The following is a 57671-nucleotide window of genomic DNA, read 5'->3' on the forward strand; positions in this document are numbered from 1 at the left end:
ACAGGACTTAGGGAAGGGAATTTTGTTCGATTGCAAAAAGCTTTTTCGACAACAGAAAGTGAAGCTCCCGTATATGGAAGAAGATTGCTGTTTCAAAATCAAAATTTAGGGTAGTAACTCCAGGTTCAAACGTGAAGCATGCTTTGCTTGTCGAAGGGAGGAAATTTCTTGAACGTGTTGTATCAGCGTTCTCCGAGGATGAAGGAAGTGCTCAAGAAGGAAACATTGGAGATTCTGCGTCCTCCGATTGAGCCCAGCAAACCTTCTTTCTCGATGATTTCATTAATTATACCGCTAGTTATGACATTGGCTACGGTGGGACTTTATTTTTATTTGAGCCGTACTGGTCGATTTGGTAACAGTAGTTACATGACCATTCAAATGGTGATGATGACAATGATGCTGGCAACGTATACGATTCCTTTCTTTGTATACCTCGGCAATAAAAAAGAATATCATAAGAGGCTCGTAGAGAGAGAAGAAATGTACAAATCGCAGCTTGCAAAGCATCGTGAAGAGCTTGAGAGAGAAGCCGCGAGGCAGGTTCAGATTACCCATGAAATTCATGGGGATCCTGAAGTGTGCAGTCAGATAGTAAAGAACAGACACAGCTCTTTATGGGAGCGTTCACCCGATGATGATGATTTTCTGGCCGTGCGCGCCGGTATAGGTGCTGAACCTTTTCGAATTACAATTGCTCCTCCAAGATTTGATGGTTATGAGCGGGAACCGCTGATCGAGGCTGCTCATGAATTGGCTGAAGATTTTGTGTCAGTCGAAGGTGCATCCATTGCACTGCCAATCTACGAGTCAAAAATTGTAGGTATTGTAGGAGATCGTGAGGATGTCCTATCTATGCTCCGTGTGATTATTACACAGATTACGACAAGACATTCGCCGGATGAGGTCAAGCTGGCTGCTTTTTATGAAGAAAAAGAAGCTGAGGAATTTGAATGGATGCGCTGGTTCCCTCACATTTGGGATGATGAACGCGGACAGCGGTTTATGGCTGACAGACACAGCGGTGCCCATCAGCTGGCAGATAGTCTATACACGACGCTGAACCGCCGTAAGAATTCCAGGAAAGAGAGAGGTAAGAGAGGACCAGACATACCAGTGTATGTTGTTCTTATGTCCGAGCGAGACATTATTGAAGAAGAACCTTTGCTGCCTCTGATTCTGGAAGATCCTGAAGCTATTACAACTTGTACGATTATACTGGCTTCCCGCAAAGAGCATTTGCCTATGCATTGTCAGCTCGTTGTTGAGGCGGGTAAGAACGAAGGAAGCTACTCCAAGAAGACCGAACAGGCAGATGTCATACATCAGGCTTTTGTACCCGATCGAATGACACGATCCGAGGCGGAGATTTGTGCTCGAAATATGGCGCCGCTTCGATTGAAGCGCTCCTCTGCTTCTGAAATACCTCCCTTGCTTCCTTTATTCGATATGATGGAAGTATCCAGGGTGGAACAGCTTGATGTCGCTGACAGATGGACCCGGAACAGACTTCCCAACACATTGCCTGTGCCAATGGGAGTAAGGGCTGGCGGCAAGAGAGTATATCTTAACCTTCATGACAAGATAGAACGACAGGGGCACGGTCCTCACGGATTAATTGCCGGAACAACAGGATCGGGAAAGAGTGAAGTAATCCAATCTATCGTTGCATCTCTAGCCTCCGAATTTCACCCGCATGACTTGGCGTTTATGCTGATCGACTATAAAGGCGGTGGAATGTCCAACACATTTGAGAAGCTGCCTCATGTTGTCGGGACGATTACGAATCTTGACCAATCATTAATGGAAAGAGCAAAAATATCACTTCGTGCAGAACTGATGCGTAGGCAGAAAATACTGAATGATGCTGGGAATTTGCAGCATATTGATGAGTATTATAAATGGCTGGGCTCAAACCATGCCGACCCACTGCCGCATCTAGTTATCATAATTGATGAGTTCGCCCAGCTGAAACGGGAGCAGCCGGAATTCATGGATGAGCTGATTAGTATTGCTGCCATAGGCAGAACATTAGGCGTTCACTTGATTCTGGCCACACAAAAACCAGCCGGTGTCGTTGATGACAAGATCTGGAGTAACTCTAGATTCAGAATCTGCTTACGGGTTCAAAGCGAGGGAGACAGCCGGGATATGATCAAAATTCCGAATGCCGCCTGGATCACGAAGCCGGGCCGCGGTTATTTTCAGGTCGGCAGTGACGAAGTATTTGAAGAAATGCAATTTGCATGGAGTGGGGCACCTTATACCTCACATACCGATGATAGTGCTTCTTCTCTTCCACTTATGGAAGTTAGATTAAATGGTAAGCGAGAGCCTCTGTTAACGGGGGAGAGAGTATCCATGATGCAGTCGGAAGGCTCCTCCAAGCAGCTTCAAGTCTTTATTGATCATATTTCAGAGGTAGCCGAGCAAGCTGGGATTGAGAGATTACAAGGCCCGTGGCTTCCTCCATTACCAGAAGTCATCGGATGGGAAGAGCTGGTTATGGATGGCTCAGTCTCAGAGAGTTCAGACTCTGCCCCTGCGGACCAACTTGAACCGGTTGTCGGTATTGTAGATGATCTGACGAATCAGAAGCAGGTACCAATGTCCATTAACTTAGGTCAAGGTCATCTTGCGGTATACGGAATGCCTGGCCTTGGCAAAACAACTTTTGTACAGACGATGATCATGTCGCTTGCCAGAAGCTGCAGCAATTGGCATGGATATGTTATTGATATGGGCAGAATGATGCGTGATTTTAGACAGCTTCCGCAAATTGGAGGAGTAATGTCTGCTGAGGATGATGACAGAATTAAACGGCTGTTTCGTTATTTAGCCAAAGTCTTCACACATAGGAGAGAATTAATAGCAGAAGCAGGTGTCAAGACCGTTACAGCCTATCGCAGAAGCACGGGACAAACCATGCCTCAGATTATCGTATGTATAGACGGCTACTTATCCTTTAGAAATTCTTACCCGGATGAGAATGAACAGCTGGAGATATTCATGCGAGAAGGTCTAAGTCTGGGAGTTACATTTGTAGTCACAGCCAATCGTATAACAGACATTTTCGAGAAGATCAGAAGCAATATAACCAATGCGGTTTCTTTTGAAATGGCTGATCCGAGCGATTATTATTATGCGGTTGGAAGACCGGCACGTGTCCCTAACGGTTATCCTCCTGGTCGAGGACTTGTTAAAGGGCATGTACCTCCACTTGAGTTCCAAACGGTTCTGCCTGTGTCCGGTCTAGATGAGGCAGAGCGAGCGGATCAACTAAGAACAATGATTGGAACCGTAAATCATACTTACACAGGCGCCACACCGCAGAAGATAGAACCGCTTCCGGAAGTCTTTACGCTAGCAGAAGTGCTGCAGAATACACAACTTACTCGGAGTCAAGAACAAAAAGATATATTTAATGTGCCCGTTGGACTCATGACAGATGACCTTGAAGTGTTTAATATCAGTCTTCGTGAAGGACCGCACTTTATGGTTGCAAGCCCACTCGAGAGCGGTAAGACCAGCTTTATGCTGACATGGATGCTGTCCTTGGCTTACCACTATAGTCCTGATGAACTGCACATATATTCCATTGATACGAGGTATGGGGAAGAAGGTTTAAGCCGGCTTTCCAATCTGCCTCATATTCGCAAGAATGCCTCTAGGGATGAAGAGCTGGGCCCGCTAATACAGGAAGTATATGATATGGTCATGAGACTTAGAGCGGATCGCTGTGGCCCAGAGATTGTATTGTTTATAGATGATGCTGATACACTAGCGAAGCAGATGAATGATTTTACGATGAAAGATCAACTTGCTGCTATTGTACGTCAAGGCAGAGATCGTGGAGTACATGTTATTATCGCGGGGGTTGCCGCAGATTTCCCAACATTCGGTGCCGACTGGGTGACGGATATTAAAGCAACACAAAGCGGACTGTTGTTCGGGACGTTAGACCCTAACGATTTGTCGTTCTTCCGCATTCCTTTTTCGGAATCGAATACGGCCTCGGGTGGTTTGAAAGTCCTGCCTGCAGGACAAGGGTACTATGTAAAAAGAAGATTTTCCAGGATTAAAGCAGCACTGCCATGGAATAACAATATGGAACGTGCCGATTGGATCGAAAAAATTCGCAACCGATGGCATGTTGTAGTTTGAAGGGAGGTGGCTCATAATGTTGACGGTTAATCATTCCAAACAGAAAGTAGTAACACTGGAACAGAAGGAACTGTTCTTTCTGGCAGGGATCATAGGTTCTGATCGATTGCTTGGTATTGAGGACCCGTTTGTAGGATATCTGACAGAGGATATCGTAATGGAATGGGAGAATACCAAAGAAGAGTTATTAACTAAAGGGTATTTGACCCAAGATCAAGACTCCAGTGAACTCATCATGACACCAACCGTGTTCTCAAGAGTAGCCATTGCAGGTTTGTCCTCCAGAGCTTGCCGTTTCGAAATAAAGAAGAAGCGAGGAGCGAAGTATAAAGGATATCTGCACTGCACGAATGAACGCGTAGTGGAATTGATCCGGACACAAGAGGAGCCCTATACCTGCCAGTTATCAGACCTGGGCAATGTTGAACAGGCCTGTAAATCGGTTATGAGCAAGATTAAATGGGGAACTGAGCACACAAAGAACGATATTCCGGCTTTGATGTTCTCAAAGAAGCGCTTTTTTGAGATCGTTAATGACTCAATTCTTGATGAAGAGTCATTGACCGGCCAGTTGTCGGAGGCTTGCTACGATTTCCAGGGAGCAGCAGCTTTGGCCCATACATTAATCCATCAAGAGACTGAAGGGGAGCTTCAGCTGCTTGTGTGGACTGGACAGAAATGGGATTCACAGTCCGCTGCTTTTATCTCCAGCAACTCTATGAACTGGCTTTTTCGTATGAGTACAGTAGGTAAAGGTGATTGGCTCATCGCTACACCTATGGGTCAAGGAGACTTTAAGGATATGCTTCTAGAGTGGCTGATACAGCCAGCAGATCATGAAGAAAGGTGATGTATATGCGCATTCGTGTGGAACCGGATGTGCTTCGGACGCTTAGTGGGCAGCTACAGCATGCGGCGGAGCAAATTCAGCAAATTGTTGTTGGTTTAGAACAAGCCCTTGGTAGAATAGAAGGCGATACCGCCGTTCATGAGGGAATTGTATATGAATGGATGAGGTCGAAGCAGCTCGCCGGCCATATTGAATTGGAACTTGAGAGATTCGGCTCTGATCTGCTACGCAAGGCGGAAAATTTCAAGCTCGCTGACGAAGATTACCATTCATTTTTAACTCATGTTGATTTCACAAACGTTTCACCGATGCGTATGCTGCAATCTCAGTACCTGGAATCTATCAAGAGCGATAAGCCCTTAGTATTTTCGGTTTCCAATCCTAGGTCTGCTGTCATGGCCATTCAGCAATCCTGGAGCCCTGATGATCAGTTAAGCGATATGGGGACCCTGCGGTTAGCAACCGAACTGAACCCTGCAGGGTGGAAGTTTACGGACCCTTCTCTAGGAGCTAAGGTCGGTTGAGAATTTTGTCAACTCTATGTTATAAGCAGTTTCATAGGCTCGATTCTGGGTGATATACAATTAGGACCAATGACTTTAGACACGGTTCGTGTCATTTGGTACAATTTTCATGTGCTTCACCTAAATATTTGCAGATGAAAAAGGAGGAAGTCCCTACTATGTCAGGACGTATTTTAATATCCCCAGAACAGGTAGACCAAGTGGCAAATCAATTCAAACAAAGCGGTGAACAAAGTCAACAGATCGTTTCCAGCTTGACTCAATCCATCAATGGAATGGAAGGACAATGGGAAGGTATGACGAAACAACGTTTCTTCCAAGAGTTCCAAGAAGCGAGCAAGCAAATGCAGAGCTTTGTTCAAACATTGAATAGTATCAGCCAAGAACTAACCGCAATTGCTGCGAAATTCCGTCAGGTTGACCAATCCCGCTAATACGGAATTATTTGAACGTATATTATTTGAATCCATTTCATAATACCTTTAGCTGCTTTTATCAAGAGGATAAATAGTTTTGATTTCACCTTTTTAATGAGTTATGAAATTGAATCACTTAGGAAACCGGGAGTTTTCATAAACTTCCGGTTTTCTTGCATCACAACGTTAAAAGAGAGGGATGTTCATGTCTTTTCAACCTAAACCCGGTGATGAGATCCTTATTCATGGTGAGAAATATCTGGTAGGACAGCATCCGGCAGCTTCAGGAATTGCTTACGCACAAACAGGAAGGCAAGGCACTGTATATAAACTAGTGCCACTGAATGGGCAGGAATATGAGTCAAAAGCCCTGAAGGTGTTCTTTCCTAAATTCCGTGTTCCGGCTATGGTATATCAATCGGAGCAAATGGAGAAATACAGTGAAATATCAGGTTTGCAAGTATGTAAACGAGACGTGCTCACTCCTGAAAGAAACGGAAAATTAATAAGTGAGCACGGAGATCTTCTATATTCAGTGCTCATGCCTTGGGTCGATGGCATCAGCTGGTTTGATATCATCTGTGACAAGAAGCAGCTGACGGCGGAAGAGAGCCTTATTCTAGCTTCGTCGCTTGCGAGCATAGGTTCAGCGATGGAACAGAGGGGCATCGCACACTGTGATCTCTCAGCGCCTAACGTCCTAGTTCCGTTTTTTTCCGAAGTAGAACGGCCTGAAGGAGCTGCAGCCGTTGAATTAGTCGACGTAGAGCAGCTATATAGTCCAAAGATGGATCGGCCTGATGCACTTCTTGCGGGTTCAGCTGGCTATGCTGCTCACCGGATCGTAAATAGCGGTCTGTGGAGCAGCTACGCTGACCGGTTTGCCGGAGCGGTCATATTAGCAGAAATGCTTGGCTTCAGTGACCCCGAGATAGTAAACCGAACTTATGGAGAAAGCTTCTTCGATCAGAGAGAGCTTCAAACGAGCTGTGAGCGATATCGCAAGCTCCAGCAATCACTTGAATCCAGGTTCGGATCCAAAATTGCAGAACTGTTCGGCAGAGCATGGCATAGTCAGGATCTAAGCAGCTGCCCTACATTTGGAGAATGGCTAGTAGCCATATCGACTATTGATCTGAATGATGTTCCCGTACAGAATACCAGTACAGAAGGTGTTTCCACAGGAACAGAAGATGACAGCCCTGTTGGGAGAACAGCGGCAACGACGGTAGCTGAAGATGGGAACAGCTCCGTCTCATCTCATGAGGAGGAGGCAGCACTCGCAGGTCTCACTTATTCAGCGAATTCAGGAACCGACAAGAAGCAGCTGGATCGATTGCTCCAGGAAGCTTCCATTAAAGAAAGTAAGGGAGAGCAGAATGCTGCCCTTGACTTATATAAATCAGCATTGCATTTGGAGAAGCCTGGAACGGCCTTGTATGTTGAGATTGCAGCAGCGATCAGTCAAATTGAAGATGCCTTGCCTACAGAATCAGATGAGCCCAAGAGTTCTCGCTTCTCTAAATTCCGTAGTCGAAAAGCCGTTATTGTTGGAGCAGCGGTGCTGTTAATCGGCATCATTGCAATTCCAGGAATGCATACACTGGCAGAGCAGGCGGAAACGAAGCAGCTTGAGGCGCAGCGTCAGGCAGAGCTTGAGAAGCAGGAGAAGGCGAAGAAAGCAGAGGAAGCGGCAAAGCTTGCTGAAGAGAATAAGAAAAAGCAAGAAGCTGAGCTTGCCTTGAAGCAAGCTGAGGAAGAAAAGGCTCGTCTGGCCGCTGAGAAAGAGCGAGCCGCCCTGCAGGCGAAATATGAAAAGCAGGCGAAATATGAGGCATATTTAGCTCAAGTTGAAGCGAAGCAGAAGGCTAAGGAAAAGGCAGCTCTGCAGGCGAAATATGATAAGCAAGCCAAATATGAACAATATTTAGCTCAGCTAGAAGAGAAGAAAGCCCGCCAGGCTGAAGCTGAAACAGCAGCTGCGAAAGAGGCTGCAGCAAAGGCGGAAGAAGCGAAACAGGCTCAGGCTAAGGCGGCCGCTGCAGCTGCAGCAGAAAAAGAAGCCCAAAAAGCAGCGGCAGAAAAAGCAGCGAAGGAGAAGGCGGCACTCAAGCAGAAACGTGCCCAGAATGTGAAGCAGCTTATTGCCTATTACAATCTAGCTTATAATGCACAGCAAGGACGCAAGGTTGAATCTGCCAGAAATCACGCAAACGCCTTTATGGAGCTGTACAATCAGGATGCGGAATACTTTGCCGGAGTTGGGAAAGTGGGACAGCGTAAGTCGCACATCTATAAATTTATTAGAAATAGAAGCTATAAATTGCCTGATATTTAAACTAGGGGTGAATGAACGGTAATGAACTATACGATACAAGCATCTCAGAGAACGCCGGCCCTCATCATTTATTTAATTGACATAAGTGCATCCATGAATATGATGATGGATAATCGCAGAAGAATGGACATCGTGTACGAAGCATTGTCACTTGCCATACGTCAAATGGTGTTTCGTTCTACCAAAGGAAGTAGACTGACACCAAGGTATCGAATTGCAATTCTTGCGTACAGTGATGATGTGTATGATCTGCTTGGAGGCGTTAAGGGAATAGATGAAATTGCGGCGATTGGCTCTATTCCCGATTTAACTCCGATGCGGTTCTCAGATTCGGCCAAAGCATTTCTTCAGGCAGAGAAAATCTTGCAGGCTGAGCTTCCCTTTATGCAGGATTGTCCTGCCCCTTTGATATGTCACATGACAGACGGAGTCGCAACGGGAGAAGACCCGGAGCCGATTGCCAGACGAATTATGAATATGAGTGTTCCTGACGGGAATGTCCTTATCGAAAACATCTTCATTTCGGATCATCTGCTAAGTGCACCGATACCAGAACCGAGAAGATGGACTGGAATTTCACAGGACACAGAACTGAAAGATGAGCATGGAGAAAAATTGAAGAAGATGTCTTCGCCTCTTCCGGAGAGCTATAGGGAAATGCTCGTAGAGGCGGATTATTTGCTTGCCCCGGGCTCGTTGATGATGCTCCCAGGGACTTGTGCAGAACTTGTATCCATCGGATTTCAAATGTCAGCGGCAACGCCGGTTAGGTAAGGGGGAGTTAAGAAGTGAAATCTTTGCGAATGTCTATGCCTGGTCATGAAAAAGCACATCCGGAAGGGAATTTTCACTTTGTCAGTTCACAGCAAGCAGATCATCCCCTAACCTCCTATAAAGGTCGGCTTATGTGTCGTTATGGTTATGGGCTGGCCGCAGAATCGGCAACCTATGGGGATAATGGTCAAGACTTTGCAGCAATTCATGTAGAAGGTGATATCTGTACATTTGTTCTGTGCGATGGGGTCTCTATGAGTTATTATGGTGATTTTGCCGCAAGATATTTAGGAAAGGCACTGCATGGGTGGATGCTGGAGACGAAGGAGTGGTCAGTCTCACGGCTACATCAATATTTGACGAATATTACGATTCCTGCCTCCAGAGAACTGAGTACATACCAAGCTGCTCACCACGAAAAGGTTCCAATTATGCTGCGAGAAGTGCTGGAGACGAAGAAGAGGCATGGCAGCCAGTCCATGTATATTTGCGGCAGAATTCAGCTTGGCTCCGGAAAAAAAGGCACCCGTCTTCAGCTTGCCTGGCAGGGAGACTCAAGAATCCGTTTGTTTCAGAGCGGAACGGAACTTGAACAATTCTTTGAAATGACAAGGGCTACATCCGAGCGTTGGTCTACATTACAAGGACCGATTGGTGGAACGCCACATATCTATGAGAGAAGCTTCAAATCAGGTGAAGAAATTGTACTGAGGCTATATACGGATGGTATGGGTGAGCTTGACCCTATTGGACTGCATTTGCCAGACGAGCAGATCCAAGTGCTCCTGGATGCGCATCATACAGGTGGTCTTGAGGATGACGCTGCATTTATCGAGATCAGCTTTACCTCGTAAGTGACCGTATTCATCGTTAGAATGGAACATAAGTTAGATTCTATCTCAAAATATACAACGATTGAATTATTAAAACGCTCCTGTTGTGGGCATTCTTATGTATGAGCCACATGTGCTCTTTGTACATACTATAGCCTAAGGAGTGACCAAGAAGGATGTCTTCAAGTCAACGTATACGTTTTCAAGGGAAAACGGCTTTAGTAACCGGAGCCGGTTCCGGAATCGGGAAGGCAGTTGCCATTAAGCTGGCACAGGAAGGTGCGAATGTCGCTTTATTTGATCTTATAGATAAACGTACCCATGAAACAGAACAAGAGATTCTAGCAATGGGCATGGGAAAAGTTCGTGCCTATGATGTTGATATTTCCGATGCAGCACGTGTTGCCGATGCGATAGAGAAGACGGTAAGAGAGCTTGGCGGCATCGATATTATTTTTGCCAATGCGGGAATTAACGGTGTTGTGGCGCCCCTTGAGGATATTGATGTGGAGGATTGGCAGAACACCATAACGACAAATCTCGGAGGCACTTTTTTTACAGTAAAATATGCCATTCCCCATATGAAGAAAGATGATGGAGGAAGCATTATTATAACAAGCTCGATCAACGGAAACTACACTTTCTCGAATATAGGGATGAGTGCATACAGTACTTCCAAAGCGGGTCAGGTTGCCTTTGCCAAGATGGCAGCGCTGGAGCTGGCCAAATTTAACATTCGAGTCAATGTAATTTGCCCGGGTGCAATCTCGACAAATATTGATCAGAGCACAGAAAAATCAGAAGAGCTGAATGAAATATCAATTAAGATGGAGTTTCCGGATGGTCGTCAGCCGCTGGCTCATGGTCCAGGTAAACCGGAGGAGGTTGCGGACTTGGTCGCTTTTCTGGCATCTTCTGAATCGAAGCATATTACAGGTGCACAGATTGTTATCGATGGAGCAGAGTCCCTCTTAAGCTGATTATGTTAACTATATGAATTGAAGCAGATGACCGTTTCCCTTGCAGGAAACGGTTTTTTTCGTTATTTTTAGAGGAACGATTGAACACGGGCAGTATTACTAAAATGCATTAATGTGCCGTCATTAGATTCTAAGTTCTGACTAAGGGAGGTATATAAGTGAGTATATTTTCAAGAATTGCTGAACAGAAGATTGCTGAGGCGATGAAAAGAGGGGAGCTGGATCATCTGCCAGGAGCAGGTAAGCCGCTTGTGATTGAAGATTTATCTCATGTTCCAGAGGACCTTCGGGCTTCGTATAAAATACTGAAGAATTCAGGATATCTTCCGCCAGAACTTGAACTGCAGCAGGAATGCCTTAGCCTAGAGCAGATGATTCGATTATGTCAGGTAGCAGAAGATAAGGAACAAATGATCAAAAAGCTGACCGAAAAACAAATCAAGCTTAGAATCATGCTGGAAGAAAGGGGGATTAGCCACAGCCCCTCCCTTCGAGGCTACGAAGAGAAAATAAGCAGTAAATTAGGGGATGAATAATTTAGATTAGAAATTAGAAATTAACATCATTGGAGAGTTGAATATATCATGCATAATGAGCATCAACAAGGAAGTCCTTTACCGATTGTTCAGATCATACCTGAATTAAAGCGGACGATGTCAGAGCATACGGCTGCAGTATTAATAGCTGAGCCAGGAGCGGGTAAAACAACGGTGGTTCCACTAGAATTATATAGAGAACCTTGGCTGGGCAAGAAGAAGATCATTATGCTCGAGCCTCGGCGGCTTGCTGCAAGAAATGCGGCAGCAAGAATGGCGAAGGCACTAGGTGAACCTATCGGTCAAACCGTGGGGTATCGTGTTCGCCACGACACGAAGGTGAGTCGCCATACGCGGATCGAAGTCGTGACAGAAGGTGTGCTGACCCGGCTGCTGCAGCAAGATCAAGGGCTCGAAGATACAGCCCTGCTTATATTTGATGAATTTCATGAACGGAATATACACGGAGACCTGTCGCTTGCCCTTGCGCTCGAGAGCAAGCTGCTCCTTCGAGAAGATTTGCGCATTCTTGTCATGAGTGCAACTTTAGAAGCTGAACCGGTATCACATTTGCTCGGTGGAGCTCCTGTGCTCACCTGCGAAGGCAGGACATTTCCAGTGGACACAAGCTATGTACCTGTGCCCATGAATACGGAGCTGGAGAATCATATGGCGCATGTGATCCAGCAGGGCTTGGGTAAGCATGAGGGCGATATCCTCGCTTTTTTGCCGGGGGCACGTGAGATTCACAAGACAGAACGATTGCTGCTGCATATGAATCTAGGGAGCTCTGTACATATCTGTCCTCTGTATGGTTCTATGAATGCTATAGAGCAGGATGCTGCCATTCGGCCATCAAAGCCCGGGGAGCGCAAAGTTGTTCTGGCGACGACGATTGCTGAATCAAGTCTTACCATTGAAGGGATTACTGTCGTTGTTGATAGCGGACTGCGTAAAGAGTCGCTGTACTCTTCCCGCACAGGAATGAACAGACTCGTTACACGGCCTATATCAAAAGCATCGAGCGATCAGCGTAGAGGTCGTGCAGGCCGAGTAAAGCCGGGAGTCTGTTATCGTCTGTGGAGTCCAATGGAGCAGGACGCCCGGCCGGAGTCCACACGGCCAGAGATGTTGTCAGCGGATATGACTCAGCTGACGCTGGAGCTCTCAGCCTGGGGCGTGTCTGACCCAGGCGAGCTGAGCTGGCTGGATGCACCGCCGCCAGCTTCCTACGAAGAAGCCAAGCTGCTGCTGCGTACGCTTGGCTGTCTGGATGACCTCGGCACCATTACGAGCCGAGGTCGTGAGATCGCGGGTCTGGGAACTCACCCGCGACTCGGCAGCATGCTGCTGCAAGCGGCAGAGCTTGGGCTGGCCGAGGAGGCCAGCCTGCTCGCTGCACTGCTTGCAGAGGGCTCATCCCGCATGGCAGGTGCCGCGGGATGGGACATTCGCCCGCAGCTCGCGCATATGCGGGCACCAGGGGCTCAAGATGCGGCTAGGCACCGCATCTTGCAGGAGAGCCGCCAGCTGCTGTCATCCCTAGCTCATCACCGGCAGAAGCCGGAGAATGGGCTCGGTATGGACGAATACAGCTGCGGCTTACTGCTTGCCTTTGCCTATCCGGATCGGATTGGGCAAAGAAGAGAGGACGGCCGCTACTTATTGTCGAGCGGCCGCGGTGCACGTTTCCAAGGAGCAGGTGCTGCTGCCTTGGGAAACGAAGGGGATTACATCGTCGTTGCTGAGGCCGATGATCAAGGTGCGGATGGATTGATCCGGCTTGCGGCGCCTCTCTCAATCAGCGAACTTATGAAATATAAGCCCGAATGGATTCAGCTCGAGCACGAAGTAAAGTGGGATTCTAAAACGCAAAGTGTGCGTGCTAAAAAACTACAGCGCATAGATGCCATTATATTGAAGGAAATGGCCTATCCTGATCCTCCGGAGGAGAGAGTCATACTCGCACTGCTTGAGGGCATAAAGTCGGAGGGACTTCGCCTGCTGACCTTGAGCAAAGCTGAGCTGCAACTGATAGAACGGATTAAATTCATGCATCGGGCTTATCCGGAATGGCCAGAACTTGCGAATGATATAGAACTTGTAGATTATATTGCAGAGCGGCTTGCTCCTTATCTGATCGGAATTAGAACAGCAGCTCAGCTTCAGAAGGTATCCATCGCTTCTGTCCTCATGGACAATCTGACCTGGGAGGAGCGGCAGCTGCTAGATCGAGAAGCGCCAACTCACTATACCGCACCGAGCGGATCGCGCGTTAAAATTGAATATAGTGGACAAGGAGCTCCTTACATTGCCATAAGACTCCAGGAAATGTTTGGCCTCGAGCGTACGCCGCTGATTGGTAATGGAAGGATTCCATTGACGGTTCACCTGTTGTCTCCGGCACAGCGTCCAGTCCAAGTGACCAAGGATCTGGAAAGCTTTTGGCGTGAGGGATATTTTGAAGTGAAAAAGGATCTGAAAGGCCGCTATCCGAAGCACTACTGGCCGGATAACCCGCTGGAAGCAGTGCCTACCAGCAGAGTCAGGCCCAAGTAAAAGCGTAGGCCTGTTTAGCTCTCCGAGAGAAGGGTAAATAAGAAACAAGTACTTATCTCAAGGAGGAATGAACAATGTCAAAGCAAAAAGTAGTTGGTGTATTTGAGACAGATGAGGCAGCATCTCGTGCGATAGAGCAGTTGATAAGTAAAGGCTATACAAACGAAGAGATATCTGTGATCACAAGAAGCAAGGAAGATCAGAGAGCGATTGAGAGCGAGACAGGGACAAAAGCGCCTGAAGGGATTGCAACAGGTGCAGCTACGGGCGGTGTTCTCGGTGGACTTGCCGGATTGTTTGCAGGCGTCGGTGCGCTTGCCATTCCAGGTATTGGACCCATTCTTGCCGCAGGACCTATTGCTGCGACTTTAACTGGAGCAGCGGTCGGAGCTGGTGCAGGCGGTCTGGTCGGCGGTTTGGTTGGTCTCGGTATTCCTGAAGATGAAGCAAGGGAATATGAGAAGAATATCGATGAAGGCAAAATTCTTGTGCTTGTCGATCAAAAACATGCAGATACTGATGTTTACGGTGTGTTTAGAGACAACCGTTCGTTAAACGCGGATCGATACGATGATCGTGCAAATAATATGCCGGGTCCAGACAGAGTGCCTGAGGATCGGGTGGAGCAGGAAGCGATGGGAACAAGAATTGATCGAACCTTGCGCTAAAGTGATTCTTGAGGGTTTATCGAAATTACAAAAATTCTAGATGCTTAAAAACCGCTTTTTAAACAAAGCGGTTTTTTTGTGCTCAGATTCTTTTCCAGGGACAGCTCATCTCATTAATTATCTTTAGTCAAAACCTGAAAAATTCACATTAGTAAAAAAACGGAAATTGAAATGAATGGTTTAGCGGGATGAGCTCCATTCCAATGTAATCTCATTACAATGAAAGCGATGATAAGATCCCCTTATAATTAATAATTCAATATATGAAAAATTCTTATTAGTGGAATATATTTAGCTGAACTTAGTTTCTTTTGCTCTTAATGAGCTAATTCATCACGTGTTTATGTCAGATATTCTGTCTTAAAATAGGTATGTGAAAAAATAGAAGGATGTCAAGATGAAAAAAGACGTTTATAATGAGAGAAAGTTGGTTATTTGAAATAAGTGGGAGGAGGATACTTGCATGGCTTTTATGATATCCCAGCGGGCGTTCATTAAACTCTACCTAATTACCATGGTAGAGCAGCATAGAGGATATGGTTATGAAATGCTTGAGGCCATGAAGGAAGAATTCAAAGGATTTGGTTATGTCCCGCCTCAGAGTGAAGTATACCGAGCGTTACATGAGCTTGTGCAAGAAGGGGTTTTTTACCGAACCAAAAGACTAAAGGGGAATGATCCTAGAATCGATTTTCAGGAAATCGTTTTGTATCATTTTACGGATGACGGGGAAGAGAAGGCAAGATTATACAAGAAGCAAGTCAAGACAGATCTGGACCGTTGCTTAGGCATGTTGAAGAAGGCGGAACAGGACAATTATTAATATTTTGAGAAATTGATCCAACTGATTATATCTAAAGTGAGGAATTTGTATATATCACAAAAGTAAGTAGGGAAGGAGAGATCAATGATGAGCGAAAAAATCCGATGGGGAATTATGAGCACCGCAAAGATAGCCAGAACAGCGGTTATTCCTGCAATACAGAACTCTAACCGGGGTGAAGTTGTAGCCATTGCCAGCCGTAATGAGAGCAGAGCAGCAGAGGCCGCTGCCGAGCTGGATATTTCCAAGGCTTACGGAAGCTATGACGCTCTACTTGCTGATGAGGAGATCGACGCTGTCTACATTGCTGTTCCTAACCATATGCATATGGAGTGGACGATTAAAGCCGCGAGAGCCGGCAAGCATGTATTGTGTGAGAAACCGGCAGCACTCAATGAGGAGCAGGTCAGACAGATGATTGATATTTGCAATCAGGAACAGGTCGTCTTTGCTGAAGCTTTTATGTATAGATATCATCCTAAGCATAGAAGGGTACAAGAAATTATTGAGAGCGGTGAAATCGGACAGGTAAGAGCGATTCATGCGAATTTCACTTATAACAATTGCTATGATACAGACAATGTGCGCTTCAAGAAGGAAATGGGCGGGGGCTCTTTGTATGATGTCGGCGTATACCCGATCTCAGCGGCAAGAATGTATCTCGGACAAGAACCAGAAGCCGTTACGGTACATGCGTTGTTCTCATCTGAACATGACAATGTGGATATGATGGCCTCAGGGCTGGTGGAATTTCCTGACAAGGTTGCGCTTACTTTTGATTGCGGAATGTGGGCATGCTCCCGAGCTGAGCTTGAAATACTTGGTACAGAGGGGAGAATCGAGCTTCCAAAAGTGTTTGGATGGGAGAACAGCGATATTCCTCCGCAAATCATCATACATACAGATGATGTGTCCAGAGAAGAGCGAATCTCAGTTTCCAACTCATTTGTTCTCCAAGCTGAGGCGTTCGCCGATGCGATATTGGATGGAACACCGCTTCCCTTTACGACAGAGGATGCACTTCTTAATATTCGTGTAGTGGAAGCCTGTATTACTTCTGCACAGAACCGCGAACGCATCGCGCTGCTGTAAATGATCCTATCTTTAACGCAGAACAACAACAGCATAGAAAATTTAACGTCTCTGTTTGGTTGGTAACAACGATCCATTGGAGGCGTTATTTTTTGATTTTTGACCTGCCTGGAACATCACCATATAATAGAATGCAACACTTATCAAAGGTGGGATCTTAAATGAATAATAAAGTGCTAACTACGATGGAGGAAGTCAAGACGTATTCCGATCCTTACCGACTTCAAATATTAAACGTATTTCATAGATTGGGCAAACCTGCCACGGTAAAAGAAGTAGCAGACGAGCTGGGTGAACTGCCAGCGAAAGTTTATTATCATGTTAAGAAGCTTGAAAGGGTAGGTTTGCTCTCGCTCGTGGAGACAAGAGAAATCAACGGGATCATAGCGAAATATTATGAGGTTTTCCCCGGCGAGATTATTGTCAGCCGAGGGACGGAGGAAGATGAGCCGATGAGGCAGGTTGTCGCTGCCGAGAATGCATCGCATATTACGGCTTTGTTTGAACAGAATAAGCAGAGCTTTGTTCAGCGCCTGGACGCAGGAGATCACTCCTCTGTGCATTTGCTGAACCGTGCGATTTATGTGTCCGAAGAAGAAGCCAAAGAGCTGTACACCCAAATTGTGAAGCTGTGCGAGCCGTATTTTGTGAAGCGCAAAGAGAAAGGCGTTAACAGTTATGAAGTATTTGCAACCGTCGTAGAACATATGAAAAACATGAAATCATAAATAAAGGGCCGTTATCCGGCCCGATCTATTATATATTTATAGCTCCTCATAATCCTCTACATCCCGCTTAGTGGACGTGGCAGGAGAGTCTGCTGTTCCATATTCTTTCACAGCTTTCCAGGCTTCTGCATCATCAAATTTACCAGCGTTTCGTTGGCTGATCTCACCAGCTCCTCTCGGAGGTTTGGTCATGACCTGCTCTTCTACAGGACGATATTCACTGATTTCACCCTGCTGCTCTTGTTGAGCATGCTCGATGCAATATGAAGTGTAAGGAATGATCTCCAGTCTTTCGTATGGAATCGGTTTGCCGCATTCCTCGCACAGCCCATAGCTCTCCTCTTGCATCTTGTTGAGGGCTTGATTGATCTGTTCCAGCTTCTCAGATTGCTGATCATCAATAGCTTGGTCTCTAGCCCTCTCATATGTTTCGGTTCCAATATCTGCAGGATGATTATCTGCTGAGGATAATTCTCCCGTAGAATCAAGTAACGAATTGTCTTCTGAATTTGTTCCGTCTTGATTTATTTGAAAATGAGCTTGAATGGTTTCTTTTTCTTCCAACAAACGGTTCTTTAACGTATTAAGTTCTTCATTTGTAAGTTCAATTGCGTTCATGTCTAGCAGCTCCTTTATCTCATTCTTGTATCTTATTACCCTGTTGAAGAACATCACAACCAGTCTCGAAGGGAATAGCATATATTCGGAAATAATAGGAATGAAGCTGGAGAATAAGTTAGTTATTGGTTAATGTTAGGGGAAGTTTATGTTGATTCGTTTTCATCAGGGGTCAGTTTATGATATAAAAAAATAAGGGAATTCGATTAATGGAGGTCAGTTATATATGGATGAACATATGAAACGCCGGCTGGATAAGCAGAAACAGCTCTTTAAACAGCTCGGCATTCAGATGGATGCACTATCCATTCATGAGAAACAATTCAATTATAAGCTTCGGGGTTATGATCCAGATGAGGTGGATGAATTTCTTGATATCATCATCAAAGATTATGAGCGATTTTATGCGCATATAGCAGATCTGATGGATAAATGGCAGGAACAGCAATATATGATTCGGAATCTGAAAAATGTACCTAAACCGCAAGCCGATCCGAACCTGATTGATCGCAAACAAATTGAAGATGTAATCAAACAGCTGGAGTATAGTGTTCGGCAGCTGAAAGCCAAGGCCCGTCCGGATAAGGACACATACATGGAATAACCGAATAGGGAATACCAAGGAGGTTACGTCTTATGATCAAAATAACTGTATTGTCTGACACCCACATGCCTCGCATGTCCAAGCAGCTGCCTGCACCTCTGCTTCAGGACCTTCAAGATGCGGACTTTATATTTCATGCGGGTGACTGGACGGATATTTCATTGTACGAGGCACTCCAGTCTATGGGGAAGCTGCATGGTGTATTCGGAAACACAGACCTTGCAATCATTCGAGGCATATTGCCTGAACAAACCGTTGTCGAAGCGGGGGGCAAGCGTTTTGGTATTGTACACGGACACATTGGCAGAGGAAGCACGGAAGACAATGCACTTCAAGCCTTCAAGGCAGAGCAAGTGGACTGTATCATATTTGGACATTCACATATCCCTGTACTTAAACAAGTTGATGGAATCATTTTATTTAATCCGGGATCACCTACGGACAAGAGAAGACAGCCGCAATATTCACACGGCGTGATTATGGTAGATCATGAGATCGATGTACAGCATGTTTATTATGACAGCAAGTGAATCTATACTGTATGGTGATAAACACCTGTTGATCGTTTTAATAACGAATTCAGCAGGTGTTTTTTTTTGCGGTTACAGATGATGATTTGCCCCTGAGTGTCTTCCTCGCCCAATTTGTTATCTGTGGTTCATTTCTTGCGGAATAGCGGTATCTGTCACTGGAATACAGTGATAGGATGAACTTGTGAATATGCTTTATTCTAAAGGAGTGATGAGGAATGTTGTTATCTATATTTACGGTTGCGACCCCGGATTTACTGCCTGAACAAATGCTCAAGGCTGCCTCGGATGCTGGGATTCAAGGCATAGAGTGGCGATATAAAGGTGTCCCGATGGACGCAGGCCAGGAAGAGCCTTCTTTTTGGAGAAGAAACCTGGCTTCTATTGATCCTGAGAATGCAGATGAGGAGATAGCGAAGGCGGCAGCACTGACTGAACAATTCGGACTGAAATCAATTGCCCTTGTTCCTTATCTCACTTCCGGAGATCTGACCGCTACGGAGCTGGCCTTCCAATCAGCGCATAAGCTGGGCGCAGCTATGATGCGTGTAGGTGTTCCCGGATATAACCGCTCAGCGGATTATCATGAGCTATACAAGGGTGCAATTGATTACTTAAGCGAGGTTCAGGAAATGTCGCGTCAGTATGGAGTAAAGGCACTGGTCGAAACACATCATGGTACCATTGCTCCTAGTGCGGGACTTGCTTATCGACTCGTGTCCTCGTTTGATCCAAATCATATCGGTGTGTTGTATGACCCGGGGAATATGGTCCATGAGGGCTATGAAAATTACCGTATGGGCTTGGAGCTGCTTGGCCCTTATCTAGCCCATGTTCATGTAAAGAATGCCAACTGGGTACAGCTGGAGCAGCAAGATAGCGAGATAGAAACCTGTTATCAGGCAAAATGGTCACCTTTACTTAACGGAGTCGTGCGCTGGAGCACCGTTCTTGAAGACCTTGATTCTGTTGGATATAAGGGGTATCTGGGAATAGAAGACTTCAGCCAGAGCTATTCCTCGGCGGAAATGCTCAAGAACTTCACGCAGAGCATGCATTCGCTGAGCAATCAGTTACATATCGGAGGTGCTGCACTATGAACGCTGTGAGAGTAGGAATTATAGGCATTGGTAATATGGGCTCCGCTCATGCCAAAACCATTAATGAAGGCAAGATTAAAGGTGCAGTGCTTACGGCGATCAGTGATATGAGAGAGAGCATCAAAGCGTGGGCAGCTGATAACCTGCAGGGAGATATTCAGTACTTCCAGGATCCGGAGACAATGATGCTCTCGGGGGCAGTGGATGCAGTGCTTATAGCAACACCTCATTTTCAGCATGCAGAGCTTGCTATTCTGGCATTTCATCACGGACTTCATGTTCTTATCGAAAAACCAGCTGGTGTATTTACGAGTCAAGTGAGAGAAATGAACGAAGCCGCGAGTCAGAGCGGGAAGGTGTTCTCGATCATGTACAACCAGCGAACCAATCCACTGTACATCAAATTAAAGGATTTGATTGCTTCAGGGGAACTTGGTGAGATTCGGCGTACCAACTGGATCATTACAAGCTGGTACCGCTCCCAGAGCTATTATGATTCTGGCAGCTGGCGAGCGACATGGGCAGGTGAAGGCGGTGGCGTACTGCTAAATCAGTCTCCGCATCAGCTGGATCTATGGCAGTGGACGGTAGGCTTGATGCCGAAGCGTGTTCGTGCCTTCTGTGCCTTCGGCAAATATCGCAGCATTGAAGTCGAGGATGATGTGACTGCTTACGTAGAATATGAGAACGGAGCCACCGGCGTCTTTATTACAACGACCGGAGAAGCTCCGGGAACGAATCGATTTGAAGTGAACGGTGATCGCGGAAAGATCGTGGTTGAGGATGGGAAGATGACATTTTGGCGGCTGCGTGAACCCGAAAGTGAGTTCAATCAGCGCTATACCGGCGGATTTGGCCAGCCAGAATGCTGGAAGATTGATATTCCTATTGAGGGCAGAGAGACTGGCCATCCTGGCATTATGCAGAACTTTGTAGATGCTATCTTGAATGGCACTCCGCTTATCGCTCCTGGGGAAGAAGGGATTCATGGGCTGACTTTATCAAACGCCATGTATCTATCCACATGGACGGATCATTGGGTGGAACTGCCCATTGATGAGGAGCTGTTTAACAAGCATCTTCAGGAACGAATTCGGAGTTCCAAAGTGAATACGGATCCAGTAGGGCAGGATCAGACACCTGCAGATCTTAGCGGTACCTTTCAATAAGACGATGGATGTATAAAATATGCTGGAAAGAGGGGGCTTACAATGAGTAATTCAGATGGAATGTTCTATGCGCCTGAGAGCGCAGTGAATGAAGTCGTTGCTGGACCAGGAGAATTTGTAATCGCCGCGGCAGCTCTGGATCATGGTCATATCTATGGGATGTGTGGTGAGCTGGTACGCGCAGGAGCTACGCTGAAATGGGTATACGATCCTGACCCCGATAAAGTGAAGGCGTTTCAGGAGCGTTTTCCCGAAGCTAGGGCAGCTAGATCCTTAGATGAAATATTAAATGATGCTGAGGTTCGACTTGTGGCTGGAGCTGCTATTCCTTCGGAACGCGGACCGCTAGGTCTTACTGTTATGGATGCAGGCAAGGATTATTTTACCGATAAAGCCCCCTTTACTTCCCTCGTTCAGCTGGAGGCTGCTCGTCAGAAGGTAAAGGAAACAGGCCGAAAGTATATGGTTTACTACAGTGAACGCCTCCATGTCGAGAGTGCTGTTTATGCAGGTCAGCTAATATCTCAAGGGGCGATTGGCAAAGTGCTCCAAGTCATGGGAACGGGACCCCATCGTTTAAATGCCAGCAGCCGTCCGGATTGGTTTTTTGAGAAAGCCAAATACGGTGGAATTATTTGCGATATTGGCAGTCATCAAATTGAACAATTTCTATACTTTGCTTCCTGCAAGAGTGCGGAAGTAAAGTATAGTCGTGCTGTTAACATGGCACATCCCAAGTATCCGGAGCTGGAAGATTTCGGGGAAGCTGCGCTTGTTGGCGATAATGGGGCGTCGGGATATTTTCGGGTGGATTGGTTTACGCCGAACGGTCTCTCCACATGGGGGGACGGGCGTACAACTATACTGGGTACTGACGGCTACATTGAACTCAGAAAATATACGGACATTGCACGAGAATCGATAGGAGATCAAGTATACCTGGTCAATCATGAGGGTGAGTACCGGTTTAACGTAAAGGGCAAGGTGGGCTATCCTTTTTTCAGTCAATTGATCAAGGACTGTATAAATGGAACAGAGGAAGCCATGTCACAGGCTCATGCTTTTAAGGCGGCAGAATTGTGTCTGGCAGCTCAGGAGCTGGCAACGGCTGGAGTGATCCAAAGCGCGCGCTAAACCTTGTTAACGTCAGCAGCCCATAGCATGATACAATGAAGTCACGATGAGATCTTTGTAAAGCTATTGATCTATGCAAAGGAGTGACTTCCATTGTGGCAAATACGTTCAACATGATTGATCCGCTCGCCTTTAATTATCGAAATAACAACCCGGTGACGCCCGGTCAGGATGATGGGTTTCATTCCCATCCTTTTTATGAACTGTACTATTTCCACGAGGGCAAATGCACTTATGTTATTGGCGACAAGATCTATACACTTGTCCCCGGTGATTTAATCTTAATGCATGGCATGACCTTGCACAGACCACATCCAGATCCAAGTGTTCCTTATGTACGAACGACATTGCACTTCTATCCTACGATGCTTGAGGAGTATCTTGTACCTGAACGTGCTCATGCCCTGCTTGCTCCATTCGAGAAACTGAAAAATCATGTGTTTCATCTCACCGCTTTGCAGCAGCAGGAAACCGAGGCTAGTCTGTCACAATTGAACCAACTTTATGAGATGAAGGGGCGGGAGCAGATGAGCGATCGCTTCGTTTTAAAACTGTGCGATTTTTTGATCATGGCACAACAATTCACCGACAATAAGATGCTTGAGCAAAGAACACTTACGGATAAAGAAGACCATATTCAAGGCATCATTACTTATTTGGAAACGAATTATATGAATGAAATTGGTTTGGACGAGATCGCCCGTGAGCTCCATTTATCCAAGCCTTATATGGCAGCACTCTTCAAAGAGATGACAGGTACAACGATATTCAAATACCTGTATATGCGTCGTATTAATCATGCCAAGCTGCTGTTTCGGTTTCATCCGGATATTTCTGTCACGGAAGTAAGCAAGAAGTCGGGGTTCAAGCGAGTTTCCCATTTCAGCCGCATGTTTAAACAGACGGTGGGTAGTTCACCGGAGGTTTTTCGAACACAACATCATCTTATATGAAACCTGAGCATCAAGCAGTTCGTATAAACGTTTATGTGAACGCTTTTTTGTGAAGGGAGACCAGCAAAATGAGAAGACAGAGAAAAAGAAAACAGCAGGCTGTTTTGATGGCTACGATGCTTGCTTCAGCTGTGATGTTGTCCGCATGTTCAGCCGTAGATAGTGTGAATCAATCTTTAACCTATGTAAATGAAGCTACTGAATATATCAATCAAGTATCCAATGCGGGCTCCGAGCTTCAAAATCTGGCCCAGGAGGCAGTTAATAATCCCGATGCAGCTGCACAGTTTCAGGAGCAGCTAGAGCATATCCGTACCGAAGCAAGTGAGTTTGCTCAGCTTACGCCACCAGCGATCGGAGAATCAATCCATGCAAGACTCGTAGAATACAATGAGCAGCTCACGGTCATGGTCGATCAATTCAGCCAGCGAATACAAGAGCAGGGCTTCACACTTGAGAACTGGGAACAGACCGGTATTCCGGATCTGATAACGAACATCAATAATCTGAGCGAGCAGCTAAATAATTTAGGCGGCTAACCGATTTGCTGCAAACGCTCCGTTTGCCTTGCCTGGTCTTATCTACTAAAATGAATGGCAGCAAGAGTAGAAGCAGGCAAAGGAAGTGTGAATGTGACAGAGATAGGTAAAGAAACATTCATCGTTAGCTCCAGCCAGTCCGATCTGCATTCGCGCATTAAGCTTTCGTCCCTTCTTGAACGGCTTCAGGATGCTGCTGACCGTCATTTGCAGGAGCTTGGAATTACGATAAGCGAGATGCTGAAGAATCATTATGGCTGGATGCTCATGACGATGGAGATCGATTGTGAGCAGATTCCGGTGCTTGAGGAAGAATGGAATATATCGACATGGTCCAGAGGCTATAAAGGTGTTGTGTGGCTGAGAGATTATCGGTTTGAGGGTTCTGAGGGAGCAACAGGATATGCACGGTCTACCTGGACCTTGGTTGATATTCACAAGCGTAAAATATTGCGTCCATCAGCATTGCCTTACGATATTCCGACGGTAACCAGCCAGACATCCGGCGATATCCCGGACAAAGTGTCCATTCCAGAAGATATTGAGCTTAAGGGCGCTTATGAATTCCAAGCCGGTTATAGTACGACCGATAGCAATGGTCATCTAAATAATGCAAGATATGCTGACTTGTGTTTTGATGCTATGACAGCTGAGGAAATAAATCAGTTCGTTTGGAGAAGATTTAGAGTTACTTATCACCGAGAGGTTCGATTAAATGAAACCTTTACCCTTCAAAGATCGGACGGGGATGGAGCAAGCATATGGTTTCGTGGAATGAACTCAGAAGGCTTTAGCATCTTTGAGGCTCAGATTGTATATGAGCAGAAGCACGCCCAATAGATTGTGAAATAGCACTGTTAATTTCGATAAAGTCGAAGTTGACGGTGTTTTTTATGTTCCTATCCATCTATGTGTTTGTTGTGCATGTTTAGTCATAGGTTGAGCATGGTAATGATAAATATCACAGAACAAGGAGGTATAATACAATGGCGGATATGAAGAATACCGATAAAAAAGATCAAACTCAAATGGATCATCCCGAGCAGTACCCAACAGAGAAGGAAAGCTTGTTTGATCTATATCAGGAAGAGCTGCATGTAGATCCTATTCCGGTTCAGGATTTGAATATGGAGAAGGAAGAAGAGAAGGATAAAGAGGCGACCAAGCAAAATTCCTCCACAGAAGAAAAATACCGGGCCGATTATCGGGATTGAATAATGGATTCAAAGCTTCGTGAATGAAAACAACGCAGATCATGAATAATAAAAGTCGGTTAGTTATGGACGACTTATGGACGACACTATTCAAACTTTTATAAATTTACTTGACTAATGTAAGCGAGTATACTATCTTTAGTTTTGTCGACCTACAAAATATACCAGGAGGTTTTTTTCTAATGGCTAAAGAATTCATGGAAGCTCTGAAGGATAGAAGATCTTACTACGCGATTTCTAAAGAATCCAATGTTTCGGATGCAAGAATTGAGGAAATCATTGGCGAAGCAGTCAAGTATACTCCGTCTCCTTTCAACTCTCAATCGGCTCGCATTGTGGTGCTGCTCGGAGAGAAGCACGATAAGCTCTGGAATATTACAGAGGAAACACTTCGCAAAACGGTAAATGATGAAGAAAAATTCAAATCGACAGCAGATAAAATGGCAAGCTTCCGTGCGGGATACGGAACCGTCTTGTTCTTCGAGGATCAGGAAGTAATAGAGAACTTGCAGAAGCAGTTTGCCTTCTACGCGGACAACTTCCCAGTTTGGTCTAATCAATCAAACGGCATGCTGCAATTGGTCGTATGGACAGCTCTGAAGCAAGAAGGTCTTGGAGCATCCCTTCAGCACTACAATCCGCTGATTGACGACGAAGTGAAGGAAGTGTTTGATGTTCCTGGGACATGGAAACTGATTGCACAAATGCCTTTTGGAACACCTGCGGCAGAGCCTGGCGACAAAGATTTCGCACCGCTGGATACCCGTCTTAAAGTGTTGAAATAAGAGCAAATTTACGAATACAAGAGTATCGCTTCCCAAGAAGCGTTACTCTTTTTTTTTCGTTCATGACCAGGTTTTGAATAGATAAATTTTTGAAAGATAACCATAAATTAAGTACATACAGCTCTCACAGCTCTTTGATAGGATAGATTTATCCTGTTATGCAAGTGAGGCGCTAGTGTTGAAATTACAAAGAAATAAATTGAATTTGATTATAAAAAAAGGTCTGATCCTTGGCGTTATTCTTTTATTGTTGCCTTTTCATTTTGCACCGAATCATGCAAATGCATCCTCAACTGAACTCCCCTTTAGAGATATTTCGAACAGTTATGCTAAAGAGGCTATTAGCCGTTTATATAATAAGGGCATCATTCGTGGAACTACCTTAACGACATTTGAGCCTAGTAAGAAGGTTACGAGAGCAGAACTTGCCAAAATGATGGTGGCTGCTATGAAGCTCGAACAAGTGGTGAATGATCTGCCCCCTTCCAAGGATCTGAAAAAGGCCGACTGGTATTACGGGGACATTAGTGCTCTTGTGAACCTGGGAATTGTTCAGGGAAGATCAGAGAATTATTTTGCACCCAAATCAAACGTAACTCGTGAGGAAGCTGCAGCACTGATGGTCCGCATGCTGAAGACCGTTCCAGAAACGATTGAAGCGTCATCAGAGCTGCCTTACATAGATCATAACCAAGCCTCTACATGGGCATGGGGCTATATAAGCCGAGTGACCGAGCTCGGATTCATGCAGGGTGCCAGTGGAGCATTTAGACCGTCATATTCTATGACGCGTGCGGAAGCAGCGGTTCTGCTGGACCGCATACTCGAAACACCACGCATTAAATCTGAGCTCAATAACCGTACACCAGATCCGATTCTGCTCGGCTGGCAATACGATTCTACGACTGCCGAGTACGAGAAGCAGGTGCTGGATGCGGGAATAAATACACTTTCGCCCCGCTGGTATTTTCTCGATGAGACCGAAGTTGTACAGGATCATACCGATCAGAGGCTATTAACTTTTGCCGAGCGAAATAAGCTGAATATATGGGGAATGGTAGGCAACCGGGCGAATGCAGAGCTGACACACCGTATGTTATCAAATGCTGCATTACGAGATAATACCGTCATGAAATTAGTGGATTATGCTAAGAAGTATGGGTTAGCCGGCTTGAATATTGATTTTGAAAATGTGTCACCTGAGGATCGGGAATATCTGACATTGTTCATGGCTTCGCTGCAGTCCAAGCTGAGCAGTATAGGTGTAACTTTATCTATTGATGTATCACCCGATCTAGGTTCTAGCTGGACGGCTGCTTTTGACTACAAGGCACTCGGAGAGCTGGCTGATTATGTCGTGTTGATGGGATATGAGGAGCATTGGAACGGTTCGGCTACTGCAGGCTCGGTTGCGTCGCTCCCATGGCTGGAATATGCTGTTCAGACATTGCAGCAGGCCGTGCCTAAGGACAAGATCATTGCAGCTCTGCCTACCTATACTCGGGATTGGTCCATGTCATCTCCTGGGGTTGGTTCATATGATATTACCCTGAAGAGACAAGGGGATATTTATCGTAATTACTCAGCCTCTCTGAAATGGAATTCGGAAATTGCACAATATACTTTAACTTATTCGGCTCAAGGGAAATCTCGCGGGATATGGGCAGAAGAGAGCCGGTCTTTGTCAGCCAAGACGACCTTGTTTGAAGGATATGATGTTGCAGGTTATGCGTTCTGGTATATGGGGTCCGAGACTGTCGATGTGTGGACAGCGATGAATAATGCCAGACAATATGCATCATATTCGTTTGGGTTATAACGATGAAGAGGATCATGCTTAGCATGGTCCTTTTTTCAATTCCAGGCTTTCGTTTAAAAAGATACATATTGTTTAAGGATAAAAGAAAGAAGATATAAAGAAGATATATAGAAGAAGGCAGGGATAGGATGATATATGATTGCATAATTGTAGGTGGAGGTATTGCCGGGCTACAGGCAGCCATTCAGCTGGGAAGGTATTCTATACACAAGGTGCTTGTCATTGATGCGGGGGAAGGTCGTTCGACCATATGCCGTAACTATCATAATATACTGGGGTTTCCGGATGGTATATCGGGTGAGGAGATACGAAGACGAGGAAGGGCACATGCGGAAGCGACCGGAATCGAATTTTGTACAGATCGAATTATTTCTGCCAAAAAAGAAGGTGTGCTCTTCACGCTAAGCGGTAATAAAAATAAGTTGTACCAATCGAGAACACTTCTGCTTGCTACCGGTATCACAGATCGATACCCGAATATTCCAGGTTTAAGAGATGCGCTGGGAATGTCAATCTATATATGCCCTGATTGTGATGGATACGAGATTGAGAATAAGCGGACCGTCATTATGGGTTCTGGCGTTACCGGCGCCGGCATGGCGAATATATTAGCTAAACGGGCTTCTGAGATGATCTACATTAATCACGATCAAGCTGAAGTTACCTCAGAACTTAGAGATAAATTAAGCCAAAAGGGAGTTCACTATATGGAGGAAGCCATTACCGAAGTAGAGAGTGATGATAGGGGCATGATTACAGCTGTTAAGCTGGCAAATGGTGCTGCTGTCGAAGCTGAACGAGGCTTTATCGCTTTTGGAGGCAACCAGGTTCATTCGGAGTTGGCGCAGCAGTTCGGTGCTCAGATAGAGGATAACAAGCATGTTGAAGCGGACGGACGTTCGAGAATGTCCTCAGTACCGAACCTATGGATTGCCGGTGACATCGGATTGCATTCCGAGCAAGCGGCAGTAGCGATGGGGGATGGCCTTCTATCAGCGATCTGGATCAATAAAGCATTACATCAGATGAAGAAGTAACAGATTGGGACATATTTTTTCTAATGAGATGATTAATCTTGTTTCATTCTAAACGGGAAGGTTAATAGGAAGTGTGCAAGCGTTCGAAAATATCTATATAACTGGAGGAGAAAACGATGTCTGAACAAACACATATGATCAATAAGGATGGAAAAGTAGAGCTGAATCAGGTGGACGATGTGATGAATCGAATGGCTCCTGAACAAAAGGACGATATTTTGGAACAATTCGAAACCTTCAAGCAATACTTGAAGAAACGTGTAGCCTTGGGAGAATCACTAGGGCTTAATGAAGAACAATTATCGATGGTAGCAGAAAAGGTTGCAGGGATGTTATCCAAGAATGAAGAGCCGAGAAACAGAGAAGAGAAGCTGCTCCAAGAACTCTGGAATGCAGCTAATAACGAACAACAGCATGCATTAGCACACGTGCTGGTCAAATTCGTTAAAAATTAAAGTTAGAAATGAAGACAGAATGGGTCCCCTCTTCGGGACCCTTATCCCATGAAATGAATAAATTTTATATTTTTATTAACAAGATTGAAACTCTTCGTTAATAATAAACGTTTATACTAGGTAACAAGAACAGCTAAGAAGCTTAATACATAGCACAAGGCTTGCGTTATAGAGCCGCACCAGAAGGAGAGATGCAAGATGAAGAATCGGCTATTTACATTTGTAGCGTTGGGTGTTATTCTTTCGGGAACATTAATATATGGGAATTTTAATATTGGAAATAGTACAACGGTACTCGCCAAGTCACAGGATATTCAGGATATGACGGTACAAGTACAGCATGAGACTGTATATATCAATGATCTTAGTGATCTTAATGGAGAGCTCCAGATTAAAGCGGATGAGATTGAATGGTATGAAGGTGAAGAAGCAAACACGGTCTTTGTGGAGCAAGAGCCTAACGCTGGAATTGACTATGCTCCAGATGGATACTATATCGTGAATGAGCAGGAGACAAACGAAACACTCAAAATCGCCGATGATGCAACCGTTACAGTTCAAATTTATGATCGTACTGGAGATATCAAGGATATTGACATCCAATGGGATGAGGAGATCAGCTTGGACAAATTCGCTGAGCTCTACGGAGACACAACGAATATGGACATGAGCGTATTTCCCTATCACCTAACGATTGAGAATGGTGAAGTTACACAGATAGTACAACAATATATTCCTTAAAAAATATGACATTCAGCCCTCTTGCTATAGTAAGAGGGCTGTTTATATGTTTGTTATAACATGTAGTTGCAAGATAACATGATGAGAACGCATAACTTGCTTATCATGCATTCATCTGAATTGAATATAGTATCGTATATCTAAAATTCATTGCTTAACGAAGGGGGATTGGCATGCTTGATTGCATCATTATTGGCGGCGGTCCTGCAGGGCTGAGTGCCGGACTGGTGCTGGGTCGTTCTCTCCGCAGAGCGGTCATCTTAGATCATGGCAGACCACGGCATGCGCGAACCAGACATTCTCATGGTTTTTTGACGAGGGATGGAGCAAGTCCTGCTGAATTCAGACAGATCGCTCATCAGGAGCTATCCGAGTATCCATCCATAAGCATGATGCAGGAGGAAGTCGTTGAGGTTCAGCCTGTATATGGCGGGTTTATTGCCCGTATGTCCAGTGGTAGAGAGACAGCGGGTAGAAAAGTGCTGCTAAGTACAGGGCTGCGTGAGATTCTTCCCTCGCTGCCAGGACTTGAGGAGTATTACGGACAGAGTCTCTTTAGCTGTCCTTACTGTGATGGGTACGAGCTAAGAGGGAAGCGACTTGTCCTTCTTGCGGAGACGATGAATGTCTTCAGTACCGCTCAGATGATCCATCACTGGAGTAAGGATCTTGTTATTTGTACAAACGGGAAGAGGATACTTAATGTAGAACAACACAAAAGACTTGTGAGCAGAGGGATACGCGTCGTAGAGCAGCCCATTAGCAAATTATCCGGCAGTAACGGAAGGCTTGAGGCCATATGGTTCAGGAATGGTCAAACCATCGAGCGAGAAGGTGGTTTTGTGACTCCGCAGCTAAGCCAAGCGAGTATGATTGGACCAAGAATGGGATGTCATATGAATGACAGAGGCGCCTTGATTACAGATCATTATGGACGGACGAATATTAGAGGTATCTATGCGGCCGGGGATAGTACGGTGACGTCACCTACACAGTTAATTATCGCTGCAGCGGAAGGGAGCAAGGCAGCAATAGGGATCAATATGGATCTCGTTTATGAAGATTTCTAAATGAGTTGAGCTAAAAAAGGCGATCTCGTACCCGAGATCGCCATGTGCTGTGCCGGTGTTTTTAAGAAGAATCAATTTCATCATTTATTGAATATGAGATCAATTCGATTAATATTGAAACGTACTAACGATGATCACGAGCAGAATGAACAGTACCAAGATAGCACCTATTGAAGAGTAACCACCATATCCACCTTCGCCACATTTACAGCCACGTTTTGCTTCTCCCATGACATTTACCTCCTCATCATTTAACTACAGTAATATATGAGATGAAGGCTGATGCTGATTGGGCGATATCATCATTTATGGCGAGGTAGCGATGTGACCCAGATCATCCATCAGATGCTGAAGCGTTAACCAGTCCTGAACAGAATTGATAAATTTATGAGATGCGGGCGACAATTCGGACAAGGACAATGCAGCCATTCCGATCATGCGATAGGGCTCCTCTGCCAATGGAACAATGCATATAGTATCGGGCAGATTACCAAGCACCATTTCCGGCAGTATGCTGATGCCGAGCCCATGCTGAACCATACCTATAATGGCTTGCTCTTCAGCAACCTCAAACCGGATGCTAAGCTTCACCTTGTGCGTCCGGATCATGGATTCAATCTCATCATCTCCTCCCCATTTCGGCATAATGAACGGCTCTTCTCGCAGCTGATCCAGATGAATGGAGGGTTCCGACGCCAGAGCGTGTCCTTCAGGCAAGATACATACTAAGCGATCCTTCTTCAGAGGGATGGTATCAAAGGTAGATCTGCCTTGCAGCGACAAGAATCCAAAATCAACTGCTCCAGAGGCAATCCAGCCCTTGATTTCACCGTAATCCCCTTCTTTAAGCTTGATATGAATAGCTGGATATTCATGTTGGAAAGATTTGATCACTCCGGGCAGCCACTGCGAGGAGACACTTGTGAACGTTCCGATTCGGACCGTACCTGTTTGAATACCACTGAGTAATTGGATCTCTTGATGCATCATTTCGTTCCATTTCAATATTTCTCTCATGTAGGGCAGAATTCGCTCCCCGCTCGCGGTCAACTGAATACCGGCTTTGGAGCGAATAAGTAATGAAAAACCGCAGCCTGCTTCAAGACTTGCAATGGCATGACTGACTGCGGATTGGGTTAGATTCAAGCTTTCTGCCGCTTTGGTCAAGCTTTGGAGCTCTACAACTGTCGTTAAAATTTCGTATTTTGCCAGAGACATCGCTCATCTTCCTTTTTACATGAAATAAATTCATGTATTTAATTATAAACATTCATTTTTCTTGTGAAAAGACTTAATATATACTGAATCATGCTGTTTGAGTTACGGAATTCATATTCATCCAAGTACATACAAACGAGAATTTGAAGGGAAGAACGATAGTGAAAGTAGAACGTATAGCAGATCTGCAGATGCTGCTTGTAACCCTATTATGGGGTTCCTCTTATCCAAGGGAGGAAAGCGAACTTTAATCTCTAGTACTCCGGACAAAGTATAAGTAACAGATGAGTAACAGATGATACTATGCTAGTGGTAGTTGATCGGGTCATTGATCTTCCGAGATTAAGTTTAAAATCTAATTTTTGGTTTCCGCTTGGCATATTAGATACAGTATCAATTTTTATATCACTCACATTGTAAAACACTTCAATCAACTTTCCACTTGCTGCAAAAGCTGTTAAGGAGTATAGATTTATCCAGATGTATCAGGCAGAAAAGTGTCCGTGGAGGTACATGTTGAAAACCATACAGGCGAGGCCATCAAGGGAACGCTGACATTCAGAGTGGAATTGAACGGTGAGGAGGTCTATCAAACCTTCAGGATAAGATCATATAAAGCGAGCTCAAAGAAGCCGCATTGGGCTTTTTTTGTGTCCAAAATAACTAAAACGATAAAGCGCTGGGGAGATTCCTCCGGCGCTTTTTTGCCTTTAACAAGGTCTTTTTGAATCCAAGCTTACATCGTAGAGGAAAAAACACTAGATATTCATGGGACAAGTATCCAATTAAATGGGCTGATCTAAGGAGGACTAACCCTAGTTTAATGAGGATTTGACTGGTAGGGAAATTGGTTTGAAGGTCTGGGTGAGCTCGTATCGATAGCAAAGCAGTATCCATTTTTGAAAGATAAAATACCTACGGGTCGGAAAAGAAATAAGGAAATGATTTTTACGATAAAAAGAAAAAATTTTACTACCATAAAGATTGATTGATGGGGAGATTGAAAAATACAATTCAAGGTACGAGCATGTAGATGTCCTTACTCCTGAAGGGAGTTCCCATCCCCAAAAGGGTAAAGTAGCAGGACGGAATATCAAAAAAGAAATGCAGTAAAATACCGGTCATCTCGGAATACAATGAGGAACTCATTTAAGAGGCTTTCTTTGGACAAAAATAAGCTGGACCGAAGGAACGATCTAGCTTAATGGTAAACTATTAAATTAATTGTTAGTAAATGTCAACTGATTTGCAACTTTTCATTTTAATGAAACGTTTATCATATAGAAAAGAAAGAAGTGAGTATATTAGCCCCAAGACGAAGGCGCAAGTGCAACCATGCTATATACAGAGTTTGTTTTACTATTTACATGGATTGCATTGAAACTGGAGTCTTTAGCCTTCATTTGAGACGATGTACCAGAATCAAGAAGAACACCAAAACCACAACCGAGTGCTTTTAGGACGTTTCTACAATCCCATGCGGAACCACTTTGTAGATATAACATTACGATTTTGTTGTTGGAACTCTTATAACCGATAGCAGTACGATTAATTTTGCCGCTATTCGTAAAGGAGTTAACAGAGTTAGCATGTTCCACATCGACACATTTATCGATATATGCTTGTTCATTGGCAAAGGAATCGTTTAAATATAGACCAATACCGCCAATTGCCCAGTTAATAATAGAAGTTCCGTATGGAAAATCGCTAATTCGACTGAGAAGGGCTACAGCACATGTGGGAGAACTGCCGCTGTTGTAACTTACCATTGTACTTCGGGTGTATGCACCATTTGCATTAGAAGCGCCATTTGGCCCTAACAGCTACTCCATCTTCTTTTGTAGCAATACCGACAAGGGTAGTGCCTGAGAAGAATGTACCATTAATACCTGGATAAGCGGAACTATAAACGGAACCAGAGATAGAACGAACCGAAACGTCAGCAAGGTCAGCACTAATATAGTGTACACCACTAACACCATTAACCGTTGTATTTCCGCGATATAATGCTTGTCCCATATCGAATTCCCCTTTTCTGTTTGTGATAATACAAGAAGAGGGTGTTATCTTGTTCTTCGCCCCTCAACGAATAAAAGATAACTTCTTGTATTGATATTATAATATATAGCGTAACGTTACGCAATATATTTATTGAGTTAAATTAAATAAAATTAGTTTGGAGATGATTTTAGTGAAATATAAAAAAGGTATTATTAGCATAGTTGCAGTACTGTCATTCGTAGTTGTTTCAGGATGCGGTCAAGCGTTAGATAGTACGAATGTCAGTAATGAAGAGGTTAGTAATGGGCAAAGTGTAGAAAATTCAAGTGAAAAAACCAATACAACCACAGATAAGATTGGTAGTACAACAATTTTGTATCAAAAGGAATTTAGTGAAAAAGATCCCGACCTTTCAGAATTTAAGGAAGGAATCTCTTTTGACTTAACCGAACATGTTAAGGATTTTTTTACTCAGGACATTGCAGATAAACTTCAGAATAATATGGAGTCAATTGTGGAGCACAATGAAGATAAATACAAAGAGAATATGTACGATGATGAATCAATTAAGTTTAATATGGATTGGTTTAATTACAAATATGAAGACGGCGTTAAATTCGAATTCAAAGAAGTTAACGAAATCAATTATGATGAAGATGCTGAACGAATTCAGTTAGTCGTTACATTTTATAGAAATAATCAAGATAAAGAGATTGAGCAGGGCATGATGACGTATTCATTATTAAAGAATAAAGAAAGTGGAGAGTGGTTAATTGCAACAATGGATGGAAACTAAAATAGTTAATTCATCAAATTTCAAAGGAGTTTATATATGGATAGCAGAGCTTCGAATAAAGGAGAAAGTTTTAATAAGTTTATCATAGCGACGATTTTTATCTCTGTATTAACTGTTTTATTATTGTATATATTTGATCGAATCAATCCTAACAATACATTTGAAGGGTACTTTAATTCTTTTAGTGGATTTATAGTATACTTCTTAGGTTATTTGATCCCTACATCTCTAATATTATTTGTCGTTAATTTTGTCATGTTAGTTTCATATGAGCGTTTCAGTGAAAAAGCCGTTTATGTAAAATTGACTTATTATTTAATTGTAATAGCAGTAACAAGTTTAGTTTTATATCTGCTCTTTAGACCAGACTGGCTTCCATACTATCTTTGTTCCATCATACCACCACTTATTTTAGAGAAAAAGTTTCTACTAAAAGAAAAAGCGCATTAAACAAATAACGGTAGCCCTAATATAGGGCTACCGTTTCTTTTTGTGAATGACCAACTTAAAAGGCATTGCGTAGACGAATCATATTGAAAATATGTCTATTCTCTCCATAGAAACTCTTAGAATATGACCCATCCACTTGAACTCTTAAGGAACTGGAACCAGATCCATCTAACACTACTGCATTTTCTGGATTTAGACCAATATATTCAATAGAACTTTTCAAGAGTGGAATATTTATAGCATCTGGAACTACAATTAGATGTGCATTATCACTGCTATCCCATGCGATGGCTGTTCTAGGTGCAGGGAGATTATAAACTGTAGGAGACCAGTCAGCTGAAGCAAAGCTATTTCCACCGATAACGGTTTTGATATTACTAAATCTTGAAGTGACTTCACCAAGAGTTGCTGCGTAAACATAAGCAGCTTTAGTACTACCACTACTGTTTGTATAGACTACCATAGTCTTACGTGCAATGGGGTTAGTGCTGCTGTTTCCGTTGTAATTGTAGTTTCTAGCAAGTGTTCTTCCCTGGTAGCTTACGGTTTTGTTTTCATCTTCAGGACAATATGCAATTGAACTTCCTTGAGCAGGTGGTACATTATATGCATCATCAGAGACAGGACGGAAAAATCCACCGTTTATACCCATGTAGGACGTCGTAGAAATAGGTCTCAGTATTGTTTCTGATTTAATATTGCTTAAATGTGTCTTTATAATCTGCATACGGGGACCATATGCCGCAAATGGTGGGGGTGAACCTAACTTTTGTGAATAAGAGTAATGAACTGCCATATAAAATTCCTCCTCGAAAGTTAAAATTTTGATTTAACTAGTCTGGTGGTGCCTATCAAGAAGAGGGTGTTATCTTGTTTTTCGCCCCTCAACGAAAATAAGATAACTTCTTGTAGTGATATTACATTATATAGCGTATCGTTACGAAATATAATTTAGTAAAATTTATTTGTTATTTTTAAGTGCCCTATTCTGTCAACTATTCTAAAATGGTAGAGTATGATCTTCTTCAGAGAAATTAATATTTTGTTTGGTCGTAGTCTATCAAGCAACATGTGTTTTTTTTAATAAAATCAGATGCATGTATACTTAGTAGTAGAACTAGAAATATAGGGGGCTTTTATGTCACATTGGCACGAGTTGAGAGCAGGAGACACAATAAGTAATGATCAATTATTCAGATTATTTAAATGCGCTCAAAGAGGAGGGATGCGAAGATCAATAAAGACGAATTCACTGGTTATTGTTTCGAATCATGTAGAATCTTTATATGATGATCGGTGGATTAGCGATATTTTACACTATACAGGTATGGGTAGAAATGGAGATCAGAGCAAAACTTTTTTGCAAAATAGGTCCCTTTACGAATCCAAAAGTAATGGGATCGATGTTTTCTTTTTGAGGTTTATAAGAGAATGGAGTATACCTATCGAGGAAAAGTGGAATTGGCAGGAGAAGTGTATCAGGAAGAACAACCTGATGATGAAGGAATGATAAGAAAAGTATGGATTTTTCCAATCAGACTCACAGGTGAAGAACGGGATTATCAACCTCCTGATACATTAGTAAGGGCAGCTAAACAACAGCACGAAAAAAAGGCTAGGAAAATGAGTTATGAAGATTTAGAAAAACGGACTAAACATGCTCGCAAAACTTCTATAGAAAGAAGAGGATTCAACACCACTTACAGTAGAGATCCCTATGTTGCTGAATATGCGAAGCGATGTGCACAAGGTAGTTGTCAATTATGCGAGAACCCCGCTCCATTTCACAATAAGCTCGGAGAGCCTTACTTAGAAACGCATCATATTGTTTGGCTAGCAAGGGGAGGAGAAGATACGATTTATAATACGGTAGCCCTTTGTCCAAACTGCCATAGAAAGATGCATATCCTAGATTTACATACTGATGTAGATAAACTTACTCAAATAGCGTTAGAGGAAGGAATCGATAATGAAGTAAGTTGATGTGGTTGGGCCAATCATTACTAATGAGAATAATGAGATCCTTTGTGCTCTTAGATCCAAACATATGTCCCAGCCTGTGTATTGGAAATTTCCTGGTGGTAAGATTGAAAATGGTGAGGATCATAAAGAAGCTTTAGTTAGGGAGATTAAAGAGGAGTTACTATGTATCATTGAAGTGGGTGAGTATATTACTGAAACTATATATGAATACCCAAATGTTAAGGTTAGATTGTTTACTTATTATGCTCAAATCATAAAGGGGATTCCTTCTGTAACGGAGCATGAGACAATTAAATGGGTTTCTCTAAAGGAGATACAATCCCTGAAGTGGGCTCCTGCTGACATCCCCACAATTGATTATTTAGTACAAGGAAGGATCTAATCCAGCAAGCTTATATTCAGATGATAACTTTTTGTTCTTGAAAAGTTATATCGTTACTCAATATCGAGTATCACTTTCTAAAGGCTTAGGTTGCTCATCAACCTTTTTTTGTTTTTTGTTCTTCTCTAAGGTTTCTGGAAGTCAGTGTCCATTTTTCAATCGAATTTTTCTCATATCTTCTGTGAACAACTTATTACTGTTAGACTGAATTTCTTTGATGTAGTTTCTTTGAGTATCAATTGATTCGAAGCGTGATTTAATACCATCTACACTCCCAATTTCCACCCCGATCCACTTTCTCTTCAAGACTTCTTTTGTGTAATAGAGTAATCCGTTCTGGAGCTAAGAAAGGTAACAGGAGAATGTGATTTGATAGAGAGCATTATAAACAGCATAAACAAAGTTAGAAAAATAAATGATGGTGAGGTATTACTTAACTTAATAAAGGAAGGAGGTTTTGTATTCCTATTTGATGGTTATGATGAAATACCTCTTCAAATCAAGGATAAAGTTACAACTCAGCTTATAGAGTTTATTTCAGCGAATAATATCTATTTTCTATCATCTCGACCAGATGTTGCATTAAGTAGTTTTGGTGACTTTCAGATAATGGTAATAAAACAGCTTAAACCACAAGAATCGTACAGCTTATTAAGGAAATATGATTATAAATCAAAAGTAAAGATTGCTCAACCTCTAATTGAAAAATTGCGTAAATCTCTAAATCTAAGGAATTCATTGACCTAGGACAATTTTTAGGAAATCCATTACTAATTTCGTTTATCTATATTACTTATAAATACAAAAGAGATATTCCTATCAATAAAGGAGACTTTTATAGAAAGTGTATGATGCTCTATTTGAAGACCATGATTATTCAAAAGGTGGTTGGAAGAGAGGAAAAGAATCAGGCTTGACGAAAGAAGGACTTCATAAGTTTTTAAGATCATTTGGATTTTTATGCTTAAGAGAAAACAAAAATGATTTTAGTAAGGATAAGCTTATCAAGTTGATTGATGAAGCTAAAGAAATATCGTATTCAAAAGAATTTGATACAAGCTTATATTTGAAGATATTATTAATACAGTACCATTGATAGTAAAAGATGGACTTACTTATAAATGGGCGCATAAGTCTTTTATAGATTATTTTTCGGCTTGTTTTATTTACCATCATAGTACTCAAAGAGAGAATATTTTAAAATAACATATTCAAAAGTTCACAGTTTGATTTATATAAAAACATGCTTGATATTTACTATGATATTGATGTAGAGTCGTTTGATAAAGTTTTTGTTTTACCAATACTAAATGATTATTTAGACTTTTTAGGAGATATAAGTGTAGTTCAAGATTTAGAACTACAGTATAAACAATATACCTATTTAAAAATAATGCATGTTGGAAGAACAAAAACGTATGAAGAAATACAAATTGACAATTCTTACGAATCGGTGCTAGAAGGTTCAAATCTATATGATGGAAACATAGTATTAATTTCTGAAGGTTATAGTATTTTAGAGGAATCAAGTAGTAGAAAAGATAATTATGTTAGAAACATCTTATGTACAACAAGGTACAATGAATATCAAGTTATTGGGTTGTTACTTAGTAAGAACTCAAGTTTACTAAAGTATATAGAGGTAACTACCATACTTTCAGTTGAAGATCATCCTGTAGATAAAGATATAGTAATGTCATACTTAGATGATGTTTCTTTATTAAAATATGAGGAACTTGAGGTTTTGGTGGAATTACTGAAATCATACTTCCAAGGTTTTAATTATTATAAGATTTTAGAGAAGCAATTAATTGTAGAAAAAAATAATGGGACATATTTCGCTAGTAGAAACAGAAATTTTTAATATATTTTAACTCCTCAATATAAGTAGTCTGAAGACAAAAAAATATCCTGAAAGCGACTCAAATTGAGTCGCTTTCTTCACATATTATTTATCAATCTCAAAAAATTTATTGAAGTGATCCTCTATATATAATTGTAGAGACATTCCATTGTTGTAAGCTTCTTGGATAAGTCTTTGTTTTGTTTGATTGCAAGTAATATACTTACATTTATTGTAAAAAAAGATGTACTAAATGAAACTTTTGAGTATAATTTGAGGTAGTTTAAGATGAAAGTTCCAGTGTATTAAATAATAGCTAAATAAATAAAATAGATAAGGAGAGGATCTAAATTTATTTAATATGAAGTGTGTTAGAATATGTTTAGTCTCCTAAGTTTGAGGTGGAATATCTAAAGTTTTTGGATAGATTGTTAGTAATCTTGAAGGGTAGGATTTTGATTTTAGATAGATCATCTAGACCATAGAAGTTACTTAAACTTGAATAGAAAAGTAGTTTATTTTTGGTTTTGAGATAGATCATCTAGAGCATAGAAGTAACTTAAACTTGAATAGGAAAGTAGTTTGTTTCTGGTTTTAGGATAGATCATTTAGACCTTAGAAGTAACTTAAACTGGAATATGAGAGTAGTTTATTTTGAATTTCGAGGTGATATATTCTGAATCCTCAAACTGGTTTTAGGATAGTTAAATTCGAATTTTAAGCAGCTAGATTTTAACTTCTTGCGACAATTTCTTGATTTAATAAAACATTTTTAGTAATTAATATTGCGTGGCGTTACATGGCGCTATATAACATTAAAATAAAAGGAGACTAATATGAAATACTCCATTAATTTATTTGGTTACACTTTAGATTGTAATCTTAGTTTTAAAGGCGAAGAGTTACAAATCGAGTGTACAGAAGAAAATCAAAAGCTCCTTAAAAATTATCTTTTGCGAGTACTTCCTAGGTATGGTGCGGAGGTAAACAACGAGCTATCTTTTGAAGAACTTATAAAATTTGCAATTGAAGCTGAAAAAACTATGGATGGGCATTTGTCTGAACCAAAAATTAAGTTACCGTATGAATTTCAACCTGAAATAAAGCAGATGTTAATTGAGGCGGCAGAGAAACAAGATTTATCTGCCACCCAACTATTAATACGTATCATTGAAAAAAAATATAGTGAAATTAATGAAATGGGAGGAGAAAACTAGATGGCATACGGTAATAAAGTAAAATTTCATTATGATATACCAGTTTATATAAAACAACAATTAGTAGAAGCTGCAAAGAAATCAAAAATGACAGCTACTGAGTATTTAAGTAGAGCCATAGAAGAGGAATATAATAGGATTAAATCGGAAGAAGTTAAAGAGTAATTTCTTTTAAGCTATTAGAAATTAAATTGAATTCTTCAAGAGGTATCCAGTAATATGTAAAGTCTTTGCTAAAGTAATCTCCTCTAAAAACGTGGCATATTTCTAAGGGTTCTTCAAGGTTTTTTTCAATCACTAGAAAAACATAGTTGTTTTTATCTGACTTAACATGCTTATAAGTAAGAAATTGGTCATCTGAGTATAATGTTCTATCTTTAATGAACTTTTTAACGCTTGCTGGAAGGGTTTTTAATGCTTCGCAATTTTCTTTAGTAATATCCATATAGATTTAGTACCTCCTAGGTAGTGAATTTTGCTTATTATACGAACTTACGTTCTCTTTTTGTTCTAATACTATTATAATATATAGCCCTCTTTTTGTCTTATTTTATATTCTAATTTTCAAATTTTTGATACGTAATGTTTCATAACTTAGAGCTTTTTAATGACGAGATTCAATGATTGAAGCTAATGCTAAAGAAAGTACATTATGAATTCTATAACAATAGGTGGTATTTATAGAAGAAGGATCAGATGAATAATTATCATCTGATCCTTCTTGCTTTATTATGGAATACAACTTATTTTGAACCTACTTTCTTTATACTTGAGGGATCATGATGAATAATTTCAACTAAGGAGTCAATTGAAGTGTTTAATTTATCAATGCGTTGTTCCAGACCTTCCATTTGCTTATTGAACTTAGTAAGAACTGTTTGTAATTGAATAAGAGAAACTGCAATAGGAAATCCTACACTTCCAATTAGCTGACCAATCACTTGGTAATCCATAAGTTTCACCTCCTTTTTTTATGGTGAATATATATTACTACATTATAATACGTTACGTAGCGCATTATTTTGAACAAATTAAATGACTGAGTGGATAATATAAAAAAGGTGGCCACTGCCACCATTCCTAGAGGGAATCTCTTATTAAAGAGCTACGAATTAAATTTCTTACTAAATTGAGATAGAGTTTTAAAATTATTCTCTGAAATACAGTTATAGGAATACTCTGGCGCTATATAATCGCCTGTGAAAATATGGAATAATTTAAGCTTATCATAAGGGTTATTCTCAAATAAAAAGAGGGTATAGTTCGTCTCGTTGTGTTCAAGCATAATTAGGCAAGAGTACTGTTAAAATGACTGATTTCTTGTATGAATTTTCACCAGAAATTTCGTTCATACAGTGTGATGGAACTGTAATTGTGGTTCAGGAAAATCTAAAAACAGTTATCAAACCAAAAAGTGGTATTAAGTTATCATCAGATGTTCTTAAGGCTGTTAACTGGCCTGATCTTGGGGTCAATATTAAATCGGAATCTCAAGGAAGAGGAAGAAAGATTGATTCTATACAATACGCTACGATACATAATATTATCGATCAAAGCTCAGACATTATTTTTGACGATGATGGATCAGGGGAAATTGCTGATATTGTTTCAGTTAAAATTGATATGCAGCATAAAAAAATAGTATTTCATCTATATCATTGTAAGTATTCACACGGAGAGCATCCCGGTGCTCGTGTCTCAGATCTATATGAAATATGCGGCCAAGCTGAAAAATCAATTATGTGGAATGATAATGTATTAGAAATAATACAAAGAATGATTGAAAGGGAAAATTCGAGGCAGAGAAGTTATGGTGAAACACGATTTGAAAAAGGTATCTTACAAACTTTAAATATGTTAAAAAAGATGGTGAGAGCTGGTTATGAAACAGAATTTGAAATCTCTATTGTCCAACCCGGGGTATCGATATTAGAGATCATAAATTCTATGAAACAAACTATTCTTGCAACAGATACTTATTTAAAAGATACGTTTGGTTTACGTTTGACATGCTTTTTTAGTAATTAAATGAATACTTTTCCTTATAAAAAAATATAACAAAGACATAATAGGGAGCGTGCGACTGTAAAGGGAAAACTGTAACCTAACTTGTAGAGAGTTTTAAAAAAACGACCATTAAAGACTCAAGCAGCTAAAACTTATGGGTATGGTTTTCTGCAAAACATGGTCCAAAATGACATTAAGTACAATGCGTCAAGGCTTTGTTCTAGGGGCTGTTCTGTTCGCTGCCTTTGTATTTATTACTTATGGGGTCAAACAAACAACCACTTCTCAGGCCGGATTTCTAATCAGCCTATCTGTCGTATTTGTACCGATCCTGGTATCAATTGTCCAAAGACGCTGGCCTGAAGCCAAAATCGTATGCAGTATTTTGTTAGCCATTGCGGGGATCGGGCTTCTTACGCTTGAGAACAGCATGCAGCTCAAAACAGGTGATCTGTTATGCATTATGGGAGCCCTGAGTTATGCACTGTACATCCTTCTATCGGGGCGTATGGTCCAGCAAGGGGATGGCAGGGCACTGAGCATACTGCAGCTTGGTTTTGCCGGAGGACTCGCACTACTCTTCAGCATCCTGTTTGAAGAACCGAAGTTCAAAAAACGAAACCCATCGCAACGGTTCGGGATATAATAGGTGCATTACAGGTATATTGAATAAAATATAGCTATGGTAACCAAGGTAATGAAAGTAATCAAGGCGTTTTCAATTGAGAAAACGTCTTTTTGGTATGGCTGTAAATCATTCAAACATTATAACGTTATATTTACCTTAAGCTTGATCTGTGTTAAGGTACTAGTGAAAAGCGGAAGGACATGGAGATGGAGGAGGCTGTAATGCATACGCGAGTACTTCGTTCAGTGAGGACCGTTCATTCGGAGCAGAGGTTTGATCTGGTGCTCAGGCAGGGACAAATCGCTGCCATAGAGAAATCAGGAACAGCTGCAGGGGATGAAATTATAAATTGTTCAGGTCAATATGTATCGAGCGGGTGGATTGATATGCACGTCCATGCGATGGATACCTATCAGCCTTATGGTGATGACGCGGATAAGATCGGCGTGAGCCAAGGCGTTACTACAATTCTTGATGCAGGAAGCTGCGGTGCGGATCATATGGAGGAGCTGTATCGCCTGAGCAGGACAGCAGAGACAAGATTGCTTGCCTTATTAAATATCTCTCGGATTGGCCTGGGCTTACGGCAAGATGAGCTGAGCAGAGCAGAGTGGATCGACCAGCAATTAGCCGTCGAGACAGCAGCCAGATACAGCGGTTTTATCGTCGGACTCAAGGCGAGAATCAGCAGAAGTGTAGTCAAAGAAGAAGGGATAAGCCCATTGAATGCAGCCCTTCGCATATCGGAACAAGTCCATCTGCCACTCATGGTCCACATAGGTTCCGGCCCTCCGGGCATCAATGAAGTGCTGAACGGGCTGAGAGAAAGAGATATCGTCACTCATTATCTCCATGGGAAGGCCAATAACATCTTGGATGACAAGAATGAGCTTATACCCGATTTGAAATCGGCTATCCGTCGCGGAGTACATTTGGATGTCGGACATGGAACGGCAAGCTTCTCCTTTCGTGTTGCTGAGATTGCCAAAGATTGTGGAGTCCATCCTGATACCATCAGTTCAGACATATATAGAGGGAATCGCCTGAATGGTCCTGTGCACAGTCTTGCCGATGTGATGACTAAATTTATGGTCATCGGCTATACTCTTGCCGAAGTTATAGATCGGGTGACCATCCGGGCAGCAGACTGGCTTGGACGGCCGGAGCTGGGACGAATTCAAGTCGGAGATGAAGCTAATCTCACTTTGTTTGAAGTGGTACCTGAGTCAAGAACAATGATCGATTCGAATGGAGATACACGTCTTGCCGAATCCGTTATTCAACCGAAAGGAGCAATCATAGGTGGAAACTTCTATTCTTCATAAATACGGATTAAAAAGAGTGATTAATGCAAGCGGCAGAATGAGCATTCTCGGCGTATCTGCACCGACTGACACCGTAATGGAGGCAATGAAGCAAGGTGGACAGCAGTACGTCGAAATTAGTGATTTAACGAACAAGGCAGGAGAGCATATTGCGAACCTCCTCGGTGCAGAGGCAGCCGCGATTGTCAATTCAGCTTCTAGCGGCATCGCCTTGTCAGTGGCAGCTATGGTTACTCAAGGAAACCGGGCCCTAAGCCTCAAGCTGCATCAAGAGACGATCAGCAAAAATGAGATTGTGATGCTGAAAGGTCACAACGTCCAATATGGAGCACCTGTAGAGACGATGATTTATTTGGGCGGAGGCAGGCTGGTAGAGGCCGGATATGCGAACGAAGGCAAGCAGGAGCATCTTGAGGATGCGATTACGGAACGAACGGCTGCAATTCTTTATGTGAAATCACATCATAGTGTTCAGAAGAATATGATCTCTGCTGCTGAAGCATGGGAGGTGGCAAGAGAGCATCAGGTTCCTTTTATAATTGACGCGGCAGCTGAGGAGGATTTGAAGAGCTATATATCCATTTCCGATCTCGTTATTTATAGCGGCTCCAAAGCGATCGAAGGACCTACATCCGGTATCGTGGCCGGCAAAAGCAAATATATTGAATGGCTTAAAGTACAGCTGCACGGAATAGGCAGAAGCATGAAGGTTGGCAAGGAGTCCTCATTCGGTCTGCTGCAGGCACTGGACGAATATTTGGTCAAACAGGATCGGAGCGAAGAAGAGAAGCAGTCTCTAATGGAGCTTGCTGCATTATCTGAACTCGCAGGAATCGAAATGAGCATCGTACAGGATGAGGCAGGACGACTTATTTATCGGGGACGAATCAAGGTGAATGCAGATGAAGCCGGCATAAATGCAGCACAAATGGCAGAGAAGCTCCGTACAGGAGACATTGCCATATATACTCGGGATTACGGCGTCAAGCAAGGTTACTTCGATATTGATCCAAGGTCGCTTAAGGGAGACGATATGAAGGTTATTTTCGATAGAATTATAGAGATCACTAAGGGAGGCCTAATTTAGAGATGAACAAAATCGCAGAGCGATTATATAACGGCCGTGCCGCACTGAACGTTCTGGCCGGAAGTGTGAACAATGCGAAGGAAATTTTTGAAGCAGCGGAAGGATATGTGCTGATCGGTGTATTATCCAAGAACTATCCGGATGCAATTTCAGCAGCAGAAGCGATGCAGGGCTATGGTGAGGTATGTGCGGATGCCATCTCTATCGGACTTGGTGCAGGAGATCCGAGACAGTCGGAAGTTGTGAGTAGAATTGCAGTTCGTTATGCAGGATCTCATATCAATCAGGTGTTTACCGGGGTTGGGGCTACTCGTGCGAACCTAAGCGGCAAGGACAGCTGGATCAACAGCCTTGTGTCACCATGCGGCAAGCCGGGATTCGTGAATCTGTCTACCGGGCCTGCCAGCTCCGTTCTGGCTGAGAAAGCGATTGTGCCCGTAGAAGCTGCGATTGCTCTCGTGGCGGATATGGGAGGAAACGCACTGAAGTATTTTCCGATGAACGGACTTGAAACAAAAGAAGAATTCATAGCAGTCGCTAAGGCTTGCGCCAAGGCGAACTTTGCTCTTGAGCCAACCGGAGGCATCGACAAGGACAATTTCAGAGATATCCTTCGGCTTGCTCTTGATGCAGGAGTTCCGCAAGTGATACCGCATGTGTACTCCTCCATTATTGATAAGGAGACAGGCTTAACTAACATCCAGGACGTACTTGAACTGACACAAATTCTGAAGTACGAGGTGGATGCGCATGCAGACACATAAGCGAATTACCGCTTTTGGTGAAGTGATGATGCGGCTATCTGTCCCGAATTATGAGACACTGTCCCAATCCAGATCACTTACTTATTCCTTTACTGGAACAGGGGTTAACATCTCTGCAGGGATGGCTCGCTTAGGGCATGAAGCATCAATAGTTACCACCGTCCCTGACAATTCCCTTGGAGATGCGGCTATGGCTTCACTTCGAGCTTTAAATCTGAACACACGCTTTGTACGCGCAGAGGGCAGCATCCTTGGGAGCTACTTCCTGGAAACTGGATATGGTGCCAGACCAACAAGAGTAACCTACGGAAGCCGGAAGAACAGCAGCTTCAACAGCACAGCTAAAGATGTTTATAACGCAGCAGCGATTGCTGAAAATACAGATTGTTTGCATTTATGCGGTATTGGTCTCGCTATGAATGCTAATGTTCGATACCAAATGAAATCACTCGCAGAAAAGGTCAGATCGGCTGGCGGGAGCGTTGTTTTTGATTGCAATTACAGGAGCACACTATGGGATGAAGAAGAACGCAAGCATGCAAAATCGTATTATGAGGAGATGCTGCATCTTGCAGATATCGTCATGATGAATGAGCGGGATGCAATTTCTCTGCTCGGATATCAGTCCAGTTATGAGGGGCGTACCGAGCAGCTTCAGGAGCTTATTCCTATGATTGCGTCAAAATACGCTATAAGAATTATTGCAGGCACTCAGCGTACTATCGGTCCAAACGATCAGCATATGATTACCGGATTTATGTACAAGAATGATATGATGAAGGTTGGAAGACCGATGAATGCAGCTGTTCTGGACCGGGTCGGTGCAGGTGATGCCTACACGGCTGGCATTATACACGGAGATATTAGCGGCTATGAGGCTCAATATGCGGTTCAATTTGCGACAGCGGCTTCCATTCTGGCTCATACCGTGCCGGGCGATACAGCGGCTTTATCCGAGCAGGATATTATAAAGACCATGCAAGAGCTTGCACCCGATATTGAAAGGTAGTGATATTTGTGTCCTTGTCAAGAAAGAAAGGACCGCTCTATTTACAGCTTAAAAAGATCATTCGAGATCGAATTGTGCATGGGCAATACCCCGTTGGCACATTGATCCCTTCTGAGCCCCAGCTGGAGCAGGAATTTGCGGTGAGCAAAATGACCGTTAGAAATGCGATTAAGGAGCTGCAGCAGGAAGGGTACGTGATGAAGCAGAGTGGTGTAGGGACAACAGTTCAACGAAATAGCGTAGCACCGCAACTATCGAAGGGCAAGCAGTTTACGGAGATATTGGTTGAACAAGGGGCGACGATACACAAACGGCTGGTTGGCAAGTATATGGAGCAAAATGGGCCGGGTAGCGAAGCTTATACGCTGTTTGGTGATCGTTGCTTGTGCTTGGAACGCTTATACCTGTTAAATGACCTGCCCTTTATCTATTATGAGCATAGATTGGCGTTAGGTCTTACCGAGGCAGAGGAGTGGACGCTGGGAGATGAGTTTTCCTTATATGAATGGTTAGAAGATCATGATCTGGTTGCCGAACAGTACCGTGATCAATTTACGGTGGCTCCTTTATCTGCCCGCATCGCCAGTGAATTGGGCATGTCTGAAGGAGATGTTGTGCTGAGACGACAGAGGTTTGCTTATACGAGTGATGGTCGTGCTGTAGAGTGGAGCACTGGATATTACAACACATCATTAAGCCCCTATATCGTCAATTATCAACTCTAACGTGGTATTTTTCACCCGAATTATGATAAGATGACCTATATCTTTACACTAGAAAACAGGTGAAAAAATGCGGAACAAAGTAACGATGCAGCAAATCGCTGATGCAGCAGGCGTTTCCAAGTTTGCCGTGTCCAGAGCTTTGACTGGAAAGAGCGGAGTAAGCGAGACGACACGGGAAATGATTATTCGAACAGCCGGTCAGCTTGGTTATTTCAAGAATGCAGCCGGACCTGGCAAACCAGTAAACGGAGAATTACTCAAAGAGCAACCTATAACTGATAACCGTAAAGGATCCGGAACCATCGTTGTTCTCTTTCCGAACATCCGATACCAGAACATGGATTCTCTCTATTGGGGGCCCGTATTTGAAGGGATCTCAGCTCGTTTGAATGAGATCGGACATGATATCTTAACACTGACCGAGCCTTCTTCTGAGAAGATCTTTTCCTTGCTGAATCCTGATGCAATTCAAGGGATTATTACGGTAGGAACCGTATCTGTCTCGTTACTGCTGGAATTTCAAAGACTCCAAATTCCTGTAGTTATGGTTGATCATATTGAGCCCGTATTTCACTGTGATACCGTATTCAGCGATAATATTACACTAATGCGAGAAATAATGAATGGCCTGATCGGCAGGGGTTATCGGAAATTCCAATTTGTTGGGAATATTAAGGAAGCGCCGAGTTTTATGGAACGATGGACTGCTTATCGTATGGCACTTGACGAGCATGGGATTGAATGCCCGCAGAATGAGTCTATGCTCGGCTATCAGGAGGATGTGGATATGATACACTCCATCCGTGAGATTCCGCCAGAAGAAATACCGGAAGTATTTGTATGTGTGAACGATATCACTGCACGTTTTGTTATTGAGGAATTACATAAGGCAGGACGAGCAGTTCCGGATAGCTGTTCGGTGACGGGCTTTGATAATGTGGAAACAGATCAGCCAATACTGGCAACCGTTGATGTAAACAAAGCTCTTCTTGGCAAGAGAGCAGTAGATCAATTGATATGGAGGTTAGCTCATCCTGATTCCCCTTATGAGAGACTGTTAATTCAAGCCGATCTCATCATTAGAGACAATTTTGCTGTATCTAGATGAGGTGATATTAAGCATATCTCTTTCCTAACCTTTTTTGGTCAAGAGAGATATGCTTTTTTCATAGAAGTTCAGTTTGTTATGATTTGTTATGAGTATTGAATAACAATTATTGTTTGGTTTAGGTTGATATTATGCTAATATAGAGCAGAAGTAGATTCTGTAGATGGAAGCATAGGTGATAGCATGCGCAAAAAGGTTACCATTCAGCAAATTGCCAACCAGGCAGGTGTGTCCAAATTCTCGGTTTCACGTACTCTGACTGGCAAACCAGGTGTTAGCGAGCGGACACGTGAATTAATCGTACATGTTGCAGAACAGCTTGGTTATTACAATCACATGCCAAACTCTGTTTCCGAGAGTAACATAGCTGGATCAGGAGACAATTTCAACAAAGAAAAGAGAAACCGAGGTACAATTCTTGTTCTTTTCCCCAATGTTAGGTTTCAGAATTATGACTCAGCCTACTGGGGGCCTATTCTGGAGGGAGTAACAACCCAGCTCAATGAATATGGACTTGACATCCTGACGGTAACTGAGCCGTCACATGATAATTTGTTCTCTCTGCTTAATCCAGAGGCGATCAGGGGCACAATAACGGTCGGGGCGGTCTCATCCGTAAGTTTGTTTGATCTGCACAAGCTCGAAATCCCGGTTGTAATGATTGATCATATGGACGCTTCGTTATGCTGCGACATGATATTCACGGATAACCAGACCAGTATGAGAGAATTGATGTATCTTCTTGTAACCAAAGGATTCAGAAACTTTCAATTTGTGGGCAACAAGACTGAGGCTTACAGCTTCTTTGAACGCTGGACGGTATTTAGGCTGGTACTTGAACAATATGGTATTGCCTGTACTCAGAATGATCTGCTGCTCAAGGGAACTTTCGAGGATATTGGGCAGGCCTTAACAGAAATGCGAGGTACGCTTCCTGAAGTGTTCGTATGCATGAATGATGCAACAGCGCTGGATTTAATCGAACAGCTTGGTAGACATGGGATTAAGACTCCAGATGAATGTTTGGTTACTGGATTTGATCATATCAATGATCTTCATAGTATTTCTGTAACAGTGCATGTGAATAAGAGGATGCTGGGCATGCGAGCAGTCGATCAGATGTTGTGGCGAATTGCTAATCCGGAGGCGGCAATGGAGAAGAAACAGCTGGCGGCGGATTTGATTATACGGAATCAGCTGAGTATTCCGATAAGAAGAGCCGAAGATGCGGCAGCCAGCACTAACTAATACCGAAATATGCAAATCCTGAACGAAATAATAATAAGCTGTACTGATGGAGTTCACCATTAGGACGGCTTTTTTGGTTTTTGTTCGAACGACGCTGTTCCCTGTAATAGCACGTGAAGCAAATCATATATTCATATTACTCAGCATAAAATAAAAAGACAAACAACCAAAATAAAATAACTTAAAAATAACAAAAATAAAAATAAATAAAAATATTTGACTGATATTACCAGATGGTGTTATTGTTGTTTTGTAAATTGATTGCATTAACATAACGGGTGGTGGTCATTTACAGCATGAAACAGCAGACACGTCAGACAGCGCATGCAGACAGCAAAATTGATGAATCCAAAGGGGAGGGTAATTTTCAATGAGAAAAATGAAAGCGCTTTTAAGTTTATTGATGGTGTTTACGTTCATCTTTTTGGCAGCGTGTTCTGGAGGTGATGCTGACGCACCAGCGACGACTCCAGAGACGAATACGGAAGCTGCAGGCAATAATGATACGGAACCAACCACCGAAACGGATACCGAAAATACTGAAGAGGCAGTTGCCGAAGACGTGCCCGATTTAGGCGGGCGAGTCATCAAGCTGTCATCCTGGTGGGATCTCACGCCAACAGATACAGATGCACAAGGCAAAGCATTGGTAGAGCAGCTGAAGAAGACAGAAGAGAAATACAACGTGAAATTTGAATTCGTTAACATACCTTATGAAGAATACATGGAAAAATTCACAGCCTCCGTATTGGCGGGAGAGCCTCTCGCTGATATCACTTACCTCGAATACAAAGCAGCACTTCCTGCCATTCAGAAAGGCCAGCTACACAAAATTTCGGAATTTACAACACCTGAATCCAGCATTAACACGGATCAGCGCTTAGCTAATGCCGGTCCGGCACTACTTGGAGAGCAATACGGGTTCTACGGCGGCATGCCAAGTAACGGCGGCGTAGGAATCCACTACAACAGAGATTTGTTCGAAGAGCTGGGACTGCCAGATCTCCAAGAATTATACGACAAAGGCGAATGGACCTGGGATAAGATGCTACAGATTGCCAAACAGGCAACAAAGGATACAAACAATGATGGAAAAATGGACACATGGGGCTTCTCCGGCTGGTCCGCTCAAGTTGGACGGAATTTAATCGTAGCAAACGGCGGCAATACCGTACTCGATCCAGAAGGCGACGAGACGAAGCCGAAGGAAGGCTTGACTGACCCTCGCACGATTGAGGCCATCGAATATCTGGTATCTCTGTACAACAATAACGTGGTCAAAGTGAAATCGGGAGACAAGTCACTGTGGGAAGAAACAGACACTTTCAAGGACGGCGATATTGCCATGTTCCACGCTGCACAATGGCAAATTGGAGATATTAACTTTGAGATCGGTGTTGTTCCTTATCCAATTGGACCTCAAGGAAATCCTGAAGTCACATATGGAGACACGGCCCTAAATGCCTACTTCATTCCTAAGGGTGTGAAGGACCCGGAACTTGTGTATCAGATCTTCGAAGAATTGTATGATGTTCCACAGCTGGAGGAGTATCCTTCACAGAACTACTTAGAAAGTCTGTACTCTTATGAAGATGACATCCGCATCATAAGAGAGAACATCACAGGAACAGGTTTGGTATCTCTTGATGAGGCTTATCCTGAGTACCCGTATTACAGCTTTGTTACTGACGTTCTTGTTGAGAACGCTTCCGTAGCTTCGGCAGCGGAAAAATACAAACAGCAGGCTCAGGCATCGATTGATAAGCTGGAAGCACAAAATAAATAATGGGTTCCGCAATTATCAGCTTGGAGAAAGAGGGGCAGGGATTTAAGATTCATAATGCCCTGCCCCTCTCTTTATTAAGCTTCGACCTAGATTGAATGAACTAAAGATTTCATTGTTCTATAGCTTAAGATCAACACAGATCGAGTATTTACCTATGATTTCTTATGTTCAATCTATCTGCAAAGGAAATGAACTATGCTGCCTATGGTAGTAGGGAGGCGTGCGATTTGAATCCGCTGATGCGTGTGCAAACATGGTTAAAAGTGATACTGGTATTTGCGGTCGGCTCCTCTGTGCTGTTCTCTTCTTCAGTCATAGGAACTGTCGCTGCCGATGAGAATACTTCGATACTTCAATCTTCGGAGCAAGCCCCCATGTTGTCACAAGATCTGATTCTGACTAATGATGAATCATATAGTGAATATGTTGAGAAGTTCGAGGGGGAGTCTTACCCTGACCAAGAGATCGTACTGGATGCAGCCAAGGTAAGCTCTCTTGAGGGGGAAGGTTCAGAAATCGTTTCAGACGTTGAGGGAGCCTCAGGGCCATCTATAAAAACTGGAGAAGACAGTACTTTGGAATGGACTTTTGAGGTCGAAGCAGCAGGCCTTTACTATATTTCATCCACCTATTATCCGACCGAGGGCAAGAGCTCAGCAATCGAACGAAGTCTGCTCATTGATGGAGAACTTCCATTTCGTGAAGCGGCATTCATTCAAATGGACCGGGTATGGGACAATCTGAAGCCCGAGGTTGAGCAGGATAATCGAGGCAATGATCTTCGTCCTCAGCAGCATGAGACCCCGGCTTGGCAAACGACATTGCTTAAGGATTCTAATGGCTATTATGAGGAGCCGTTTGCATTTTATTTCAGCCATGGCTCACATACCTTATCTTTAATTGCACAACGTGAGCCGGTGATCATCAAGGAGCTTGTGCTTCATAAATATGAGGAGCCGGCCGCTTATGAAGAATATGCAAGCCTGAAGACATCTGAAGGAATGGATTCACCCGCCGGAGTTCTTATTGAGCTGCAGGCAGAGGACGCTACAGCGAAATCATCCCCAACCCTCTATCCGCTGATGGATAGATCCAGCCCGGCAACATATCCATACAGTCCGAAGCTGTCTAAAGTGAACACGATCGGCGGCTATAACTGGCGTATCCCAGGTCAGTGGATTGAATGGGAGGTTGAGGTTCCGAAGGAAGGACTTTATAAACTTGCTTTTAACGCTAAGCAGAATTTTGTAAGAGGGATCTATTCGACTAGAAAGATGACTATTAACGGAGAAATTCCTTTCGAAGAAATGAGCAGAATTCCTTTTAGATACGAGAATGGATACGAAATGCGAATCATGGAAGATGAATCAAGCGAGCCTTATTTGTATCATTTGAAGGCAGGCACTAACACCATCCGCATGGAGGTCACACTTGGTGAGTTTGCTCCGCTCATTCGCGAAGTAGAGAATAGCCTTATCGAACTGAATTCCATGTATCGCAAAATTCTGATGATAACAGGTACTGCCCCTGATGAGGTGCGGGATTATCGAGTTGATGAACGGATTCCTGACCTGCTTGAAGTGTTTAGCCAAGAGAGCGAACGATTGAAGCAAGTAGGAGCACAGCTAAGAGCATTGTCCCAAGGCAGCGGTGACCAGGATGCACTGTTGAAAACAATGTCATTGCAGCTTGATGAAATGGTAGATGATCCGGACACCATACCTAGACGATTACAGGCCTACAAGACCAATACAGGCGGACTGGGTACATGGCTCCAGCAAATACGGGAACAGCCGCTTGAGATCGATTCTATCTACATAGCTTCATCAGACCAAACAATCTCTAATAAGGGAAGCAGCTGGTTCGCGGAAATATGGCATGAAATCGTAACCTTCTTCTACTCCTTCTTCATTGATTATGATTCCATCGGAAGTGTAGCGAGCGAATCAGAGGAGGGACGAACGGTCACCGTATGGATCGGAAGTGGTCGAGATCAGGCGAATACGATCAAATCGATGATTGATGAGACATTTACACCGGAGACAGGGATTCAGGTTAATCTGAAGCTGGTACCAATGGGCTCCTTGCTGCCTGCCACCTTATCAGGCCAGGGTCCGGATGTCGCCATGCAGATGGGAAATGACATTCCTGTCAACTACGCGATGCGTAATGCAGCTGCTGATATTTCTGTATTTTCGGACTACGATGAGGTGGCCGCAAGATTTCGTGACAGCGCCTTAGTGCCGTACTCCTATGAGGATGGAGTGTATGCACTTCCTGAAACACAGACGTTCAACATGCTGTTCTATCGCAAGGATGTTCTGAATGAATTGGGTCTCGAAGTGCCGCAGACATGGGATGAAGTATGGAATCTTCTCTCCGTGCTTGATAAGAACCATATGGATTTTGGACTGCCGCTCGTCGTTCAGCCAAGCTATCCAGGAGAGAATGTACCTCCGAACTCTGTATATTCGATGCTGCTCTTCCAGACGAACGGAGAGTTCTATCGTGAGGGAGGCAAGGAGTCGGACCTTGATTCCCAGATTGGTATTGATGCCTTTAAACAATGGACTGAGTTCTATACGGATTACAAGCTGGAACGGGAATATGACTTTGCAAACCGTTTTCGAACGGGTGAAATGCCAATCGGGATTGCTGATTATACGACGTATAACCAATTGACCGTATTTGCACCTGAGATCCGTGGAATGTGGGGTTTTACAGTGATTCCAGGTACGGAAAGTGAAGATGGGGGGATTAATCGCTCTGTGGCCAGCGGTGGAAGTGGTGTACTTATGCTCGAAGGAGCAGACGACAAAGAAGCCGCCTGGGAGTACATGAAGTGGTGGACCAGCGAGGAAACACAGGTCAAATTCGGGCGTGAGATGGAAGGCTTAATGGGTGCAGCCGCAAGATACCCTACCGCGAATATTAATGCACTTGAGAAGCTGCCATGGCCAGTCGAGGATTTCGATCAACTTCAGGCCGGATTTGATTGGGTTCAAGGTATTCCGGAAGTGCCGGGTGGTTACTTTACAGGACGACATCTCATTAATGCTTTCTATCGTACGGTTGACGGACAGACGGAACCGCGCGAAGCGCTGATGGATTACGTTCAATATATTCAGGATGAGATTCGTGCCAAGCGCAGTGAATTTGGTCTGACCGAATAGAGGGGGGATACAAGCGTATGTCCAATATCCAGATTGAAAACAAGACTCGCGCAGTCCCTCCACAGGGCGAACGGGCGCTTCGGGAGAACAACAAGGTCAGCAGATTGATCAAGGAAATCAAAGTGAAGAAACATCTGTATATATTGATGGCTCCTTATATGATTTTGTTTCTGATGTTCACTGTATTGCCCGTAGTTCTCTCCATTATTATCAGTTTTACGTACTTCAACATGCTCGAAATGCCAAAGTTTGTTGGATGGCAGAACTACACACGGCTGTTTCTAGAAGATGATATTTTCTTAATTGCGTTGAAAAATACACTGCTGTTCGCCGCCATTACAGGTCCAGTCAGTTATTTTGCTTGTTTTATCTTCGCATGGATCATCAATGAACTGAGTCCAAAATGGAGAGCCTTCATGACCCTGATCTTCTATGCCCCATCCATTTCAGGAAATGTATTCTTCATTTGGCTGCTCATATTCTCCGGTGACCGTTACGGGATCATTAACGGTCTGCTCATTGAGATCGGAATACTGCTCGAGCCTATTCAATGGCTCAAAACCGAAGACTATGTGCTGCCAATCATCATATTGGTTCAGCTGTGGCTGAGTCTTGGAACAGGATTCCTTGCTTTTATTGCCGGTCTTCAAACTGTTGACAAGACGTTATATGAGGCAGGAGCTGTTGACGGCATCAAGAACCGCTGGCAGGAACTATGGTACATTACTCTTCCTTCCATGAAGCCGCAGCTGATGTTTGGAGCTGTTATTCAGATTACGACTTCACTTGCCGTATCGGATGTGTCCATTCAGCTTGCCGGATTCCCAAGTGTCAATTATGCAGCGGAGACCATCGTAACGCATTTGATGGATTTTGGTACGATCCGCTTTGAGATGGGATTTGCATCGGCAATTGCTACGGTATTGTTCATAATCATGATCGGCTCCAACATAATCGTCCAAAAATTATTGCGTAGAGTAGGTGAATAAAGATGATGAACATACCCTATCGCCTATTCCGGAGAAATCGAGTAAAGAGAGTAAATCGCTCGTTTCTGGGAAGCTTGTCGCTGTTTCTCGTCTTGGGCGTTGTAGGTGCCTTCATGGTACTGCCGCTGGTATATGCCATTAATGCGGCCTTCAAGCCGTTAGATGAAATCTTTATTTTTCCGCCGACGTTATTTGTCAAGAACCCAACGATGGATAACTTTGCAGATCTGATCAACTTGCTGGGCGCTTCATGGGTACCGTTCACAAGGTACATTTTTAACACAGTATTTATTACCGGAATGGGAATCGTGGGCCACGTTCTGCTGGCTTCTGCTGCTGCCTATCCGCTTGCAAAGCATCAATTTCCCGGCAATAAGATCATGTTCCAAATGATCGTGCTGTCCTTGATGTTTACACCTGCTGTAACGGCCATTCCAACCTATATGATCATGTCCTGGCTGGGGTGGGTGGATACTTACTGGGCTGTCATCATTCCAGCCTTTTCTTATCCGCTCGGTCTGTATCTAATGAAGCAGTTCATGGAGCAGATTCCGGATGCTCTGATCGAAGCAGCGAAGATTGATGGGGCGAGTGAGTATCGAATCTTCTGGTCTGTTGTCATGCCGAATGTGAAGCCCGCATGGCTGACACTTATCATCCTGCTGTTTCAGATCCTGTGGGGAACGGATGGGAATGGATTTATCTATAGTGAGAATCTCAAGACGCTGACCTCTGCAACAACGAACATAATTCAAGGGGGCATTGCGAGAGCGGGTGTTGGTGCAGCAGTCGCGCTCATTATGATGAGTGTTCCGATTACCATTTTCGTATTTTCGCAAAGCCGTATTATTGAAACCATGGCGACTTCCGGGATGAAGG

At 43.2% G+C, this 57671-nt stretch carries 60 protein-coding genes (2 of these 60 only partly in view); 52 read left to right on the forward strand and 8 right to left on the reverse strand.

Translation table 11 applies throughout. The features are described from left to right. From BM415_RS05320 to BM415_RS05390, 15 genes are all read left to right on the forward strand, one after another. Positions 1–114 carry the end of a hypothetical protein gene (locus tag BM415_RS05320; protein WP_091155372.1) on the forward strand. Its footprint begins 207 nt before the window's first position, so 114 of the gene's 321 nt are visible here — the last part of the coding sequence; its start codon lies off the left edge, out of view; it ends in the stop codon at positions 112–114. A 54-nt stretch (positions 115–168) separates the two neighbouring features. Next, complete coding sequence (essC, locus tag BM415_RS05325) at positions 169–4164, forward strand: type VII secretion protein EssC (protein WP_091155375.1); 3996 nt, start codon at positions 169–171, stop codon at positions 4162–4164. Positions 4165–4180: 16 nt separating this feature from the next. Then, a complete protein-coding gene (locus BM415_RS05330; RefSeq protein ID WP_091155377.1) occupies positions 4181–5014 on the forward strand; it encodes a hypothetical protein in 834 nt (277 codons plus the stop codon). A gap of 5 nt (positions 5015–5019) precedes the next feature. Next, positions 5020–5538: a WXG100 family type VII secretion target gene (locus tag BM415_RS05335; protein WP_139236949.1), complete on the forward strand. Its 519-nt coding sequence runs from the start codon at positions 5020–5022 to the stop codon at positions 5536–5538. Between the two features lie 158 nt (positions 5539–5696). After that, positions 5697–5972, forward strand: coding sequence for a WXG100 family type VII secretion target (locus tag BM415_RS05340; protein ID WP_047909612.1), 276 nt, complete (start codon positions 5697–5699; stop codon positions 5970–5972). 187 nt (positions 5973–6159) lie between these two features. Beyond that, positions 6160–8292 carry a hypothetical protein gene (locus BM415_RS05345; protein WP_091155382.1) on the forward strand — a complete coding sequence of 711 codons (2133 nt, stop codon included), beginning with the start codon at positions 6160–6162 and terminating at the stop codon, positions 8290–8292. A 21-nt stretch (positions 8293–8313) separates the two neighbouring features. Continuing rightward, the gene (locus BM415_RS05350) at positions 8314–9066 is read left to right on the forward strand and encodes a vWA domain-containing protein (RefSeq protein WP_091155385.1); all 753 of its coding nucleotides are present in this window, start codon (positions 8314–8316) and stop codon (positions 9064–9066) included. A 14-nt stretch (positions 9067–9080) separates the two neighbouring features. Beyond that, positions 9081–9920: a hypothetical protein gene (locus BM415_RS05355; protein ID WP_091155387.1), complete on the forward strand. Its 840-nt coding sequence runs from the start codon at positions 9081–9083 to the stop codon at positions 9918–9920. A 155-nt stretch (positions 9921–10075) separates the two neighbouring features. Continuing rightward, positions 10076–10879 (forward strand): SDR family oxidoreductase, encoded by an 804-nt coding sequence (locus BM415_RS05360; protein ID WP_091155389.1) that lies wholly within the window; start codon positions 10076–10078, stop codon positions 10877–10879. Between the two features lie 158 nt (positions 10880–11037). Continuing rightward, complete coding sequence (locus BM415_RS05365; protein ID WP_091155391.1) at positions 11038–11415, forward strand: DnaJ family domain-containing protein; 378 nt, start codon at positions 11038–11040, stop codon at positions 11413–11415. Positions 11416–11463: 48 nt separating this feature from the next. Next, positions 11464–13974: an ATP-dependent helicase HrpB gene (gene hrpB, locus BM415_RS05370; RefSeq protein WP_091155394.1), complete on the forward strand. Its 2511-nt coding sequence runs from the start codon at positions 11464–11466 to the stop codon at positions 13972–13974. 74 nt (positions 13975–14048) lie between these two features. Next, positions 14049–14642 carry a general stress protein gene (locus BM415_RS05375; protein WP_091155396.1) on the forward strand — a complete coding sequence of 198 codons (594 nt, stop codon included), beginning with the start codon at positions 14049–14051 and terminating at the stop codon, positions 14640–14642. 463 nt (positions 14643–15105) lie between these two features. Continuing rightward, positions 15106–15465: a replication termination protein gene (locus tag BM415_RS05380; protein ID WP_091155398.1), complete on the forward strand. Its 360-nt coding sequence runs from the start codon at positions 15106–15108 to the stop codon at positions 15463–15465. Between the two features lie 87 nt (positions 15466–15552). Continuing rightward, positions 15553–16557, forward strand: coding sequence for a Gfo/Idh/MocA family protein (locus tag BM415_RS05385; RefSeq protein WP_091155401.1), 1005 nt, complete (start codon positions 15553–15555; stop codon positions 16555–16557). Positions 16558–16718: 161 nt separating this feature from the next. After that, the gene (locus BM415_RS05390; protein WP_091155403.1) at positions 16719–17285 is read left to right on the forward strand and encodes an ArsR/SmtB family transcription factor; all 567 of its coding nucleotides are present in this window, start codon (positions 16719–16721) and stop codon (positions 17283–17285) included. A 36-nt stretch (positions 17286–17321) separates the two neighbouring features. On the opposite strand, the gene BM415_RS05395 is transcribed toward BM415_RS05390, so the two are convergent. Continuing rightward, positions 17322–17903: a TraR/DksA C4-type zinc finger protein gene (locus BM415_RS05395; RefSeq protein WP_091155405.1), complete on the reverse strand. Its 582-nt coding sequence runs from the start codon at positions 17901–17903 to the stop codon at positions 17322–17324. A 226-nt stretch (positions 17904–18129) separates the two neighbouring features. Here BM415_RS05395 and BM415_RS05400 point away from each other — a divergent pair, with 226 nt between their 5' ends. The 15 genes from BM415_RS05400 to BM415_RS05470 all read left to right on the forward strand — a co-directional run bounded on the left by BM415_RS05400 (position 18130) and on the right by BM415_RS05470 (position 31053). After that, positions 18130–18507 carry a DivIVA domain-containing protein gene (locus BM415_RS05400; RefSeq protein ID WP_091155408.1) on the forward strand — a complete coding sequence of 126 codons (378 nt, stop codon included), beginning with the start codon at positions 18130–18132 and terminating at the stop codon, positions 18505–18507. 35 nt (positions 18508–18542) lie between these two features. After that, on the forward strand, positions 18543–19037 hold the full coding sequence (locus BM415_RS05405) for a metallophosphoesterase family protein (protein WP_091159076.1): 495 nt from the start codon (positions 18543–18545) through the stop codon (positions 19035–19037). Positions 19038–19255: 218 nt separating this feature from the next. Then, the gene (locus BM415_RS05410) at positions 19256–20137 is read left to right on the forward strand and encodes a sugar phosphate isomerase/epimerase family protein (RefSeq protein WP_091155409.1); all 882 of its coding nucleotides are present in this window, start codon (positions 19256–19258) and stop codon (positions 20135–20137) included. After that, on the forward strand, positions 20134–21306 hold the full coding sequence (locus BM415_RS05415) for a Gfo/Idh/MocA family protein (RefSeq protein WP_091155412.1): 1173 nt from the start codon (positions 20134–20136) through the stop codon (positions 21304–21306). The genes BM415_RS05410 and BM415_RS05415 overlap by 4 nt, the downstream gene beginning before the upstream one ends. A 42-nt stretch (positions 21307–21348) precedes the next feature. Next, positions 21349–22440 carry a Gfo/Idh/MocA family protein gene (locus tag BM415_RS05420; RefSeq protein WP_091155414.1) on the forward strand — a complete coding sequence of 364 codons (1092 nt, stop codon included), beginning with the start codon at positions 21349–21351 and terminating at the stop codon, positions 22438–22440. Positions 22441–22535: 95 nt separating this feature from the next. Beyond that, entirely contained in the window at positions 22536–23393 is an 858-nt protein-coding gene (locus BM415_RS05425; protein WP_244533155.1) for a helix-turn-helix transcriptional regulator, read from the forward strand. A gap of 68 nt (positions 23394–23461) precedes the next feature. Beyond that, entirely contained in the window at positions 23462–23932 is a 471-nt protein-coding gene (locus BM415_RS05430; RefSeq protein WP_091155416.1) for a DUF6376 family protein, read from the forward strand. A 93-nt stretch (positions 23933–24025) separates the two neighbouring features. Further along, positions 24026–24772 (forward strand): acyl-[acyl-carrier-protein] thioesterase, encoded by a 747-nt coding sequence (locus tag BM415_RS05435; RefSeq protein ID WP_170862376.1) that lies wholly within the window; start codon positions 24026–24028, stop codon positions 24770–24772. Between the two features lie 146 nt (positions 24773–24918). Beyond that, complete coding sequence (locus tag BM415_RS05440; protein ID WP_091155423.1) at positions 24919–25146, forward strand: hypothetical protein; 228 nt, start codon at positions 24919–24921, stop codon at positions 25144–25146. 182 nt (positions 25147–25328) lie between these two features. Then, positions 25329–25931 (forward strand): nitroreductase family protein, encoded by a 603-nt coding sequence (locus BM415_RS05445; RefSeq protein ID WP_091155426.1) that lies wholly within the window; start codon positions 25329–25331, stop codon positions 25929–25931. A 178-nt stretch (positions 25932–26109) separates the two neighbouring features. Next, the gene (locus BM415_RS05450; RefSeq protein ID WP_139236950.1) at positions 26110–27750 is read left to right on the forward strand and encodes an S-layer homology domain-containing protein; all 1641 of its coding nucleotides are present in this window, start codon (positions 26110–26112) and stop codon (positions 27748–27750) included. Positions 27751–27878: 128 nt separating this feature from the next. Beyond that, complete coding sequence (locus BM415_RS05455; protein WP_091155430.1) at positions 27879–28787, forward strand: NAD(P)/FAD-dependent oxidoreductase; 909 nt, start codon at positions 27879–27881, stop codon at positions 28785–28787. 116 nt (positions 28788–28903) lie between these two features. Continuing rightward, positions 28904–29242: a DUF3243 domain-containing protein gene (locus BM415_RS05460; RefSeq protein WP_091155431.1), complete on the forward strand. Its 339-nt coding sequence runs from the start codon at positions 28904–28906 to the stop codon at positions 29240–29242. Positions 29243–29440: 198 nt separating this feature from the next. After that, positions 29441–29983: a hypothetical protein gene (locus tag BM415_RS05465; protein ID WP_091155433.1), complete on the forward strand. Its 543-nt coding sequence runs from the start codon at positions 29441–29443 to the stop codon at positions 29981–29983. A 173-nt stretch (positions 29984–30156) separates the two neighbouring features. Beyond that, complete coding sequence (locus BM415_RS05470) at positions 30157–31053, forward strand: NAD(P)/FAD-dependent oxidoreductase (protein ID WP_091155434.1); 897 nt, start codon at positions 30157–30159, stop codon at positions 31051–31053. A gap of 108 nt (positions 31054–31161) precedes the next feature. On the opposite strand, the gene BM415_RS25765 is transcribed toward BM415_RS05470, so the two are convergent. The 4 genes from BM415_RS25765 to BM415_RS05490 all read right to left on the reverse strand — a co-directional run bounded on the left by BM415_RS25765 (position 31162) and on the right by BM415_RS05490 (position 34290). Next, positions 31162–31284 carry a hypothetical protein gene (locus tag BM415_RS25765; RefSeq protein WP_280142847.1) on the reverse strand — a complete coding sequence of 41 codons (123 nt, stop codon included), beginning with the start codon at positions 31282–31284 and terminating at the stop codon, positions 31162–31164. A gap of 75 nt (positions 31285–31359) precedes the next feature. Further along, positions 31360–32271, reverse strand: a complete 912-nt coding sequence (locus BM415_RS05475) for a LysR family transcriptional regulator (protein WP_091155437.1) — start codon at positions 32269–32271, stop codon at positions 31360–31362. Between the two features lie 1304 nt (positions 32272–33575). Then, complete coding sequence (locus tag BM415_RS05485) at positions 33576–34040, reverse strand: hypothetical protein (RefSeq protein ID WP_091155442.1); 465 nt, start codon at positions 34038–34040, stop codon at positions 33576–33578. A 28-nt stretch (positions 34041–34068) separates the two neighbouring features. Then, positions 34069–34290, reverse strand: a complete 222-nt coding sequence (locus tag BM415_RS05490; protein ID WP_091155444.1) for a hypothetical protein — start codon at positions 34288–34290, stop codon at positions 34069–34071. A gap of 172 nt (positions 34291–34462) precedes the next feature. Between BM415_RS05490 and BM415_RS05495 the strand changes: the two genes are divergently transcribed. Beyond that, positions 34463–35068: a hypothetical protein gene (locus tag BM415_RS05495; RefSeq protein ID WP_091155447.1), complete on the forward strand. Its 606-nt coding sequence runs from the start codon at positions 34463–34465 to the stop codon at positions 35066–35068. 36 nt (positions 35069–35104) lie between these two features. Further along, positions 35105–35518, forward strand: coding sequence for a hypothetical protein (locus tag BM415_RS05500; protein ID WP_091155449.1), 414 nt, complete (start codon positions 35105–35107; stop codon positions 35516–35518). A gap of 55 nt (positions 35519–35573) precedes the next feature. Here BM415_RS05500 and BM415_RS05505 read toward each other — a convergent pair whose 3' ends face one another. Further along, positions 35574–36314: a phosphodiester glycosidase family protein gene (locus BM415_RS05505; RefSeq protein WP_091155451.1), complete on the reverse strand. Its 741-nt coding sequence runs from the start codon at positions 36312–36314 to the stop codon at positions 35574–35576. 665 nt (positions 36315–36979) lie between these two features. On the opposite strand from BM415_RS05505, the gene BM415_RS25440 reads away from it, so the two are divergent. From BM415_RS25440 to BM415_RS24995, 7 genes are all read left to right on the forward strand, one after another. Beyond that, positions 36980–37501, forward strand: coding sequence for an HNH endonuclease (locus BM415_RS25440; protein ID WP_244533156.1), 522 nt, complete (start codon positions 36980–36982; stop codon positions 37499–37501). Position 37502: 1 nt separating this feature from the next. Continuing rightward, entirely contained in the window at positions 37503–37883 is a 381-nt protein-coding gene (locus BM415_RS05515; RefSeq protein WP_091155454.1) for a (deoxy)nucleoside triphosphate pyrophosphohydrolase, read from the forward strand. Between the two features lie 369 nt (positions 37884–38252). Further along, entirely contained in the window at positions 38253–38630 is a 378-nt protein-coding gene (locus BM415_RS05520; RefSeq protein ID WP_091155456.1) for a hypothetical protein, read from the forward strand. A gap of 97 nt (positions 38631–38727) precedes the next feature. After that, positions 38728–38979, forward strand: a complete 252-nt coding sequence (locus tag BM415_RS05525) for a hypothetical protein (protein ID WP_091155459.1) — start codon at positions 38728–38730, stop codon at positions 38977–38979. A gap of 147 nt (positions 38980–39126) precedes the next feature. Continuing rightward, positions 39127–39747 carry a hypothetical protein gene (locus BM415_RS05530; protein WP_091155461.1) on the forward strand — a complete coding sequence of 207 codons (621 nt, stop codon included), beginning with the start codon at positions 39127–39129 and terminating at the stop codon, positions 39745–39747. A gap of 815 nt (positions 39748–40562) precedes the next feature. Further along, positions 40563–40943 (forward strand): hypothetical protein, encoded by a 381-nt coding sequence (locus BM415_RS05535; RefSeq protein ID WP_091155463.1) that lies wholly within the window; start codon positions 40563–40565, stop codon positions 40941–40943. Continuing rightward, positions 40944–41108: a hypothetical protein gene (locus BM415_RS24995; protein WP_170862377.1), complete on the forward strand. Its 165-nt coding sequence runs from the start codon at positions 40944–40946 to the stop codon at positions 41106–41108. It abuts the gene before it with no gap. On the opposite strand, the gene BM415_RS05540 is transcribed toward BM415_RS24995, so the two are convergent. Beyond that, positions 41098–41388: a hypothetical protein gene (locus BM415_RS05540; protein WP_091155466.1), complete on the reverse strand. Its 291-nt coding sequence runs from the start codon at positions 41386–41388 to the stop codon at positions 41098–41100. The genes BM415_RS24995 and BM415_RS05540 overlap by 11 nt on opposite strands. Before the next feature lie 298 nt (positions 41389–41686). After that, positions 41687–41896 (reverse strand): hypothetical protein, encoded by a 210-nt coding sequence (locus BM415_RS05545; protein WP_091155469.1) that lies wholly within the window; start codon positions 41894–41896, stop codon positions 41687–41689. Positions 41897–42251: 355 nt separating this feature from the next. On the opposite strand from BM415_RS05545, the gene BM415_RS05550 reads away from it, so the two are divergent. The 13 genes from BM415_RS05550 to BM415_RS05610 form a co-directional block, all read left to right on the forward strand. Next, positions 42252–42971 (forward strand): hypothetical protein, encoded by a 720-nt coding sequence (locus tag BM415_RS05550; RefSeq protein WP_211753649.1) that lies wholly within the window; start codon positions 42252–42254, stop codon positions 42969–42971. 133 nt (positions 42972–43104) lie between these two features. Next, positions 43105–43596, forward strand: coding sequence for a DMT family transporter (locus BM415_RS05555; RefSeq protein ID WP_091155470.1), 492 nt, complete (start codon positions 43105–43107; stop codon positions 43594–43596). A gap of 203 nt (positions 43597–43799) precedes the next feature. Then, positions 43800–44903 carry an amidohydrolase/deacetylase family metallohydrolase gene (locus BM415_RS05560; protein ID WP_091159079.1) on the forward strand — a complete coding sequence of 368 codons (1104 nt, stop codon included), beginning with the start codon at positions 43800–43802 and terminating at the stop codon, positions 44901–44903. Further along, positions 44881–45990, forward strand: a complete 1110-nt coding sequence (locus tag BM415_RS05565) for a DgaE family pyridoxal phosphate-dependent ammonia lyase (protein WP_091155473.1) — start codon at positions 44881–44883, stop codon at positions 45988–45990. Before BM415_RS05560 ends, BM415_RS05565 begins: the two co-directional genes overlap by 23 nt. A 2-nt stretch (positions 45991–45992) precedes the next feature. Then, on the forward strand, positions 45993–46754 hold the full coding sequence (locus BM415_RS05570; RefSeq protein ID WP_091155475.1) for a 2-dehydro-3-deoxy-phosphogluconate aldolase: 762 nt from the start codon (positions 45993–45995) through the stop codon (positions 46752–46754). Next, the gene (locus tag BM415_RS05575; protein ID WP_244533157.1) at positions 46741–47763 is read left to right on the forward strand and encodes a sugar kinase; all 1023 of its coding nucleotides are present in this window, start codon (positions 46741–46743) and stop codon (positions 47761–47763) included. The genes BM415_RS05570 and BM415_RS05575 overlap by 14 nt, the downstream gene beginning before the upstream one ends. 8 nt (positions 47764–47771) lie before the next feature. Beyond that, the gene (locus BM415_RS05580; protein ID WP_091155481.1) at positions 47772–48488 is read left to right on the forward strand and encodes a GntR family transcriptional regulator; all 717 of its coding nucleotides are present in this window, start codon (positions 47772–47774) and stop codon (positions 48486–48488) included. Positions 48489–48555: 67 nt separating this feature from the next. Continuing rightward, a complete protein-coding gene (locus BM415_RS05585; protein ID WP_091155483.1) occupies positions 48556–49596 on the forward strand; it encodes a LacI family DNA-binding transcriptional regulator in 1041 nt (346 codons plus the stop codon). Positions 49597–49779: 183 nt separating this feature from the next. Further along, a complete protein-coding gene (locus tag BM415_RS05590; RefSeq protein WP_091155485.1) occupies positions 49780–50844 on the forward strand; it encodes a LacI family DNA-binding transcriptional regulator in 1065 nt (354 codons plus the stop codon). A 370-nt stretch (positions 50845–51214) separates the two neighbouring features. Further along, on the forward strand, positions 51215–52630 hold the full coding sequence (locus BM415_RS05595; RefSeq protein WP_091155488.1) for an ABC transporter substrate-binding protein: 1416 nt from the start codon (positions 51215–51217) through the stop codon (positions 52628–52630). A gap of 227 nt (positions 52631–52857) precedes the next feature. Next, on the forward strand, positions 52858–55803 hold the full coding sequence (locus BM415_RS05600) for an extracellular solute-binding protein (protein WP_348272305.1): 2946 nt from the start codon (positions 52858–52860) through the stop codon (positions 55801–55803). A 17-nt stretch (positions 55804–55820) separates the two neighbouring features. Further along, positions 55821–56792, forward strand: coding sequence for a carbohydrate ABC transporter permease (locus BM415_RS05605; protein WP_091155490.1), 972 nt, complete (start codon positions 55821–55823; stop codon positions 56790–56792). A gap of 5 nt (positions 56793–56797) precedes the next feature. Beyond that, positions 56798–57671, forward strand: the 5' portion of a protein-coding gene (locus tag BM415_RS05610) for a carbohydrate ABC transporter permease (protein WP_091159082.1). It continues 5 nt past the right edge of the window; 874 of the gene's 879 nt are visible here — the first part of the coding sequence; its start codon is at positions 56798–56800; its stop codon lies beyond the right edge, outside the window.

The organism is Paenibacillus sp. 453mf, from assembly GCF_900116105.1.
In the GTDB taxonomy this organism is placed as follows: Bacteria; Bacillota; Bacilli; order Paenibacillales; family Paenibacillaceae; genus Paenibacillus; species Paenibacillus provencensis.

What these genes read in the sequence shown, in the direction of transcription:
- BM415_RS05410 (WP_091155409.1), top strand. Translation starts at nt 19,256, where the DNA reads ATGTTGTTATCTATATTTACGGTTGCGACCCCGGATTTACTGCCTGAA.
- BM415_RS05380 (WP_091155398.1), top strand. Translation starts at nt 15,106, where the DNA reads ATGGCTTTTATGATATCCCAGCGGGCGTTCATTAAACTCTACCTAATT.
- BM415_RS05555 (WP_091155470.1), top strand. Translation starts at nt 43,105, where the DNA reads ATGGGTATGGTTTTCTGCAAAACATGGTCCAAAATGACATTAAGTACA.
- BM415_RS05360 (WP_091155389.1), top strand. Translation starts at nt 10,076, where the DNA reads ATGTCTTCAAGTCAACGTATACGTTTTCAAGGGAAAACGGCTTTAGTA.
- BM415_RS05505 (WP_091155451.1), bottom strand. Translation starts at nt 36,314, where the DNA reads ATGGCAGTTCATTACTCTTATTCACAAAAGTTAGGTTCACCCCCACCA.
- BM415_RS05350 (WP_091155385.1), top strand. Translation starts at nt 8,314, where the DNA reads ATGAACTATACGATACAAGCATCTCAGAGAACGCCGGCCCTCATCATT.
- BM415_RS05385 (WP_091155401.1), top strand. Translation starts at nt 15,553, where the DNA reads ATGAGCGAAAAAATCCGATGGGGAATTATGAGCACCGCAAAGATAGCC.
- BM415_RS05530 (WP_091155461.1), top strand. Translation starts at nt 39,127, where the DNA reads ATGCTTGATATTTACTATGATATTGATGTAGAGTCGTTTGATAAAGTT.
- hrpB (WP_091155394.1), top strand. Translation starts at nt 11,464, where the DNA reads ATGCATAATGAGCATCAACAAGGAAGTCCTTTACCGATTGTTCAGATC.
- BM415_RS05485 (WP_091155442.1), bottom strand. Translation starts at nt 34,040, where the DNA reads ATGGTAAGTTACAACAGCGGCAGTTCTCCCACATGTGCTGTAGCCCTT.
- BM415_RS05430 (WP_091155416.1), top strand. Translation starts at nt 23,462, where the DNA reads ATGAGAAGACAGAGAAAAAGAAAACAGCAGGCTGTTTTGATGGCTACG.
- BM415_RS05535 (WP_091155463.1), top strand. Translation starts at nt 40,563, where the DNA reads ATGAAATACTCCATTAATTTATTTGGTTACACTTTAGATTGTAATCTT.
- BM415_RS05375 (WP_091155396.1), top strand. Translation starts at nt 14,049, where the DNA reads ATGTCAAAGCAAAAAGTAGTTGGTGTATTTGAGACAGATGAGGCAGCA.
- BM415_RS05575 (WP_244533157.1), top strand. Translation starts at nt 46,741, where the DNA reads ATGCAGACACATAAGCGAATTACCGCTTTTGGTGAAGTGATGATGCGG.
- BM415_RS05390 (WP_091155403.1), top strand. Translation starts at nt 16,719, where the DNA reads ATGAATAATAAAGTGCTAACTACGATGGAGGAAGTCAAGACGTATTCC.
- BM415_RS25765 (WP_280142847.1), bottom strand. Translation starts at nt 31,284, where the DNA reads ATGGGAGAAGCAAAACGTGGCTGTAAATGTGGCGAAGGTGGATATGGT.
- BM415_RS05455 (WP_091155430.1), top strand. Translation starts at nt 27,879, where the DNA reads ATGATATATGATTGCATAATTGTAGGTGGAGGTATTGCCGGGCTACAG.
- BM415_RS05340 (WP_047909612.1), top strand. Translation starts at nt 5,697, where the DNA reads ATGTCAGGACGTATTTTAATATCCCCAGAACAGGTAGACCAAGTGGCA.
- BM415_RS05490 (WP_091155444.1), bottom strand. Translation starts at nt 34,290, where the DNA reads ATGGGACAAGCATTATATCGCGGAAATACAACGGTTAATGGTGTTAGT.
- BM415_RS05570 (WP_091155475.1), top strand. Translation starts at nt 45,993, where the DNA reads ATGAACAAAATCGCAGAGCGATTATATAACGGCCGTGCCGCACTGAAC.
- BM415_RS05470 (WP_091155434.1), top strand. Translation starts at nt 30,157, where the DNA reads ATGCTTGATTGCATCATTATTGGCGGCGGTCCTGCAGGGCTGAGTGCC.
- BM415_RS05330 (WP_091155377.1), top strand. Translation starts at nt 4,181, where the DNA reads ATGTTGACGGTTAATCATTCCAAACAGAAAGTAGTAACACTGGAACAG.
- BM415_RS05545 (WP_091155469.1), bottom strand. Translation starts at nt 41,896, where the DNA reads ATGGATTACCAAGTGATTGGTCAGCTAATTGGAAGTGTAGGATTTCCT.
- BM415_RS24995 (WP_170862377.1), top strand. Translation starts at nt 40,944, where the DNA reads ATGGCATACGGTAATAAAGTAAAATTTCATTATGATATACCAGTTTAT.
- BM415_RS05560 (WP_091159079.1), top strand. Translation starts at nt 43,800, where the DNA reads ATGCATACGCGAGTACTTCGTTCAGTGAGGACCGTTCATTCGGAGCAG.
- BM415_RS05605 (WP_091155490.1), top strand. Translation starts at nt 55,821, where the DNA reads ATGTCCAATATCCAGATTGAAAACAAGACTCGCGCAGTCCCTCCACAG.
- BM415_RS05500 (WP_091155449.1), top strand. Translation starts at nt 35,105, where the DNA reads ATGGATAGCAGAGCTTCGAATAAAGGAGAAAGTTTTAATAAGTTTATC.
- BM415_RS05420 (WP_091155414.1), top strand. Translation starts at nt 21,349, where the DNA reads ATGAGTAATTCAGATGGAATGTTCTATGCGCCTGAGAGCGCAGTGAAT.
- BM415_RS05475 (WP_091155437.1), bottom strand. Translation starts at nt 32,271, where the DNA reads ATGTCTCTGGCAAAATACGAAATTTTAACGACAGTTGTAGAGCTCCAA.
- BM415_RS05345 (WP_091155382.1), top strand. Translation starts at nt 6,160, where the DNA reads ATGTCTTTTCAACCTAAACCCGGTGATGAGATCCTTATTCATGGTGAG.
- BM415_RS05550 (WP_211753649.1), top strand. Translation starts at nt 42,252, where the DNA reads ATGACTGATTTCTTGTATGAATTTTCACCAGAAATTTCGTTCATACAG.
- BM415_RS05395 (WP_091155405.1), bottom strand. Translation starts at nt 17,903, where the DNA reads ATGAACGCAATTGAACTTACAAATGAAGAACTTAATACGTTAAAGAAC.
- BM415_RS05415 (WP_091155412.1), top strand. Translation starts at nt 20,134, where the DNA reads ATGAACGCTGTGAGAGTAGGAATTATAGGCATTGGTAATATGGGCTCC.
- BM415_RS05445 (WP_091155426.1), top strand. Translation starts at nt 25,329, where the DNA reads ATGGCTAAAGAATTCATGGAAGCTCTGAAGGATAGAAGATCTTACTAC.
- BM415_RS05465 (WP_091155433.1), top strand. Translation starts at nt 29,441, where the DNA reads ATGAAGAATCGGCTATTTACATTTGTAGCGTTGGGTGTTATTCTTTCG.
- BM415_RS05590 (WP_091155485.1), top strand. Translation starts at nt 49,780, where the DNA reads ATGCGCAAAAAGGTTACCATTCAGCAAATTGCCAACCAGGCAGGTGTG.
- BM415_RS05335 (WP_139236949.1), top strand. Translation starts at nt 5,020, where the DNA reads ATGCGCATTCGTGTGGAACCGGATGTGCTTCGGACGCTTAGTGGGCAG.
- BM415_RS05585 (WP_091155483.1), top strand. Translation starts at nt 48,556, where the DNA reads ATGCGGAACAAAGTAACGATGCAGCAAATCGCTGATGCAGCAGGCGTT.
- BM415_RS05400 (WP_091155408.1), top strand. Translation starts at nt 18,130, where the DNA reads ATGGATGAACATATGAAACGCCGGCTGGATAAGCAGAAACAGCTCTTT.
- BM415_RS05460 (WP_091155431.1), top strand. Translation starts at nt 28,904, where the DNA reads ATGTCTGAACAAACACATATGATCAATAAGGATGGAAAAGTAGAGCTG.
- BM415_RS05540 (WP_091155466.1), bottom strand. Translation starts at nt 41,388, where the DNA reads ATGGATATTACTAAAGAAAATTGCGAAGCATTAAAAACCCTTCCAGCA.
- BM415_RS05595 (WP_091155488.1), top strand. Translation starts at nt 51,215, where the DNA reads ATGAGAAAAATGAAAGCGCTTTTAAGTTTATTGATGGTGTTTACGTTC.
- BM415_RS05440 (WP_091155423.1), top strand. Translation starts at nt 24,919, where the DNA reads ATGGCGGATATGAAGAATACCGATAAAAAAGATCAAACTCAAATGGAT.